This window comes from Ruegeria marisrubri (genome assembly GCF_001507595.1).
GTDB lineage: Bacteria > Pseudomonadota > Alphaproteobacteria > Rhodobacterales > Rhodobacteraceae > Ruegeria > Ruegeria marisrubri.
In genome coordinates, this window is record NZ_LQBQ01000003.1 from 53,934 (window position 1) to 111,189 (window position 57,256).

Annotated in this window: 51 protein-coding genes, 1 tRNA gene and 6 pseudogenes (2 of these 58 only partly in view); 40 read left to right on the top strand and 18 right to left on the bottom strand. The window is 60.1% G+C overall.

The genetic code is table 11. The features are described from left to right. On the top strand, positions 1–1,380 hold the 3' portion of the coding sequence (locus AVO45_RS05300; RefSeq protein ID WP_068344904.1) for an ATP-binding protein. The gene continues 6 nt to the left of window position 1, outside the view; the window shows 1,380 of its 1,386 coding nt (coding positions 7–1,386); the start codon falls outside the window, past its left edge; the stop codon is at positions 1,378–1,380. A gap of 63 nt (positions 1,381–1,443) precedes the next feature. Continuing rightward, positions 1,444–1,520 (top strand) — tRNA-Arg (locus AVO45_RS05305). A gap of 319 nt (positions 1,521–1,839) precedes the next feature. Here AVO45_RS05305 and AVO45_RS05310 read toward each other — a convergent pair. From AVO45_RS05310 to AVO45_RS19320, 3 genes and pseudogenes are all read right to left on the bottom strand, one after another. Next, a complete protein-coding gene (locus AVO45_RS05310) occupies positions 1,840–2,070 on the bottom strand; it encodes a hypothetical protein (protein ID WP_068344905.1) in 231 nt (76 codons plus the stop codon). A gap of 195 nt (positions 2,071–2,265) precedes the next feature. Continuing rightward, positions 2,266–2,490, bottom strand: a pseudogene (locus AVO45_RS05315) (transposase); the annotation flags it as partial. A gap of 137 nt (positions 2,491–2,627) precedes the next feature. After that, on the bottom strand, positions 2,628–3,746 hold the full coding sequence (locus AVO45_RS19320; RefSeq protein ID WP_082688669.1) for a radical SAM protein: 1,119 nt from the start codon (positions 3,744–3,746) through the stop codon (positions 2,628–2,630). Positions 3,747–3,951: 205 nt separating this feature from the next. Here AVO45_RS19320 and AVO45_RS19325 point away from each other — a divergent pair. After that, positions 3,952–4,784 (top strand): annotated as a pseudogene (locus AVO45_RS19325) (IS3 family transposase); the annotation flags it as partial. A gap of 236 nt (positions 4,785–5,020) precedes the next feature. Here the strand turns inward: AVO45_RS19325 and AVO45_RS05335 are convergent. After that, positions 5,021–6,277, bottom strand: coding sequence for an IS110 family RNA-guided transposase (locus tag AVO45_RS05335; protein WP_068344909.1), 1,257 nt, complete (start codon positions 6,275–6,277; stop codon positions 5,021–5,023). A 137-nt stretch (positions 6,278–6,414) separates the two neighbouring features. Between AVO45_RS05335 and AVO45_RS05340 the strand changes: the two are divergent. Beyond that, positions 6,415–6,708: pseudogene (locus AVO45_RS05340) on the top strand (integrase core domain-containing protein); the annotation flags it as partial. Between the two features lie 50 nt (positions 6,709–6,758). Here the strand turns inward: AVO45_RS05340 and AVO45_RS05345 are convergent. After that, positions 6,759–8,540, bottom strand: coding sequence for a tetratricopeptide repeat protein (locus AVO45_RS05345; protein ID WP_157770102.1), 1,782 nt, complete (start codon positions 8,538–8,540; stop codon positions 6,759–6,761). A 171-nt stretch (positions 8,541–8,711) separates the two neighbouring features. On the opposite strand from AVO45_RS05345, the gene AVO45_RS05350 reads away from it, so the two are divergent. From AVO45_RS05350 to AVO45_RS05390, 9 genes are all read left to right on the top strand, one after another. Continuing rightward, the gene (locus AVO45_RS05350; protein ID WP_068344911.1) at positions 8,712–8,999 is read left to right on the top strand and encodes a hypothetical protein; all 288 of its coding nucleotides are present in this window, start codon (positions 8,712–8,714) and stop codon (positions 8,997–8,999) included. Next, positions 8,983–10,197: a CaiB/BaiF CoA transferase family protein gene (locus AVO45_RS05355; RefSeq protein ID WP_082688671.1), complete on the top strand. Its 1,215-nt coding sequence runs from the start codon at positions 8,983–8,985 to the stop codon at positions 10,195–10,197. Before AVO45_RS05350 ends, AVO45_RS05355 begins: the two co-directional genes overlap by 17 nt. 116 nt (positions 10,198–10,313) lie before the next feature. Beyond that, positions 10,314–10,769 carry a MaoC/PaaZ C-terminal domain-containing protein gene (locus AVO45_RS05360; protein WP_068344913.1) on the top strand — a complete coding sequence of 152 codons (456 nt, stop codon included), beginning with the start codon at positions 10,314–10,316 and terminating at the stop codon, positions 10,767–10,769. Positions 10,770–10,795: 26 nt separating this feature from the next. Beyond that, the gene (locus tag AVO45_RS05365; protein ID WP_157770103.1) at positions 10,796–12,388 is read left to right on the top strand and encodes an AMP-binding protein; all 1,593 of its coding nucleotides are present in this window, start codon (positions 10,796–10,798) and stop codon (positions 12,386–12,388) included. 70 nt (positions 12,389–12,458) lie between these two features. Then, complete coding sequence (locus AVO45_RS19660; RefSeq protein ID WP_068344915.1) at positions 12,459–12,731, top strand: hypothetical protein; 273 nt, start codon at positions 12,459–12,461, stop codon at positions 12,729–12,731. A gap of 2 nt (positions 12,732–12,733) precedes the next feature. Next, a complete protein-coding gene (locus tag AVO45_RS05375) occupies positions 12,734–13,366 on the top strand; it encodes a MarC family protein (protein ID WP_068344916.1) in 633 nt (210 codons plus the stop codon). Positions 13,367–13,400: 34 nt separating this feature from the next. Then, entirely contained in the window at positions 13,401–14,177 is a 777-nt protein-coding gene (locus AVO45_RS05380) for an enoyl-CoA hydratase-related protein (RefSeq protein ID WP_068344917.1), read from the top strand. A gap of 57 nt (positions 14,178–14,234) precedes the next feature. Beyond that, a complete protein-coding gene (locus tag AVO45_RS05385; RefSeq protein ID WP_068344918.1) occupies positions 14,235–14,990 on the top strand; it encodes an enoyl-CoA hydratase/isomerase family protein in 756 nt (251 codons plus the stop codon). Between the two features lie 57 nt (positions 14,991–15,047). Then, a complete protein-coding gene (locus AVO45_RS05390) occupies positions 15,048–16,340 on the top strand; it encodes a carbohydrate porin (protein WP_157770105.1) in 1,293 nt (430 codons plus the stop codon). A 73-nt stretch (positions 16,341–16,413) separates the two neighbouring features. On the opposite strand, the gene AVO45_RS05395 is transcribed toward AVO45_RS05390, so the two are convergent. The 3 genes from AVO45_RS05395 to AVO45_RS05405 form a co-directional block, all read right to left on the bottom strand. Continuing rightward, on the bottom strand, positions 16,414–17,568 hold the full coding sequence (locus AVO45_RS05395; protein ID WP_068344920.1) for a glycoside hydrolase family protein: 1,155 nt from the start codon (positions 17,566–17,568) through the stop codon (positions 16,414–16,416). Between the two features lie 238 nt (positions 17,569–17,806). Then, complete coding sequence (locus AVO45_RS05400) at positions 17,807–19,015, bottom strand: CaiB/BaiF CoA transferase family protein (RefSeq protein ID WP_068344921.1); 1,209 nt, start codon at positions 19,013–19,015, stop codon at positions 17,807–17,809. A gap of 117 nt (positions 19,016–19,132) precedes the next feature. After that, positions 19,133–20,056, bottom strand: a complete 924-nt coding sequence (locus tag AVO45_RS05405; RefSeq protein WP_068344922.1) for a LysR family transcriptional regulator — start codon at positions 20,054–20,056, stop codon at positions 19,133–19,135. A gap of 261 nt (positions 20,057–20,317) precedes the next feature. Between AVO45_RS05405 and AVO45_RS05410 the strand changes: the two genes are divergently transcribed. Beyond that, on the top strand, positions 20,318–21,079 hold the full coding sequence (locus tag AVO45_RS05410) for an HpcH/HpaI aldolase family protein (RefSeq protein WP_068344923.1): 762 nt from the start codon (positions 20,318–20,320) through the stop codon (positions 21,077–21,079). 82 nt (positions 21,080–21,161) lie between these two features. Here AVO45_RS05410 and AVO45_RS05415 read toward each other — a convergent pair whose 3' ends face one another. From AVO45_RS05415 to AVO45_RS05430, 4 genes are all read right to left on the bottom strand, one after another. Further along, entirely contained in the window at positions 21,162–24,620 is a 3,459-nt protein-coding gene (locus AVO45_RS05415; RefSeq protein WP_068344924.1) for an indolepyruvate ferredoxin oxidoreductase family protein, read from the bottom strand. Between the two features lie 98 nt (positions 24,621–24,718). Then, positions 24,719–26,086 (bottom strand): TRAP transporter large permease, encoded by a 1,368-nt coding sequence (locus tag AVO45_RS05420; RefSeq protein WP_068344925.1) that lies wholly within the window; start codon positions 26,084–26,086, stop codon positions 24,719–24,721. A 9-nt stretch (positions 26,087–26,095) separates the two neighbouring features. Then, a complete protein-coding gene (locus AVO45_RS05425) occupies positions 26,096–26,662 on the bottom strand; it encodes a TRAP transporter small permease subunit (protein WP_068344926.1) in 567 nt (188 codons plus the stop codon). A gap of 75 nt (positions 26,663–26,737) precedes the next feature. Further along, complete coding sequence (locus AVO45_RS05430; RefSeq protein ID WP_082688675.1) at positions 26,738–27,784, bottom strand: TRAP transporter substrate-binding protein; 1,047 nt, start codon at positions 27,782–27,784, stop codon at positions 26,738–26,740. Positions 27,785–28,203: 419 nt separating this feature from the next. Here AVO45_RS05430 and AVO45_RS05435 point away from each other — a divergent pair. Together AVO45_RS05435 and AVO45_RS19665 are read left to right on the top strand one after the other, a co-directional pair. Further along, positions 28,204–28,386, top strand: a pseudogene (locus tag AVO45_RS05435) (IS5/IS1182 family transposase); the annotation flags it as partial. A 124-nt stretch (positions 28,387–28,510) separates the two neighbouring features. Continuing rightward, on the top strand, positions 28,511–28,732 hold the full coding sequence (locus tag AVO45_RS19665; RefSeq protein WP_157770106.1) for a hypothetical protein: 222 nt from the start codon (positions 28,511–28,513) through the stop codon (positions 28,730–28,732). Between the two features lie 97 nt (positions 28,733–28,829). Here AVO45_RS19665 and AVO45_RS05440 read toward each other — a convergent pair whose 3' ends face one another. Next, positions 28,830–29,534, bottom strand: coding sequence for an IS6 family transposase (locus tag AVO45_RS05440; protein ID WP_068344928.1), 705 nt, complete (start codon positions 29,532–29,534; stop codon positions 28,830–28,832). A 208-nt stretch (positions 29,535–29,742) separates the two neighbouring features. Continuing rightward, a complete protein-coding gene (locus AVO45_RS05445; protein ID WP_068344929.1) occupies positions 29,743–30,135 on the bottom strand; it encodes a RidA family protein in 393 nt (130 codons plus the stop codon). A 127-nt stretch (positions 30,136–30,262) separates the two neighbouring features. Between AVO45_RS05445 and AVO45_RS05450 the strand changes: the two genes are divergently transcribed. The 8 genes and pseudogenes from AVO45_RS05450 to AVO45_RS20190 all read left to right on the top strand — a co-directional run. Beyond that, on the top strand, positions 30,263–30,961 hold the full coding sequence (locus tag AVO45_RS05450; protein WP_068344962.1) for a glutamine amidotransferase-related protein: 699 nt from the start codon (positions 30,263–30,265) through the stop codon (positions 30,959–30,961). Beyond that, positions 30,958–31,752: a creatininase family protein gene (locus tag AVO45_RS05455; RefSeq protein ID WP_068344930.1), complete on the top strand. Its 795-nt coding sequence runs from the start codon at positions 30,958–30,960 to the stop codon at positions 31,750–31,752. Before AVO45_RS05450 ends, AVO45_RS05455 begins: the two co-directional genes overlap by 4 nt. Next, entirely contained in the window at positions 31,749–32,999 is a 1,251-nt protein-coding gene (locus tag AVO45_RS05460; protein WP_082688677.1) for an amidohydrolase family protein, read from the top strand. Before AVO45_RS05455 ends, AVO45_RS05460 begins: the two co-directional genes overlap by 4 nt. Next, complete coding sequence (locus AVO45_RS05465; protein ID WP_068344931.1) at positions 32,983–34,401, top strand: FAD-binding oxidoreductase; 1,419 nt, start codon at positions 32,983–32,985, stop codon at positions 34,399–34,401. Before AVO45_RS05460 ends, AVO45_RS05465 begins: the two co-directional genes overlap by 17 nt. A gap of 4 nt (positions 34,402–34,405) precedes the next feature. Beyond that, positions 34,406–35,287 (top strand): TauD/TfdA dioxygenase family protein, encoded by an 882-nt coding sequence (locus AVO45_RS05470; RefSeq protein WP_068344932.1) that lies wholly within the window; start codon positions 34,406–34,408, stop codon positions 35,285–35,287. Positions 35,288–35,348: 61 nt separating this feature from the next. Then, complete coding sequence (locus tag AVO45_RS05475; RefSeq protein WP_068344933.1) at positions 35,349–37,013, top strand: ABC transporter substrate-binding protein; 1,665 nt, start codon at positions 35,349–35,351, stop codon at positions 37,011–37,013. 57 nt (positions 37,014–37,070) lie between these two features. Further along, positions 37,071–37,574, top strand: coding sequence for a DUF2165 family protein (locus AVO45_RS05480; RefSeq protein WP_082688680.1), 504 nt, complete (start codon positions 37,071–37,073; stop codon positions 37,572–37,574). Positions 37,575–37,740: 166 nt separating this feature from the next. Further along, positions 37,741–37,893 (top strand): annotated as a pseudogene (locus tag AVO45_RS20190) (IS6 family transposase); the annotation flags it as partial. A 121-nt stretch (positions 37,894–38,014) separates the two neighbouring features. Here the strand turns inward: AVO45_RS20190 and AVO45_RS05485 are convergent. Then, entirely contained in the window at positions 38,015–38,905 is an 891-nt protein-coding gene (locus AVO45_RS05485; RefSeq protein ID WP_068344935.1) for an amidohydrolase family protein, read from the bottom strand. After that, the gene (locus AVO45_RS05490; protein WP_068344936.1) at positions 38,902–39,903 is read right to left on the bottom strand and encodes a nuclear transport factor 2 family protein; all 1,002 of its coding nucleotides are present in this window, start codon (positions 39,901–39,903) and stop codon (positions 38,902–38,904) included. The genes AVO45_RS05485 and AVO45_RS05490 overlap by 4 nt, the downstream gene beginning before the upstream one ends. A 160-nt stretch (positions 39,904–40,063) precedes the next feature. On the opposite strand from AVO45_RS05490, the gene AVO45_RS05495 reads away from it, so the two are divergent. From AVO45_RS05495 to AVO45_RS19670, 16 genes and pseudogenes are all read left to right on the top strand, one after another. Next, a complete protein-coding gene (locus AVO45_RS05495) occupies positions 40,064–41,116 on the top strand; it encodes an ABC transporter ATP-binding protein (protein WP_068344937.1) in 1,053 nt (350 codons plus the stop codon). Positions 41,117–41,207: 91 nt separating this feature from the next. Beyond that, positions 41,208–42,452, top strand: a complete 1,245-nt coding sequence (locus AVO45_RS05500; RefSeq protein ID WP_068344938.1) for an ABC transporter substrate-binding protein — start codon at positions 41,208–41,210, stop codon at positions 42,450–42,452. A 64-nt stretch (positions 42,453–42,516) separates the two neighbouring features. Continuing rightward, on the top strand, positions 42,517–43,548 hold the full coding sequence (locus tag AVO45_RS05505; protein WP_068344939.1) for a carbohydrate ABC transporter permease: 1,032 nt from the start codon (positions 42,517–42,519) through the stop codon (positions 43,546–43,548). Between the two features lie 10 nt (positions 43,549–43,558). Then, positions 43,559–44,440, top strand: coding sequence for a carbohydrate ABC transporter permease (locus tag AVO45_RS05510; protein WP_068344940.1), 882 nt, complete (start codon positions 43,559–43,561; stop codon positions 44,438–44,440). Next, positions 44,440–45,465, top strand: coding sequence for an ester cyclase (locus AVO45_RS05515; protein ID WP_068344941.1), 1,026 nt, complete (start codon positions 44,440–44,442; stop codon positions 45,463–45,465). Before AVO45_RS05510 ends, AVO45_RS05515 begins: the two co-directional genes overlap by 1 nt. Before the next feature lie 136 nt (positions 45,466–45,601). Next, entirely contained in the window at positions 45,602–46,132 is a 531-nt protein-coding gene (locus AVO45_RS05520; RefSeq protein WP_068344942.1) for an ester cyclase, read from the top strand. Between the two features lie 11 nt (positions 46,133–46,143). Beyond that, on the top strand, positions 46,144–47,454 hold the full coding sequence (gene hisD, locus AVO45_RS05525) for a histidinol dehydrogenase (protein WP_068344943.1): 1,311 nt from the start codon (positions 46,144–46,146) through the stop codon (positions 47,452–47,454). Then, positions 47,451–48,506 (top strand): ester cyclase, encoded by a 1,056-nt coding sequence (locus AVO45_RS05530; protein ID WP_068344944.1) that lies wholly within the window; start codon positions 47,451–47,453, stop codon positions 48,504–48,506. Before hisD ends, AVO45_RS05530 begins: the two co-directional genes overlap by 4 nt. A 1-nt stretch (position 48,507) precedes the next feature. Further along, positions 48,508–49,275: an SDR family NAD(P)-dependent oxidoreductase gene (locus tag AVO45_RS05535; RefSeq protein ID WP_068344945.1), complete on the top strand. Its 768-nt coding sequence runs from the start codon at positions 48,508–48,510 to the stop codon at positions 49,273–49,275. Then, positions 49,275–50,294, top strand: coding sequence for a LacI family DNA-binding transcriptional regulator (locus tag AVO45_RS05540; protein ID WP_068344946.1), 1,020 nt, complete (start codon positions 49,275–49,277; stop codon positions 50,292–50,294). Before AVO45_RS05535 ends, AVO45_RS05540 begins: the two co-directional genes overlap by 1 nt. Beyond that, on the top strand, positions 50,291–51,280 hold the full coding sequence (locus AVO45_RS05545) for a nuclear transport factor 2 family protein (protein WP_068344947.1): 990 nt from the start codon (positions 50,291–50,293) through the stop codon (positions 51,278–51,280). Before AVO45_RS05540 ends, AVO45_RS05545 begins: the two co-directional genes overlap by 4 nt. Positions 51,281–51,437: 157 nt before the next feature. Beyond that, on the top strand, positions 51,438–52,400 hold the full coding sequence (locus AVO45_RS05550; RefSeq protein WP_068344948.1) for a cupin domain-containing protein: 963 nt from the start codon (positions 51,438–51,440) through the stop codon (positions 52,398–52,400). Positions 52,401–52,416: 16 nt separating this feature from the next. Further along, on the top strand, positions 52,417–53,541 hold the full coding sequence (locus AVO45_RS05555; protein ID WP_068344949.1) for a cobalamin-independent methionine synthase II family protein: 1,125 nt from the start codon (positions 52,417–52,419) through the stop codon (positions 53,539–53,541). Continuing rightward, complete coding sequence (locus AVO45_RS05560; protein ID WP_068344950.1) at positions 53,538–54,230, top strand: alpha/beta fold hydrolase; 693 nt, start codon at positions 53,538–53,540, stop codon at positions 54,228–54,230. Before AVO45_RS05555 ends, AVO45_RS05560 begins: the two co-directional genes overlap by 4 nt. After that, on the top strand, positions 54,230–54,925 hold the full coding sequence (locus AVO45_RS05565) for an RraA family protein (protein ID WP_068344963.1): 696 nt from the start codon (positions 54,230–54,232) through the stop codon (positions 54,923–54,925). The genes AVO45_RS05560 and AVO45_RS05565 overlap by 1 nt, the downstream gene beginning before the upstream one ends. Positions 54,926–54,965: 40 nt before the next feature. Beyond that, positions 54,966–55,553, top strand: a pseudogene (locus AVO45_RS19670) (DDE-type integrase/transposase/recombinase). Between the two features lie 55 nt (positions 55,554–55,608). Here AVO45_RS19670 and AVO45_RS05570 read toward each other — a convergent pair. After that, positions 55,609–57,045, bottom strand: coding sequence for an aspartate kinase (locus AVO45_RS05570; protein ID WP_082688679.1), 1,437 nt, complete (start codon positions 57,043–57,045; stop codon positions 55,609–55,611). Between the two features lie 32 nt (positions 57,046–57,077). Further along, positions 57,078–57,256, bottom strand: partial view of an ectoine synthase gene (locus tag AVO45_RS05575; protein ID WP_068344951.1) — the final stretch only. It continues 214 nt past the right edge of the window; 179 of the gene's 393 nt are visible here — the last part of the coding sequence; its start codon lies off the right edge, out of view; it ends in the stop codon at positions 57,078–57,080.

The following is a 57,256-nucleotide window of genomic DNA, read 5'->3' on the forward strand; positions in this document are numbered from 1 at the left end:
AACACGCTGTCAGGCCGATTTCTGATCCTGACGACGGTCTTCGTGATGTTGGCCGAAGTGTTGATCTTCGTGCCGTCGATTGCCCGGTTCCGCGAGGATTTCCTGCTCGACCGTCTGGAGCGCGCCCAGATCGCCTCGCTCGCGCTGCTGGCCGACGACATGCTGTCGAACGAGCTCGAGGCCGAGCTTCTTGCGAATGCCGGCGTCTTCAACGTCGTGCTGCGGCGGGACGAGGTGCGGCAGCTGATGCTCGCCTCGCCGATCCCGGGGCAGGTGTCAGACACGTTCGATCTGAGAGATGCCTCGCCCTGGGTTCTGATCCGGGATGCCGTCGAACAGTTCTTTTCCGCCGAGAACCGGATCGTCCGGGTCATCGGCGAACCGGTGCGTGACGCCGGGCTTCTGATCGAAGTCACCATGGAAACCGATCCACTTCGCGACGCCATGATCGATTATGGCGTGCGCATCTTCTGGTTGTCCCTTGTGATCTCGGTGATCACGGCGGTCCTTCTGTTCCTGGCGGTGCGTGTCTTTCTGGTGCGGCCGATCAAGGGGGTCGTCGGATACATGCAGCGCTATGCCCGTGCCCCCGAGGATGCCCATGGCATCATTCAGCCCCACGCGGGGGTGAAGGAACTGCGCGAGGCGGAAGAGGCGCTGCAGATGCTGCAGACCGAGCTGACCCACGCCTTGAAGCAGCGCGAGCGTCTGGCGCAACTGGGCGAGGCAGTGGCCAAGGTCAGCCATGACCTGCGCAACATCCTGACATCGGCGCAGCTGTTCACCGATCGGATCGAGGCCAGCGAGGACCCTCTGGTGCGGCGCATGGCGCCGAAACTGGTCAACTCGATCACCCGCGCGGTATCGCTATGCGAAAGCACGCTGGCCTTTGGCAGGGCCGAGGAACCGGCCCCGACCCTGACCATGGTTCGCTTGCGCGACATCACCCAGGACGTGGTGTCGAGCGAGAGCCTGGCTCTGGAAGGTTCAAATATCGAGATTCGCAACGAAGTGCCCGAGGACATGATCGTCCGGGCGGATCCCGAGCAGATGTTTCGCGTGATCATGAACCTTGTCCGGAACGCGCGGCAAGCGCTGGAAATGTCGGACCGTGCGGGCGAGATCACCGTGGCTGCCGAGGAGTGCGAGAATGCCTGGTGTATCGAGGTTCGCGACAATGGCACTGGCCTGCCGCCCAAGGCGCAGGAAAACCTTTTCACCCCGTTCCAAGGGGGTGTTCGCAAGGGCGGCGCCGGTCTGGGCCTGGCGATTTCGTCGGAACTGGTGCGCGGTCACGGAGGCGAGTTGCTTCTGAAGAGCACTGGAGAGGACGGAACCACCTTTGAAATAAGGCTTCCGAAGGGCGACGGGACTTTTTGAAAGTTTTTTCAAGAATCGGGTTGCGCCCCCCCGGCGCTAAGTCTAAATAGCCCCTCACCAAGCGGACCGATAGCTCAGCTGGATAGAGTACTTGACTACGAATCAAGGGGTCGGGGGTTCGAATCCTCCTCGGTCCGCCACTTGGTACCGAAATGAAAGGGAAATTTCCCTGTGTAGCGGTTTTACCCGCCAAAAAGCCCGCCATCCGAAATGCGCTTGACTGCTATTAGGTGCGATCGATCGAAGATGCACCATCGGTCGTCATTCCCACATGATTGCGGGTTGCAAACTAATAAAGTAACCCAAAGGAAGACTGTCAAACCTTACCTTGCAGTGGGGTTAAAAGACCAGTTTCTTTCTGCCTCAATTCGAAAGGTGGGCTAGCACAGGACCGATAAAGTCCTATGGTGGCAGGCAAATGCCGGGCATCGTTGCCGTTCCATGGTAACCGCCCGATTTCTAACGCGGGCCGCTGTCCTTGACGCGGGCTGTGATGTCTGGGTCTGACACGAAGGCTTCGAGGAAGTTGCGCCAATCTTTGGGGGATCGTCGGGCGTCGAGGATCAAATCGCGTAGCTCTTCGCTCCCGTGACCGGTGACGGCGGTGACTGCCTCATCCGTTCCGGTGTGGATGCTGACACTGTTTCCGTAACTGAGGTTATCGTCGTTGCTGACGATTGCGTTCAGCATTTCGGGATTACATCGTTGACGGCGCTGAAATTACACCATGTGCCCGGACGTGACCTTCGCGAACGAGCACTGAAAACGCTTCTCTCCGATTTGTGTGGAGGCCACCGGCCCCTGAAACCATCGTCCCGATGGACCGCAGGCCGGTCATGCACTAACAATCGAGCCGGACCACTCAGCTGGGGCTGATCAGCTCGTCAGACGGGCTTTCCCGGCTTCCAGGAACTCCTTCGACCAAGGATAATACAAGCTCTCGGCAAGGCCCTCGCGGCGAAACAGCGCTGCAATGCTTTCCTCACCGCGCAGACTGGCCAAGACGATCCTGATCTTATCCTCGGCCGAGCAATGCTTGCGCGTCTTACGTTTGATGCCCCTGACCAGCTTGTCAGCGGCGTCCTTCGATGTTCCGGATTTCCTGTTCATTTTCACTCCATGAAGGTTACGATGAACCAGAAATCCTCCATCGCTCATACCCTCAAATATGTCCGGTAGGTGCTGACGTCAGACACTTTTTACGGATTATGGACTTTTACCCTATGAGAAGTTTGTTGTGGCTTGTTTCACGCACTGTATTTTAACCATGATGCCTTGTGCCGTGCAATCCGAGCGTCGTAGCCGCAATGACAATTTGGGCAATTTAATTTAAACGCGTTTTGCTCTGCTTTTCGATGTTTTTCGGTCTGCAAAAGCTCCAAAAGCGTATTGGTGTGTAAATTTCCTAATTTGAATGTCACATAACATAGTTGTACGCTACCATCGGCTCCAATCCATATGAGGTCATAAGCAGTACAAGGAACTTTCATGCGTTCTTTCTTTATGAGCCAATCTGGAATGGATCGCAGACCGCGTTCCGAGTTCGCGATCAGGCCAGGTTTTTTGCGCCTGACTTCAATTAGGCGCTCCGAAATCTCAACTAAGACACTATGATCTCTTTGATCGAAAGAGAATTTCTCGGCCTCAGCGCCAGATTTAAAGTAAGGGAGTGAATAGTGAACCAGATTGATAAACACCTCGGCCTGCATTTCCTGTGCGAAACGCAACATTCTGCTGATGGTGTCGATATTTGCGGTGTGCCGTATTAGTAAAAAGTCAAAGCGCACACGCAGTTGCTCCGGGCCATGGTTTTTTCGCACTGCCTCGACGCCTTGTTTCATAACTTTAAAAGCGCCTTTGCGTTGAACATAAGCGTCGTAAACATCGCCCGTACCATAGTAGCCAAACGAGATTTTCTTGAGGCCAGCGTCTACCAATTTGTCAATCTTCTTACGTACCAATATCCCATTGGTCGTGATGAATTGGTCCATTCCGTGATCCGCAATACGCCTAACGTATCTTTCGATATCTTTGTGCAGAAGTGGTTCGCCCCCGTAGAGGCGGATCGTTCGAAAGCCAAGCTCTTTAGCGTCATCTATTAGACGCTCGCCCACAGACCACGGCAGTTGCTGTTGCGGCATGAAATCGCGACCATAGTTACAAGCTTTACAGCGCAAATTACAATCTGCGGTTAAGGTGATGAAGAGCGAGTCGGGTACTGGCTTGATGAGGTGAGGATGGCGCAGAGCAAGTTCATGGTAACCACGATCATAGCTGTCTTTGATCGCTTTAAGCGGGTCGCGTAGAGGTGTGTTTCGAAAGGTTTTCTTGAGCCCATTTTCAATTGATCGCGTAATGTTTCGCATAATTGCAATTTCCCAAATTTATATCGTTACTCTATCAACGCGCGCTGATCTCCAGTCCAATTCTTGACGGCCCGAACCCAGCGATTGCGTGCACCGATAAATTTGCGCCTTAGCCATGGTGTAGAATTCGCCATCCTACTGGAGTAGCCCCCTGAAAGTGGTCCACCAACTGGGATAGATTATCCCACAAACTGGAGGATCAGCGATGGCTGGAAAACGTGAGAAGCCAGAAGAGATCGTATCGAAGCTTCGTCAGGTTGAAGTCCTGCAAGGGCAAGGCGCGACGATTGCTGAGGCGGTGCGCCAGATCGGCGTGACGCAGCAGACGTTCTATCGGTGGCGGAAGCTTTATGGTGGGATGCAGCGGTCTCAGCTTGCCCGGCTGAAAGAGCTTGAGAAGGAGAACCAGCGGCTGCGGCGGGCGGTATCGGACCTGACGCTGGACAAGCTTATTCTGACCGAGGCTGCAAAGGGAAACTTCTGAGCCCTTCACGTCGCCGAAAGTGCATCGACCATGTGCGGCAGGAACTGGGCGTGTCTGAGCGCCGCGCCTGCCGCACACTTGGTCAGCACCGATCGACGCAGCGTAAGGTGCCCCAGGGCCGGGCTGATGAAGATCGCCTGACCGACGACATCATTGCGCTGGCTGACCAATACGGGCGCTATGGCTATCGCATGGTAACCGGCCTGCTGAACAACGCGGGCTGGGATGTGAACCACAAGCGGGTCGAGCGTATCTGGCGGCGTGAAGGGCTGAAAGTGCCACCGAAGCAGAAGAAGAAAGGGCGGCTTTGGCTGAACGACGGGTCATGCATGCGTCTGCGACCCGAACGGCCGAACCACGTCTGGTCCTATGACTTCGTGCAGGATCGCACCGCAGATGGGCGCGCTTACCGCACACTGAACATCATCGACGAATACACCAGGGAGGCTCTGATGATCCGCGTCGATCGCAAGCTCAACTCAACGGACGTGCTGGATGCGCTGACCGATCTGTTCATTCTGCGCGGCCCGCCGGAATACATCCGGTCCGACAACGTCCTATGTCGGGAAAATTTGGCTGCTTAGGTCAGCAGGTCATGGAGTATTCGGTTGCCCGGATGCTCTGTTATGGTTGCCCAGACGGTCTCCGCCGTCAAGAAGCGGTCTCTCCCATAGCAAACACAGGGTACGCGCGATGGCGGCCCTCACCGTCCTTAAGACGAGATCCAAAATCCCAAGCGGAAGACCTGAACATTGTCTACGAGGTCAGCGAACTGCCTCCACGGCTCTTATCAGACAAGGGTCCTTCCGCCTGGGCTCGCCCCTTCGAAGAAAGGACGATAAGGTTCGCCATGTTTGACCACGGCGTGTACGGTGCGCGCCATCTTGGCCGCGATGGCGGTGTAGGCCTTGCGGCGCAGATGGGCGTTGTGTCGATCCCGTGCGATGTAGCGCTCGAACTTGTCGCGAAAGCTGTTGGTGCGTTTGAGAACGGCAACCTGTCCGGCGATCCACAAGGTTCGGCGCAGCCGGGCATTGCCGTACTTCGAGATCCGGCTCTGGCCGCGGAACATGCCGGACTGCACGGTGGCGAGGTCCATGCCACAGAACTTGAGGAACTGCCGGTGATGCCGGAAGCGACGCAAGTCACCGGCTTCGGCGAGAATGGTCAGGGCGTTGATCGGCCCGATCCCTGGGATGGTGGTCAGCAGCCGGTAATCCGGATGGTTGGATAAAAGCTCGACGGCCCGCGCCTCGATCTCGTCGCGCTGTCGGATCAAGCTGCGGCCTTCGGCCAGCACGAGGCGGAACATGCGAACGGCGTCGGAATCTGGGTGAACTGGCAACCCCACAGACCCAATCGCCGTCGCGTAAATATCGGAAAGCAGGCGTTCTTTGGAGACCTTGCGGCCGACCACCTGCCAGGCATCAGCAACGAAGGCTTCGCGGCTCATGGCTGAGATCATGTGTGGCGTCGGGTACTTCTCAAGGAACGCCAGGAACCAGTCGGTTCGCGAGCTGCGATGGAATCTTTCCGCCTCGGGAAAGTAGAGCGGAAGGTAATGCGTCAGGATGCGATGCCACAGTTCGGTCTTCGAACGCGAGACGATCTCGTGCGTCTTCGAAAGCTCCTGAATGTCGGCGGTGCCGGTGACCAACGGGTCGTGGAAGAACTGCACGGCGCCGATCTCCAACATGTGCAGGATGACTTGGGCGTCCTTCGGATCGTTCTTGTCCCAGCTGTTGTGCAGGGCCTCGCGGGTCCGGGCCAGTCCGACGGAGGACACGAGCTTCAGCTCGAACCCGGCTTGGCCAAGGTGATGCGCCAAGGGCCGATGATAATTGCCCGTCGCCTCGAATCCGATCCTCACCGGCAGATCGTAGCTGGAAAGAATCCCGCTCAGACGCTCGAAGTCCTCCAACGTGTTCATGATTGTCATTCGACGGCGGCGTTTCTTGCCGGGAACACCGATCAATACCTCATGACGGTGCTTGGAAATGTCGATGGCGACCTGCAAGGTCGAGCTGGTAGAATTGGTGGCGGTCATAGCCGGTCTCCTCAGCGGTGTGGTTTACGCAAAACCACTGTTGAGACCTGAGACCCGGTTATGGCCACCCGCTGCGCTATTTGACGGCTCCGCGTGTGGCCATAACCTCTCAGCAGCTCTTCTTCCCGACGTGCTATGGGCCGGAATTTATTGCTCAGAAGGTGCGGGACTGGATCACCGCCGTCGGCGCCAAGACAGCTTACATCGAGCCAGGATCACCCTGGGAGAATGGATACTGCGAAAGCTTCAATGCCCGGTTCCGGGATGAACTGCTGAATGGCGAGCTGTTCTACACCTTGCGCGAAGCCCAAATCCTGATCGAACAATGGCGCGTCCACTATAATACCGTCAGGCCGCACAGCGCATTGGGCTACCGCCCGCCTGCGCCCGAAAGCATCGTGCCGATGGACCAGAGGCCGACGATGCACTAACAATCAAACCGGACCACCCGATGGGGGCACGCCAGGAGGAGTATGTTTAGTCAGTTTTTTTTCAGCCCAGCTTGCTCCAGACCGGAAACAATTTCTTCGATGATCTCGGACTCCACGTTGTGGAGTTCGAAAGCGGCCTTTGGATCCTCGGCAAGCAGCGGCCAGCGTTCCGCCATCCTGTCCAGGTTCTTCCGGGCCGCGGTTTCGTTGCCGAGGGCGCCGTGGGCGATTGCGAGCAGTGCGTAGCTGACACTCGATCCATCGGCGACGGAATGGTTTGCGGCCTCAAGCATGTCCTCCCAATCCCCCCTCATCATGTGGTTCATCGCAATGATGTGGTAGTAGAAGGGCACAGGCTGGACCGAGCGCGCGATGGCGCGCTCCATAAGGGGCACGGCTTCCTCGAAACGGTTGCGCGTGCCCAGTCTGTAGGCAAGGTTTGCGAGCGCGTCCGGGTCGTTAGGGTTCGCCTCGACCGCCTGCTGTGCATAGTCGATCGAACTATCGAAATCCCCTTCGTAGTACTCAATGTGGGAAAGTGCTCGGAGGGCATCAATATCCTTCGGAGCGAGAGAGAGGGCACGCATGGCGGCCTCGCGTGCCGGAACGAATTTCTCACCCTCAGCCAGCGTATCGTCGTAACCGAAGCGGGCCGCATCCATGCGCAGGTAGGCGAGCACCGCCCAGGCGCGGGCGTAGTCGGGGTCCTCGCGTACGGCGTTTTCGAGGCAATCGCGTGCGGCCTGGTATTCTTCGGTGCGAATGGTCCGCCGGTAGATCTGTGCGCGAGCGACACAGGCATAGGCATCCAGGCTCGATGTCGCGCTATGGGAGAGTGCAAGCGTTCGGGCCTCATTCAATGGCCGGCCATAAGATTGCCCAACCACGGTGGCGATCTGCGAAGAGATTTCATCTTGTATTTCGGTGATGCTCCGGTTTTCCGGCCCCTCCGAGTAGCGTTCGCTCCATAAGACCTTCTGATCCTCGTTGCGCTTAAGCGTGGTACTGACCAGCAATGTATCGTCCTGCTGCCAGACGGTCCCTGTCACGACGAATTGCGTATTCGGACGCGACCGTGCCGCCTGGGGCTGGCTGGGCCCGGTGGGCTCCAGATAAACGCTCAGGTCCGGAAACTTCAGAAGGGCCGCCGCTATTTCCTGCGCAAGGCCTGCGGCAAGAAGCGAGGTCAATTCATCTGTACCCCGGCTTTCGAAACCTTCAATCAGGATGCTGGCACCGGCAACAGGGATATCCGGGCCAGTAGTGGCCTTGTCCTCAGTTCTGTAAATCGCGCCTATCGCGACGGCAGCAAGTGCCAGAACGGCAACGGCAACCACGGCAAATCGGCGCCTCCGCGATGAAGTTGCGCCTTCTTGGGACAATTGTATATCTGCAACGCCCGCTTCCGGCTCGGGCGGAACGGCGGGTATTTCTTGGACAGATGGGCTATTCCCGGTTGGATCGGGCGCGGTCAGGGCTTCGAATTTCGGCACATATCGTCCCTTGGGGATGCTGATCCGGATCGGATCGCCGCGGCCGGCATCGGCGTAGTAGGTATCGAGATCGCGACGAAGCTTGCGGGCTTCGAGCCGGACTACCGGGTCCGATTGCTGGTCGAAATCCCCCCCCCGGTCGAATACTGCCATCGCGATTGTCGTGGCCTTGATGCCAGATGCTCGTCCAGCCAGAGCCTCTTCCACGACATAAGCAAGCATGTCGCGACGCCGACCGCTGGCCTGAAAGCCGGGAAATCCAAGGATCCGTTTCAGTTGCCGACGGACCTCTTCGTTGGTGATCGGCGTATGACTATAGGTTTCAGGGCGACGCGTCATTTGGGACTTTGTGATGTCGGTGGAGATCGAGAGGCAAGTTAGCAGCTAACTTTGGCAGGTCCCACCGCATTGAGCAAGCCGCTGACAAAAAGTGATAATTCATATGTTGCTACATGTTTCAACGTTCACGAGGGCGATCTTCCCTGCCTATCTGAACGAAGGAGCGCATCAATGGCAAAGACATATCTTGAAACACTGATCTGGCGATTTCCGCGGCTCGAAAAGGCTATTCGGACCTTGCACCGCGAAGACGCGGATTTTCGGTCGATTTGCGAGGAAATGGCGATAGCCGAGGCTGCGCGCGAACGGTGGAAAGACATGCCGAACCGGGCCGACGAATACCAGAAAATCTACGACAGGCTGCAGGATGAGTTCCTTGACTACCTCGGTAGAGAGACGCGTGCAGCCTTCGTGCAGTCGTTCAAGCAAAGGATAAAAGACGATGGCAGGAATACTTAGTGGAATCAGGGTGATCGAGGTAGCGTCAATGGCGGCAGCGCCCAACGCGACGGTGATCCTTGCCGATCTCGGCGCAGAGGTGATCAAGGTGGAACCGCTGAGCGGCGATCCTTGGCGTTACGGCCACATGACACCGGGCCTGCCGCCCAGCAAGATCCCGTGGACAACCTATATCCAGAACCGCACCAAGAAGTCCGTGGCGCTGAACCTGAAAAAGCCCGAGGCCCAGGCGGCGCTGAACAAGCTGGTTGAGAAGGCGGATGTATTCCTGACGAACTCGCCACGTCCGGTGCAGGAGTCGCTCAATCACACATACGAGGACATCAAAGCGGTCAATCCCAAGATTGTCTACGCCTCGATCAACGGGTTTGGACTGGAAGGGCCGGACAAGAACGCGCCCGGTTTCGACGCGACGGCCTGGTATGCGCGAACCGGCATCATGGAGGAGCTGCGCCCAAAAGACGGCGACCCCGTCGCTTTGCCCGTTGGTCTGGGGGATCTGGGCACCGCTGCGACGCTTGCCGGCGCGGTGTTGGGTGGCCTCTACCACCGCGAACGCACCGGCAACGGTTCGGAAGTGTTCACCTCACTGATGCAAAACGGCCTTTGGGCGAATGCCTGCATGATGCAATCTGCCCTCGTGGGCACGGACCCGATGCCGAAATTTCATCTGGATGAGTGGCCGAACCCGGTGCTTGGCGGACGGTTCAAGACCAAGGAAGGACGCTACGTCATCATCATGGAGATGAACCCGGACAACATCGCCAACCTGCGCGATGCTTTCGGAGCCGATCACCTGAAAGGCGATGAGCGTTTTGCAACCCCGCAATCCCGCCTCAAGAACGCCAAGGCGCTGTTCGACGAGATGCAGGCCATTGTCGGAACGCATGATCTGGAAACGGTCAAAGAGCGTCTCAGCAAATTCGGCGTGAATTTCTCGGTTGTGCAGACCACCGCCGAATGCACCCAAGACGAACATATGATCGCCAATGGCTGCTTCCCCGAGGTCGAAGGCGCCGATGGCATCCGCACCGTCGACAGCCCGATGCAAATCTTCAGCGAGGGCGTCGAAAAGGTGAAGCCGCAGAACCCGCCGGCCGTTGGCGAGCACACCGTTTCTGAGCTGATGGCGGTGGGCTTTACTGAGGACGAAATCAAGGCCTTGGCCGAGGCAAAAGCAGCCGGTCTGCCACGCTAAAAAGAGGCGACGCGCGACGAAGCCACGGCTTTGCGCGCGTCGTCACTCTCTGCCTACGCAGGTTTTGCTGAATAAGTGCCAGCAACGGAAACGTTATGAGAAAGGACGAGCCTCCTATGTCGGAAGCACATGATTTTTTTGAAGATTTTGAAATTTGCCAATCGTTTGAAACGGATGCCCGCACGATAACCGAAACCGATATCGTGTTTCACGCGATGCATTCGGGCGATTTCATGCCGCATCACGTGGATGCCGAGTTCTGCAAGACGCAGCCCTTCAAAAAACCCTTCGCCCACGGCAACATGACGTTTTCGATCAGCACCGGGCTCTGCATCCAGAAAACCGGGATCAACCCCAACGGCATGTCCTACGGCTATAACAAGATACGCTATCCCAACCTGGTGTTTGCCGGTGACACGATCCGCGTGCGCGTGACCGTCAAAACAAAGGAAGATCACCCGAAAAACCCGGAATACGGCCTCATCATCGAAGCCAAGGAAACGCTGAACCAGCGGGACGAGGTCGTCGTTTATGCCGAACACGTTCTCTACGTGAAAAAGAAAAACCCGTGAGCGCAAATCAAAACAGGAAAGACACCTTGACGCGATTGTCCGATACCAAGACGGCCTCCAAGGGCGACGCCTTTTACGGGATGAGCGTGCCGTGGCTGCTCGACCAATGGGTCGAGCGGCAACCGGACAAGACTTTCGTCGTCTGGGCGCCGTTCGATCAGCCCGAACGCCGCTGGACCTTTGCCGAGATGCAAAGGGAAGCCAAGCGGTTCGCCGCCGGTTTGCATGAACGTGGCGTCGGGGTTGGCGATTTTGTCCTGATGCATCACGACAACGCGCCCGAGTTCCTCGGCGCATGGCTGGGCTGCGCCTATGTCGGTGCGGTTCCTGTCACGACCAACACACGCTCGGTTGCCGAAAACGTCCATTATTTCGCCGAGTTGATGAAACCGGCCTGCGCGATCACGCAACCGTCCCTGGCCGCGCTTGTGCGCGAGGCGTGCGGACCGGACACCCCGATGATCGTGACCGGCGACCCGGCGTCAGACTTTGATGCAGATGCTCTGGGTGCGACGCCGTTGGCCGACGTGTTTTCGGATTCCCCGCTGCCCGAAGTGCCAAGCGATCACATGCGTAATTTCGCGGTGCAGTTTACATCGGGCACCACCTCGCGCCCGAAACCGACGGTCTGGACCCATGCAAACGCGCTTTGGGGTGGGCGCACGATTGCGATGAACCTGCGTCTGCAACGCGATGACGTTACGCTGCTCTACCTGCCGCTGTTTCATGCCAACGCGCAGGTGACATTCTTTTCGGCGCTGTGGGCAGGGAACACCGTTGTGGTTCACCCGCGTTTCTCGGCCTCGCGCTTCTGGGATACCTGCGCCGTGCATGGCGTGACATGGGTGTCGATGATCCCCTTTGCCTTCAAGGCTCTGAGCGGACGACCTGTGCCCGACCACAAGGTGCATACCCTGATCGGGCTGGCACGACTGCCCGAGGCAGAGGCCGAGTTCGGCGCGCGCACCATGGCGCTTTGGGGCATGACGGAAACTGGCACCGCCGCTATCATGACCGATGCCGACCACCCCGGACCGGCGGGCACCATGGGACGCCCGTTGCCGCAATACGACATCGAGATACGCAAGCCGGACGGGTCGATGGCCAGCCCGGGCGAAGAGGGCATTCTCTATGTGCGTGGCGAACCCGGCGTGTCGCTGTTCAAGGAATACTACCAGCAACCAGAAAAGACCGCCGAAGCGTATGACGAGACTGGCGCACTCGATACGGGCGACATCGTGCGCATGGACGAAAACGGGTGGTTGTTCTTCGTCAACCGCGACAAGGACATGCTGCGGGTCGGAGGGGAAAACGTCGCCGCACTGGAGATCGAGACCGTGATAGACGACACCGGCCTGGTGCTGGAATGTGCGGTTGTGGCCCAGAAACATTACATGCTGGGCGACGTCCCGGCGGCTTTTGTCAGCGTGAACGAGTCGGGCAAGGCCCTGGCCCCAGAGGACCTCAAGAACCGAATCCTCGCGCAATGCCGCAAAAGACTGGCCGATTTCAAAATCCCCCGGTCGGTGCATATCGTCGAAGATTTTCCAAGATCAACCTTGGACCGGATCGCGAAGAAAGACCTGCGCGTCCGGCTGCCCAAGATCGAGGCGGAGTAATGCTGGGCCCGCACGAACTGGTCATGGCGGCAACGCGGTCCACGAACCCGACAGACTGCACGAGGCGCCCATGCTGGTAAACATGGCACTCGCAATTGTCCTTATTGGACTTCCCGCAGCGGTGGGCGCCCACCTCGTCGCAAATCCGAACAACAAGCGCGATACGACTGCGGGTGCTACGCTTATCGGTTTCGCAGCGGTAGTGGCCACCGTGTTTGCGCTCATCAACCCCCAAGGCAAGCTCGTCAGTGGTGCCTTATGGCTGAAAATGCCGGGAGCATTCGTGGCTGGTGTCGTGATTGGAACGTTCACTGGCTGGCTAAAACGATCAAAAGGAAAGTAGAAATGGCTTGGACAGATATTTTCGTACTTCTCTTCGTGACCATCGGCCCGGTGCGGGCGTCGCTGGTCTATCTGGGGCTGACGAAGTCCGCCGATGCGGAGCTGAAGCGCGCCATTGCTTTTCGCACAGTGATCGTCTCCACGGTCATCTGCATCATATTTGCACTGGTCGGGGCTGCCATTCTCGGGGGTCTCAAGGTCAGCACGGAGGCGCTGCTGATCGCGGGAGGCATCATCCTTCTGCTCTTCGCGCTGAACCTGATCCTCGGTGAGGACAAGGATCAGGCGTCCGACGGTCCGCCGCCGGCCCCGTCGCTCGATGTGGCGACCTTTCCGCTTGCCGTGCCGCTCATGGCGTCGCCGCAGGGCCTTGTCGCCATCGTGGCCATCGAGGGGACGCTCGCGGGCACCGGGGACGGCGCGATCTTCCTGGTGATGATCCTGGCGGTGATGGCGATCAATCTCGGCTTTCTGCTGGCCGCCGACAAGATCTTCACCAAAATCCCGCCCGCCATTCTGAAGATCTTCTTGCGCATCGTCGGTCTGCTGCTCTGTGCGCTCGCGGTGCAGCTTATCATCTTCGGCTTTGATGGGCTTGGCCTGATCCCAAGCCCGGATGTCGAACTAAACGGCTAACGTTCAAATAAATCGCCACATTTGGAGGCTCAAAATGTCCGACTACAAGTACATGCTCACCGAACGCAAAGGCAGCGTCGGAATCGTCACCTTCAACCGTCCCGAGGCGCTGAACGCGCTGAACGAAGAGGTGGCCGAAGAAGTCACCGACGCGCTGCGGGCCTTTGATGCCGACCCAAGCATCGGTTGCATGGTGCTGGCGGGCGGTGACCGGGCGTTCTGCGCCGGGGCCGATCTGAAAGCGATCGTGGGTCAGGATTTCGAAAGCGCCTATCACACCGATCTGGGCGCCTACATGGATCAAGTCGCGCATCTGCGCAAACCCGTCATCGCGGCTGTGCGCGGCTTTGCCTTTGGCGGCGGCACCGAGATTTCGCTGATGTGCGACATCATCATCGCAGATACCACAGCCCTTTTCAGCCTGCCCGAGGTGACGCTGGGCGTGATCCCCGGTGCCGGTGGCCCGGCGCGGCTCACGCGTGCGGTGGGCAAGGCCAAGGCGATGTATTACGTGCTGAGCGGCCAGAACATCACCGCCGAAGAAGCCGAACAGATGGGCATGATCTCGAAAGTGGTCGAGGACAACACGCATCTGGACGAGGCGGTCAAGCTGGCCGAGGCCATCGCAAGAAATCCGCGTCTTGCGGTCATGGCGGGCAAGGAAGCGGTGAACGCACAGGCCGAGACCCCGCTGATCCCCGGGCTGAAGCTGGAACGCCGCCTGTTCCACGGGCTGTTCAGCACGCATGACCAGGAAGAGGGCATGACCGCCTTCGCCGAGAAGCGCAAACCGTCCTACAAGAATTACTGAGGATGGCGGGGCGCCGCGGATAACGGCGCCCCGCGCGACGACATTGGGAGAACGTTGATGGATAAAGTCATTGTCTCCAAGAAGAACGGTATCGTCCATGTCCACATCAATCGCCCGGACGTGATGAATGCCTGCGACGGTGACACTTATAACGCCATTGCCGACGCTTGGGACGCGCTTGAGACAGACCCGGAGCTTCGAGTCGGCATTCTCAGCGGCGAAGGGCGTTCGTTTTGTGTGGGCACCGACATCAAGTGGGTCAATTCGCCAGAATCCGACGGTTTCGTGGACCGTCTGTATCCGCGCCTTCTGACCCTCACCAAGCCGGTGATCGCGGCCATTCAGGGCCATTGCAATGGCGGCGGGCTGGAGCAGGCGCTGGGCGCAGACATCCGGGTTTGCACCGACACCGCTCAGTTCGGTTTTGGCGAGATCAAGCTGGGCTGGATCCCCGGAGGCCACGGCACCCAGAGGTTGCCAAGGACTATCCTGCTGGGGCCCGCGCTTGAGTTGCTTTTCACCGGCCGGCGCATTGATGCGGCGAACGCCTACCGCCTGGGGCTGGTCAATCATGTGGTCGACGCAGACGCACTGATGGCCAAAGCTGAAGAGATCGCGGGTGAGATCGTCAAAGCCGCACCGCTGGCCGTTCAAAAGATGAAGTCAGTGGTCATGCAGGGCCTCGACATGCCGCTGAACGAAGCGGTGAAGGTTGAGAAAGACGCCTTTGATTGGCTGCTGCAAACCGAGGACGCCAAGGAAGGCGGTCGCGCCTTCACCGAGAAACGTCCGCCGAATTGGAAGGCGCAATAGCCCAGTCTGTTCTGGGTTTGCCGGATGGTTTTGGTGGCACTGGAAAGGTCATTTGAGATGAAACTAGCCATCGGTATTCCAACCACCCTACCGGCAATGTTCGTGGCTGCGGCTTTACTTGCGACGATTGCGCCCATCGGGGGACTGGCGCAGGACGCGACGCAGCCGAATTGGACTGAATTTCGCGCAGACCCGTTGGACGGGCCAAGTTCAGCGGCATCCATCAACCGGCAAACCGCCGAGGAAAAACAGGATCTTCTGAACCAGAACCTGCTTGAAAACTGGGAGGCGTGGAAAGCCGGGGTAAAAGAGCGCACTGGCCTGAGTTTTGGGGCGGACTACACCGCCGTCGGGTTTGGTGCATCCAGCAGTCTCGGCGATGATACATCGGCAGGTGGCATTGCGCGGTTCTTCGGGTCGTGGTCACTGGCCAACCGCGACGGCCCCAACACCGGCAGCCTAGAATTCAAGTTCGAGCACCGCCATGCCTTCACGGATGTTGCACCGTTCGCGTTTGGTGCTCAACTCGGCTATGTCGGGACACCGCAACCGGTTTTCAACGACCAGGGCTGGCGAGGGACAACCCTTTACTGGAAGCAATATTTCGCAGACGGGCGCGGCGTGTTTCGCATCGGGTTTCTTGACGTGAAAGAGTATTTCAACGTCTATGCTCTGGCCAGCCCGTGGAATCATTTCAACAACCTGGCTTTCTCGATCGGGTCCAACACGATGGCCGTTTTGCCGGATGGCGCGCTTGGTGTCATGGTCGGCGGCTATGTGACCGACAACGTCTATGTCGTGGGCAACATCGTGGATGCCAGCGCCGATCCGACCGCGATGTTCGACGGTTTCAACACCTTCTTCGACGATTTCGACACGTTCAAGTCGCTCGAAGTCGGCTTTACCGAAGGCGGCCGTCGCTTGTTTCTCGACAATGCTCATATCGCGCTTTGGCATATGGACGACAGCGCCGCGACGGGTGCACCCGGGGGATGGGGCGTCAACGTCTCGGCTTCAAAGGTGTTCGATGATCGGTGGCTTGCCTTCCTGCGCGGTGCCTGGGCGCATGAAGGTGGCGGATTGTATGAAGCTTCGGTCAGCACCGGGTTTGGCTACAAACCAAATCCGGGCGGCAACCTATTGGGCGTCGGGGTGAACTGGGGACGACCGAACAGAAACACATTCGGAGCCGCCCTTGGCGATCAGTGGACCGGCGAAACATTTTACCGCATTCAATTGGCGGAAAACATGGAGATAACGCCAAACCTCCAGCTACTCGTCAACCCGGCCTTGAACCCGAGCAAAGATCTCATCGCGATTTTCGGATTGCGTGCGCGGATTACGTTCTAGGGTGGTTTTCAAAAGAACGGGGCGCAACGAATGACGTTGCGCCCCGCGACCGTTTTTTAGCCTGCGAAATGGTTCAGGCCGGAAGACCGCCTTTTTCCAGGCAATAGAGCGCTTCCATCAGGTAGAAGTCGCCCCAGATCAGCTCGTGCCGGTCGGCAACACCTTTGACGCCGTTCATGCAGCCATCAACCAGCATGCCCATCGGGCGATCATCTTGGCTGTTGAACGGGGTCATATGGCTGCACAGCTCCTCGAGCATCGGCTCGAGGCGGTCGACATAGGGCTTGACCTCGTCCGGCAGGGGATCGAGGACGGCCAGGCGTGACAAGGCCGAAACCACAATGGCCGAAGCCGACGTGTCGAGCGGCGCGTTGGGATCGGGATCGTCGAAATCCCATTTCGGAACCTTGGGGCCGACCTTGTCCCACCAATAGCCGAACAGTTTGTCGATCAGGCCCAGATAACGCGCCTTGCGCGTATGTTCATAGGCCCACATGCTGCCGGCGATCGCCCAGGACTGACCACGTGCCCAGCAGGAGTCGTCGGAATAGCCCAGCAGGGTCGGGACCATCATCATGAACTCGCCGGTGTCGTAGTTGATCATGACGTTTTCGTGGGTCGACCCGTCTTCGCGGATCAGGTATTTTTCCAGGATGTCGAACTGACGCTCGGCGCCCACCAGGAAGGTCTTGTCGCCGGTTTCTTTCCATGCCCACCAATCCAAGATCAGGGTCGGATGCACGTTGTCCACGCAGATTGTGTTGCGCGACAGGGCGTTCTTGACGACTTCGTCCACGAACTCCACCGCGCCCATGACCTGACATTCCTTGCCGACGGGCATGGCACCGTTGAAACGGTTCGCGCTCGAACGCATCGCCCAGGCTGCCGCCAAGGCAAGGGTCCGCATGTTCTGGTCGCCGGTGGTCTCGTAAAGGCGCGCCGCCGAATAGCAAAAGCGGTGGCCGCGGAACATATCGTCCAGTTCCAGCTTGTAACGGACTTTCTCGGTGCGGGCGAATGCTTCGTCGATCAGATCCTGACGTTCCATCAGTTCACCGGTCATGCGCAGCATGTCGATCCAGTGGCCATCGACCCAGTCGCCGGTTTCCACGGTGTTCCATTTGCCGGTATCAGGTTCGGCATTATGCGGCCACGCATCGCCAATCTGTTCGCGGGTTGAAAGGACGCGCTGACACAACAGGTCCAGCGCCTTGGCACGATCAGCCATGATCTTCTCCCTTACTTCAATGTCTCGAAAACCCGGTGTCTCCTTCCTGGGGTCCTCAACATTTAATCTATCCGCATACCCTCAGTAAAATTGGAAGTATTGGCGCCTTTATATAAACGGGACTGATAGCGGTCGCGCATTTAAAGTCACGCGGGGGAAATTTGTCATGCAAAATCAACATCGAGTTCAAAATGGGCTCGAAGCATTTATTGAAACAAGGGTTGGGCGGAAGGCTTGATTATCGGGCCAGTGCTACGGCGCCGGTTTCGACCAGTGCGGCGATTTCGGCGTCGCTGTATCCCAGCGCCATAAGCTGTTCGGCACTGTCCTGCCCGACGACCGGGGGCAGTTGCGGCGGAACGGTTTCCACGCCTTCGATATGAAGGGGGTTTGCGACCGTCCGAATACCATCCGTGCCTACAACTTCGGGAAAACAACCATTGGCAATCGCGTTTTCGTCCGAGACGACTTCGCTTGTTCTCTTGCAGAGGCCGAAATTCGTGCCTGCCGCCCGGAACCGCGCAACAACCTCGTCAGTGTCCAATTCACCGATCAGTTTCTGGATTTCGGCGATCAGCTCAGCATTGTACTTCATCCAAAGCTGCGGCGACGCGAAACGCGGATCCTCGGTCAGATGTCCAGCGTCCAGCGCCTTGGCCAGCTTGCTGAAATTGGCCGGGTTCAATTCGACAATGATCACATAGCGCCCATCACGCGTACGATAGAAAGCTCCTGCCAATGGGTTTGGCCACTCTTCAGCCTTGTATTTCTTCATGGGCGGCGCGTTGACCAGCGCCGGCTGAACCATGCTTGCGTTGCTCCAGATGCCGTTTTCCAGCAGGGACGTGGACACCTTGGTGCCTTCACCCGTCCGCTCGCGGTGGAACAATGCCGTTGCAATCGCGGCATAAAGCGACGTTGCCGTGTTCATGTCACCCAGTCCGACCGGTTGACGCGCTGGCTCGGAATCCTGCGGGCGGAATTCTTCCATCAGGCCGGTTTCGGCAAACCATGAGGTCATATCGAACCCGGGATTGTGCCGATCAGGCCCGTTGTAGCCGAACCCGTTTACCGACGCATAGATGATGCGCGGATTGATCGCCCGGATGTCTTCATAGGCATGGTTGAGCTCTTCGGCCACCCGGATGGGCGAGTTGGTCAGGAACACGTCGGCCGTTTCGACCATCTTGTTCAACACCTCTTGCGCCTCGGGCTTCTTCAGGTTCAGCGCGACCGACTTCTTGGTGCGGTTATGAATGAAGGTGGTATAGGGCGTTTCGCTTTTGGGCATCCCGGGCAGCAGGTGCCCATTGCGCCAAGGATCACCTGAGGGCGGCTCGATCTTGACCACCTCGGCGCCGAAATCGGCAAGAATGACGCCTGCCGACGGCCCCGCGGCCATGGCCGCGACCTCTACCACTTTGATGCCTTCCAGGATCTTGCGCATGGCCCATTTCACTCCGCACAGTCATACGTTTGCGAAAGTCTACGGCCTGGCAGTGAAATTAGTAAAATTGGTTGTCTTGCTGGGTATATATCAGTAGTACCGATGGTTGGGCGCCTGTCAGGCTCGGCCCTTTATCGCGGGTCGGGCGCAAATCTCTCGGAACAGATCCAGGAACCTCGTCAGAACCACGTCACCATTTCGGCTTTTGTGCCAGTAAGCGTTGTATTTGTGGTTCTCATAGTCAAACGGAAAAGGCAGCTTCTTCAAGGGCTCGGTCTTTGTCATCGTGTCCGCCACGCGTTCGGAGATTGTCGCAATCAACTGGGTTCCGATAAGGAGTTGCGGAAGGACGGAATGCGACCAGATCGTAACGTGGCGGTCACGCATAAATCCTTCGCGGCGCAGAACATCCTCGTCGTCCAGCGCAAGAGAGCTTTCGAAATACCGGATTACGATATGCTTGCGTGACAAATACTCCTCGCGCGTGATCGTGTCCCCGGCAGGCCCGTTTTCTGCGCAGGCAAGGCAGGCGATGCCGTCTTCGAACAGTGTTTCATTCGGTGGCACCCCCACGTTGTAGGCATGACCGGCCAACAACAGATCAATCTCGCCCAATGCCAGAAGCCGGTTCGAGTTCGACGTGATCGGAAACAATTCAAAACTGACATTGGGCATGATCTCGCCAAACTGGCGCACCGCTTCAGCCAACCCCACGGTGGCGGCATAGTGCGACGTGACGATCTTCAACTTGCGCTCTGTTGTTTCAGAAATCCCTTGCGGGCTTTTGGCGGTTAGCGCATGGGCCTGCCCGATAATCTCGGTCACGGGATTGATGAGCGTTTTGGCAAAGGGTGTCAAAACGAAATTCCGTCCGGACCTGACCAGAAGCGGATCATCGAAATACTCGCGCAACTGCGCCAGGTTCCAACTCACCGCCGATTGGCTCAGACACAGACGGTCCGCCACCCGCGACACGTTTTGATCACGCAACAGCGCTTCGAGACAGATCAATTGGTTAAGATCAAAACCGTTCAGTCGCATACATGGTAGGTCCCGTTTTTCCAGCGCCTTCCTGACACTAGCTCAAGTTGCCCGGTGCGGACCAGCTTTTAGAATAGCCCCATATTCGGACACCGGGCGCTGGCACAAGCCCCTGACGAGCCCGGCGTATGAGCGACATTGATATTGCAATGAAACAAGCTCAATTTTGCGGACAGGCGCACTGCGTTTACGCTTTATGATGACCCACCGTTAGCGCGCAGATTTCAACGTGCTGACAATCCACTATTTATTAGGTACCCCATGACGCTGAACATGTCTTTCAAGTCCAAGCTGGCTGACCCTTCGCGCCGCCTCACGGCTCATATGTGCGCGATTCCGTCCGCAATCATTCCACAAACCATGGCAAGCGCAGGCAGCGACGCCGTTGTGATCGATTTCGAACATGGGGCCATCGACATGGCATCGGCACATGCGATGATCGCGGCAACGGCAGGGACGGCCTGCGCCCCGTTGGTGCGCGTATCGCGCAATGATGCCACGCAGGTTAAAAGGGTTCTCGACCTCGGTGCGGAGGGCGTCGTCTTTCCCATGATCAACACTGCGGAAGAAGCTGAAATGGCCCGCAACTCGCTGGCCTATCCGCCCACTGGCATTCGGGGGTTTGGACCTTACATCGCGCATTCCCGCTGGGGCACCAGATTTGTCGACTATCCCGAAACGGCAGAGGCCGGTATCGTATGCTGCCTGCTCATTGAAACGCGTGAAGCTGTTGAGAACATTCGTGAAATATGCACCGTGCCGGGGATCGACGCGCTGATGATTGCGCCGTTTGATCTGTCGGTTGATTTGCATCTTCCCGGTCAATTCACCGCGCCGGAGTTCCAAGAGGCGGTTGCCACGGTGGAAGCCGCGGCAAATGACGCCGCCATTCCTTTGGGGTCGGTGGCAATGGACAAGGCTCAGGCAGACGCCCTTTTGGAACGGGGCTACCGCATCATCGCCGGGCTCGACATTCTTTGGCTCAAGCAAATGGCCGCCGTATCGCAGTCCTGGGTGAGCTGACTCAAGGTCCGCTAGCGAAAAAACAACATCCAAATGGCAAACAGGCCACCGATTTCATGTCGGTGGCCTGTTCCCGTTTTGCTTATGCCGCGTCTGCGGTTGGATTGGTGACTTTCGCCTTCAACTCGGTGCGGCGTTTGTCGGCGGCTTCGGCGTGGCGCTCGCGGACGTGACCATAGCCGCGGATGTGTTCGGGCAGGTCCAGAAGCTCGGTCAGCGGGTCCGCTGTCGCGTCGGACCAGTTGGCCAGCGCAAAGTCGATGTCGGCCTCGTAGTCGGCCAGCAGTTTCCGGGCGAGCTTGGCCTCGTCATTGTTGCGGAACGGGTCCAGCGCCGTGCCGCGCAGGAAGCGCATCCGGTTCATCAGGTTGAAGAACCGCATGGCCGTTTTGCCCTTGACCGCACCCTTGACCATCTTGCCGGTCTTCTCGTCCCGGCCGCCATAGGGCCATGCGCCGAAATAGAAGGTCAGGTCCATCTCGCCTTCGAAGGTCTCTTCAAGCTGCTGTCTGAACGCGGGCCTTGTGTAAAGCCGCGCCACTTCCCATTCGTCCTTGACGGCCATCAGCTTGTAATAGCCCCGCGCCACGGCACGTTGCGCGGCCTCGGACAGTCCGGCATCTTTGATACGCGCCACCATGTCAGAATACCGCTTTGCAAAGGCGGCATCCTTATAGGTGGTCAGTTCTTTGACGCGGGTGGCAATGGCCTCGTCCAGCGGGGTTTCGCGGCGCTCGTCCAGAAGGATCGGCGCGTCGTCGCCCGCCAGCTTCGCCGCGGCCTGCGGGTCGGCCATGGCGAGACGGCCCAGGTCAAAGGCGCGTTTGTTCTTGTCGACCGCCACGCCGTTCAACTCGATGGCGCGGTGGATCGCCTCTTGCGAAAGCGGGATGCCCCCTTGCTGCCAAGCGGCGCCCATCAAAAGCATGTTGGCAAAGACCCGGTCTCCCATGACCTTCTCCGCCAGACGCTGCGCATCCATGCCGCGTGCGGCATCGCCCAAGACACGGGTCAGGCGTTCCAACTGCTCCTCGCCGGACAGTTGCCAATCGGGGTTCTTGGAAAACTCCGAGGTCGGCACCACCGTCGTATCGGTCACGGCGACCGATTTGCCGGGGGTCAGTTTCGACAGTGCCTCATCGCCTGCAGCGACAACAAGATCACAGCCGATCAGCGCGTCGGCCTCGCCAGCGGCAATCCGCGTGGCGCGCATGTCGTCGGGCGACACAGCCAGTTTGATATGGGAATGCACCGCGCCGTATTTCTGCGCCAACCCAGTGATGTCCAGGTTGGACGAGAAATACCCGTCGGCATGAGCCGCCACGGCCAGTGTCTGGCCCACGGTCACCACCCCGGCGCCGCCGATGCCCGAGACTAGGATCGACCATGAACCGTCAATCGCGCGCGGCGTGGGGGCGGGTAGGTGGCTGACGTCGATCGCCGCGTCCGAGGCACGCGCCTTGCGGGGTTTTGCGCCTGCCACGGTCACGAAAGACGGGCAGAACCCCTCGACACAGGAAAAGTCCTTGTTGCACGAGGATTGGTTGATCTTGCGCTTGCGCCCGAACTCGGTCTCCAAAGGCTCAATCGCCATGCAGGCCGAGACGGTCGAACAATCGCCGCAGCCCTCGCAGACGGCGGGGTTGATGAAGGCCCGCTTGTCCGGGTCCACCCATTTGCCACGCTTGCGCAGACGCCGACGCTCGGTCGCGCAGGGCTGGTCATAGATCAGGACAGTCACGCCGGGCTGTTCGCGCAGCTCTTTTTGCACCAACTCAAGCTCGGTCCGGGGATGCAGCGTGACGCCACCGCCGATAAACGGCTTGCCCTCGAATTTTTCGGTCTCGTCAGTGACCAGCGCGATACGCTCGACGCCTTCGGCCTTCAACTGTTCGACCATCTGTTCGGGGCTGATCTCGCCATCATGCGGCTGCCCGCCGGTCATCGAGACAAAGCCATTGTGCAACAGCTTGTAGGTAATCGGCGCACCGGCCGCGATGGCGGCGCGGATCGCCATGAGGCCCGAGTGGAAATAGGTGCCGTCACCCATATTGGCAAAGACATGGGCTTCATCCGTGAACGGGAACTGGCCCAGCCACATGCCGCCCTCACCGCCCATGTGAGAGACCGAGTTGGTTTTCATCGGATCGCGCAGCATCGCCATCGTGTGGCAGCCGATCCCGGCCAGCGCGCGGCTGCCGTCGATCACCTGCGTCGATCGCCCATGCGGGCACCCGGCACAGAAGGACGGCAGACGCACCGCGCCAGCGCCCAGCGCCGGCGGGGTCTCGGGCGGGTTGGGCAGGGACAGACCCGCAGTTGCATCCGTCTCATTGGCAACCCGCACCAGCACTTGGGTGATCATGTTCGGGTCGATCTCGCCGTGACCCGGAAAGGCGCATTCGGCGGAATCCGAGGCATAGGCCTGACCGGCAAAGGTCTTGCCGACGATGCGCGGGGCAAGATCCGAACCATAGAGGATCGCGCGGATCTGGTCTTCCAGCAGAGGGCGCTTTTCTTCGACGACGATAATGGTGTCGAGCCCCTTGGCGAAGGCGCGGACCGCTTCGTCATCCAAGGGCCAGACCATGCCGACCTTCAACAGTCGCGTGGGCAGGTTGCCCAGATTGCCATCCTTGTATCCCAGACCGGCAAGCGACTGGTTCAGGTCCTGCCACGACTTGCCAGCGGCAATGATACCGATGCGAGCGCCGTCTGGGCCGCTGATCTGGTTCAGATTGTTGGCGCGGGCATAGGCCAGCACCTTCTTCAGCTTCACGTCCCACAGGAGCCGTTCCTGTTCGGGAATCGGAGTGAAGGGTTTGATCGCGGTTTCGGCCGGGTTGCCTTCGGGCATGACAATCGCTGGGCTGTCGGGCGCGACAAAGACCGAACCACCGCCTTCGACCACGTCAGTAACGAGTTTCATGCCAACGAGGCTGCCGCTGAACCGGCTCATCGCGATGCCGTGCAGGCCCATGTCCAGCACGTCCTGCGCATTGGCAGGCGCCAGCAGCGGTGCACCGAGCGAGGCGAAGTTCAGGTCCGAATAGCAGGCCAAAGTCGAGGATTTGGCGCCGTGGTCATCGCCGACCAGCAGAAGCGAGCCGCCCTTGGGGTTGGTCCCGGCAAGGTTGGCGTGGCGGATCGGGTCCATCGACCGGTCCAGCCCGGGCGCCTTGCCATACCAGATCGAGAACACGCCATCGACCTTGGCACCGGGGAACACGCCGACCAGTTGCGACCCCCATGTGGCGGTAGCGGCCATGTCCTCGTTCAGACCCGGCTGGAAAACGATATTATGCTCTTTCAACGCCGCGTCGGCCTGCCACAGGCTCATGTCATAGGTGCCCACCGGGCTGCCGCGATAGCCAGAGATATAGCCGCCCGTGTTCAGCCCCGCCGCCGCGTCGCGCCTGCGCTGCTGGATCGGCAGCCGCACCAACGCCTGCATACCCGTCATGTAAACCCAGCCCTCTTTCTGGGTCAGCCGGTCTTCGAGCGTCATTTCAAGCCGTTTCGCGGGAACATGGGCAGTCATGGCAGGGGGCCTTTCACAAAAGGGTCGGAACAGAGCAGGCGGGTAACCCACCGGCCTTTTTTAACCGGCGGACAATGGGGGCAGGATTGAGGGGCGACTCAGTATGACACGCTGGGCAGCCAAGTCGCCAGTGCTGGGATGTTGAACACGAGCGCAAGCGCGATCAATTGCAGGATCACGAACGGAATTACGCCTCGGTAAATGTGTCTCAACGTAATCTCGCGAGGCACAACGCCCTGGGCATAAAACAGCGCAGGCCCAACCGGCGGCGTGATGAAGGACGTTTGCAGGCAGACCGCAAACAGGATCGCAAACCACACCAGATCGACCCCCAGATCGGCAAGCGCAGGGGCAACCATCGGCAGGATGATCAGCGTGATTTCCAACCAGTCGAGGAAGAAGCCCAGGACAAACGTCACGAACAGGATCATGATTACGATACCCGAGGTTGAAAGCGGCAATCCGTTGAGCACCGACTTGACCAGATCGTCACCGCCAAGCCCCCGGAAAACCAGCGAAAACGCCGTCGCACCCATCACAATGGCAAAGATGAACCCGGTGGTTTTGGTGGTGTCGATCGACACTTCCTTCAGCACCGACCAGCTGAACCGGCCTTTTATGAAGGCCAGCAAGGCAGTCGCAGCGGCGCCGACGCCCGACGCTTCAGTTGGCGTTGCGATGCCGAAAAAGATCGAGCCCAGCACGGCAAAAATCAAAAGGATCGGCGGCAGCATTGCCCAGACCACGCCAAGAACGGCCTTGAGGTCCATCGGCTCGACATGATCCATGCTCGGCGCTGCACCGGGGCGCAACCGGGCCCAGACCAGCAGGAACACGACATACAAAAGCCCCAGCATTAGGCCGGGTAAAACGGCACCCATGAACAGATCGCCCACCGAGATTGCCATGCGGTCGGCGACCAGCAAGAGCATGATCGAAGGGGGAATCAGGATGCCCAGCGTGCCCACCGCGCAGGCCGTGCCAACGGCAAAGGACTTGTTATATCCCGCCTCAAGCATCACCGGCACGCCAAGCAATGTCAGCAACACGACCGACGCGCCGATGATGCCCGTCGACGCCGCAAGCAGGATGCCAATGATCGCCACGGACACGGCCAGGCCGCCTTTGACCCGACCCAACAGGCGCGAGAAGTTTTCCATCAGTTCACGCGCCACTCCGGATTTGTCCAGGAACAGCCCCATGAAGATGAACATCGGCAGCGCCACCAGAACCCAGCTTTCCATCACGGCCCAGTTCCGGTCGGTGAGCGACGTCAGAAAGGCCCAGTCGATCACGTACCAGCTGTCGTCCAGCCATGTCGTGTAGCTGGAAATCAGCACTGACATTAGCGTGAAGACCATTGCCAGACCGGCAAGCGTCCACGCCACGGGAAAACCGGTGAAGATGAGCGTGACAAATGCCACGAGCATCAGGATCGACATGTAATCATTGAGCGCGAGCGTCATGGCGGGTCTCTAGTTTGCAGGGTTGCGCAAGAAGGCGATGCAACGGGTCAGGCGCGAAAGCGACGCAAGAGTCAGCAGACCAAAGGCAATCGGCAGCATACTCTTGATGATCCAGCGATGCCCGAGTCCGTCCGGGGCAAGAGAAACCTCGCCGCTCTGATACGCTGTATTGACGAAGAGTATTCCGTTCCACAGAACGAAAAGCGCGTAGGGCAGCAGAAGGACCACGATCCCGATGCTCTCTACCCACGCGGAACGGCGCATCGAAAAGTTGCGGCTGAGCACGTCGACGCGGATATGGCTGTCATTGGCCATGCAGAAGGCAATGGCGAAAGCGATGCCCACGGCATACAGGTGCCATTGGAATTCCTCGATGAAGATGGTGCCCTGCGACAAGAGATGTCGTTGGAAAACACCGGTCAGGATAGCCAGCACAAGAACACCCCAGACCGCTGACGACAACAGCCCGAGCCTTATGACAAGTTGATCGGCCCAGCGCGAAAACGCCGTTGCGGGCAGCTTGTCATCAAGTTTCAGACCGGCGTCGCCGATTTCGGTCGCTTCGGGGGGGCTCATGAACTTTCTCCCTGGGTGAAAGCGGGATGTCGGCCGATGAGGGGCCGACATCCATTTTTGTTACTGGTTCGGCGATCAGTTCGCTTCGGGAACGGTGCGCAGATTGATCCATGTCCCGAGGCTTTCATGATAAGCCCGCATCGATTCATAGACCTCTTTGAACCCTTCGTCCGCAGCGCTCTGCTCGGCCATCACCTCTTCGGACGCCGTCCGCAATGCGGCGAGAACGTCATCGGGGTAGGTCAAGAGAGAGACCCCGGCTTCCTCGATCTTTCTCAGCGCATCACTTTGCAGAGAATCAGTGACGACGAAGTGCTTCAGCATAACCGCGTCGCAGGCGTCCTCGATCTGGGCCTGTTGCGTGGCGGTGAGCCCGTTCCACACATCCAGGTTCACGACGAAGTGCGCCATAGCCGCGCGCGTGTGCCACCCCGGGAAGTAGAGGTACTTGGCAATCTTTTGAACGCCGAGAACGCTGTCGACGGATGGCAGCGACAGTTCGGCACCGTCGATGACCCCTTTTTCGAGGGCCGAGAAGGATTCACCGAAGGGCAGCGTTGTCGTCGAAGCGCCCAGCTTGTTCAGGACCGCGCCGCCGATCCCGCCAACGCGGAAATTCAGCCCTTTGAAATCATCGACCGTTTCGATGGGTTCACGATGCCAACCACCGGCTTCCGAAGCGGTGGCAATGCACATGAATCCGTGCACACCGGCCTGGTTCAGCAGCTTCTGGGTTATTTCCTTGCCGCCGCCCACATAATACCAGCCGGCAATGCCGCGCGTATCAAGCCCGAAGGGATAGCCGGTGGTCAGAAGCGACAGGCCCGGGAAGGAACCTGCGGAGTAAGCTGTCACGGCCAGGCCCGCTGGCACCTTGCCTTCGGCCACGGCATCGAGAACCGAAAACGGCGGGACGATTTCGCCGGGTTCGAACATCTTGATCTGGATGTCGTCTCCGGTCAGGTCCCCCATCGTGTGCTCAAGGTCGCGAATGCCTTCGCCAAAGCCTGGCAGGTTGGACGGAACCGCCAGCGGGACGCGCCATTTTTCACCGGCAACAGCTGAGGTGCAGGTTAGTATTGCAGCCGCTGCGGCTGTTATTGCGAGATACTTAAAATTCATGATGTCCTCCTTGTCATCATTGGATTCAAGCGTGTGAGGGCACTATTGGATTCGAGAGGTGGCGGGCGCCATCATTCGGCATGTTTCGCCAGTCGGTTCGCGGGTTGAAAGGACGCGCTGACACAAAAGGTCCACCGCCTTCGCACGATCAGTCATGAACTCCCCCTCTACCTCAATGTCTCGAAGGCCCAGTATCTCCTCCTGAGGCTCGGCAACATATTATGTGCCCGCACGCGTCCAGTAAAATTGGAAGCATTGGCGTCAAAATATAAACAAGACTAATAGTCGCCGCTCCCTGAGAGCTACGTGCATGTCAGTTCTTTGAATGAAACCGGAAGTGAACCCAGGAAGAGGACATGCTTTGGTTCAGTTTGAGGCTTGAGGCGCGACTCCCGTTTTACCATTGCAATGTGACATCTATCCCATCGCGCAAAGGCCGTAAGGTCGCGATCTCACACGATGAAACGTGCTATCGGCAGCGCCACAAGATCGAAAACAGGTTCGCTCGCCTCAAAGATTGGCGGCGGGTCGCCGTCCGCTATGACAGATGCCCCGAGGTCGTCCTCTCAGCCTGCACCCTCGCGGCCATCGTCATGTCCTAGTTAGGAATCCTGACACTAGTCTCCAATGACCGCTCTGGCGAATTGGGCTGCGATGCAGAGATGGTCGCGCTGCAAATGCGAATGAATACTGCGTGAGCAATAGCCGCAGCTGCACAATTCCGGTTTGTCCCGCACATCGGACGTCGACCAACTGCATGATCGTGATGGCGCAGCGAATGTCGGCTATGTGGGGCTGCAGTCGCAGCATGTGGGGCAACTGCTGGAGGGCGGCTTTGGGCCGAACACGCTGATCAAGTGGCTTCGATGGGTAGGAATGCCCGCTGCGGTGCCGTGGTCGTTTCAGAGCCCAAGGACGAAGCCGCTTGCGCGGCAATGGCGCATGTGACTGCCCTCCCGGACTGAATTGACCTTTGTACGTAGGTGTCAGGAAGGTGGTGTCAGATAAATTCTACCTCGTTTCTACAAGGGCAGGATCGCAGCCCTTATTCGGCACAGAGACCGCGCCACTCGGCAAGTGCGGCGGCGCGGTTCAGCTTGAAATTTAGTCTGGAAGAAAGGCTTCGCTCCGAATTGAACAGGTTGTAGACCGAGGCGTGGACGGCGGCGAATTTCTGCAAACTTCGCATCCGCCGGAAGCGCAACATCGCCCGTTCTCGTCGTCGGAACGGTAGGTGCGAATTCTCTGCGCGGTTGTTCAACCAGCGCCCGGTTTCCCGGCGATGGCCAGCGTCGATTTCCTTCAGGGCGGCGCCATAGGATCTGAGGCTGTCGGTCACGATCACTTCGGTGCGGCCGTGCCTTTTCATTGCTTTTCTTAGGAATTTCAGCGCAGCTTTCTTGTCACGCCTCTTCGTAACGAAGCTTTCCAGTACTTCGCCTTCGTGATCCACTGCTCGCCATAGGTAATGGCGTTCGCCATTGATCTTCACGAACATCTCGTCGAGGTGCCAGCGCCAGCGGCTCGAACGCATGCCTTCGGTCCGCCGTTTCCGGATCTCGGCGGCGAACATCGGGCCAAACCTGTGCCACCAAAACCGAACGGCCTCGTGGCTCACGTCGATGCCGCGCTCGTGTAGCAAATCTTCCACGTTCCGGAGCGACAGCGGGAATCGAACATACAGCATCACCGCCAGTCGGATGATCTCGGGGCTGGTTTTGAAATAGCGAAACGGGGATCGTTTGGTCATGGCTGGACGCTACAAACCCGCCCCACCCGTCTCAAGCCGGTTTATCTGACAATGCCCAGCGGCATCTTTGCTGGTTCCGGACTTCTTGTTCATCTTCGCTCCTTGATGGCTTCGATGAACCAGAAGCTCTCCGTTGCTCAAACCCCTAAATCTGTCCGATAAGTGCTGACTTCAGACAGGGCAGAGGGATCCGGCGCGGATAGTCGGGTCAGGCGTCTTTTGCGGCCCAGACCTCCACCTCGACCTTGAATTCCTCGCGCGTAAAGCCGGAAACGATCAACAGCGTCGAAGTTGGCAGTCGGTCGGTCGGGCCGATGAATTCATCACGCGCCCGCATGTAGCTGGCCATATGTTCGCGGTCGGTGACATAGGCGGAGATATGCGCGATATCCGCCGGTGTCATGCCGGCTTGGGCCAGTATTGCGCGGATGTTGTCAAAGCAGATCACCGCCTGCTCAAAGGCGCTCGCCGGAATCGAATCATCGGCCCGGATGCCAAGTTGGCCAGAGGTCCGGACCAGCCGCGTTCCCCTCGGAATCTCGGTTCCGTGAGAGTAAGCGGCAAAAGGCGGACGCAGGCTGTCAGGGTTTAACGCTTTCATTTCTCTTTACTTTCGTTGCCTGATAAAAAGCCTTGCCAGAAGGTGCAGATTCTGAAAACCTTTTTCGCACATCTCTGGCACAGATCATTCTCAGGGCCGCGCAAACCAGTTCCTCATGGGGGAAAACATGGCATCGCGTGTCCTTTCGGTGCGCCATGGCGACGAGCCTTTGGATGATCGTGCAACCTCCTGGCTAAAGCAGGCCGGGTTTGACGTGCAGACTCGTCGGCCGTTTCGCGGTGATCCTCTGGACGAGCCGGACGACGATCTGGCCGCGACCATCATCTATGGCGGTCCGTTCAACGTCTATGAGACTAGGCGGCATCCTTTCCTGAACGAGGAATACCGATGGATTGACTCCTGCCTGTCGGCCGGCATTCCGGTCCTCGGGATTTGTCAAGGTTGCCAGATGATCGCCCATCATCTGGGCGCCTGGGCGGGACCCCGCGAAACAGAGATTTTCGAATTCGGGTACTATCCGATCATACCAACTGCCGAATCTCGGGGCATTTTCGATGCGCCACTGACGGTCACGCAGGCGCATTACCACACCTATGACCTGCCCGAGGGCGCGGTACGGCTTGCCGGGAACGACAATTACGAAAACCAGGCCTTTCGCTATGGCGAAACAACGTTCGGGTTCCAGTACCACCCCGAAGTCACACCGACCGGTTTCCGACGCTGGCAGGACCAGAAAAGTGATGCCTACGGCCGACCGGGCACGCAGTCCCGTGAAGAACAGGATCGCCTAATGGCAAAGCATGATGCGGCGCAGGCATCCTGGTTTCATGGGTTTCTGGATGGCTTCCTGGGAGGTCCGAAATGAGCGTTCAGGGCTTCTGGGCCGATCTTCCCACTCCCGATTTCCGTGCGTTGCCGGGGGATACGGTCGCTGTCCTGCCTCTGGGCGCGACCGAGCAACACGGGCCGCATCTGCCCCTGTCGGTGGACAGCGACCTGATCGACGCGGTGGCCGCGCGAATGCTGGGCAACCTGTCGCCAGACCAGTCGGTTCTGGTCCTGCCGTCGCTGCACATTACCAAGAGCGACGAACATATCGACTTTCCGGGAACGTTGACTCTGGGGGCCGAAACTCTGCTGGCGGTGCTGCGCGACATCGGCGCCTCGGTTGCGCGGGCCGGAGTCGCGCGGCTGGTGCTGCTCAACGGGCATGGCGGCAACACGGCGCTTTTGCAGATCGTGGCGCGGGACCTGCGGATTGCGCATGGGCTGATCGTCGTCACCTGTTCCTGGGGCGGGTTCACCGAATGGCAGGACCTGTATGATCCCGCGGGTTATGTCCACGACATCCATGCCGGCGACAGCGAAACCTCGGCCATGCTGGCGCTGCGACCGGATCGGGTGCGCATGGACAAGGCACAGGATTTCCGTCCCGCGATGACGGATTGGGAGACCGGTTTCCCGCAGATCGGACTGGCTGGAAAGCCTGCCAATCCGGGCTGGATGGCGCAGGATCTGCACTCATTGGGTGCCTGTGGCAATGCTGCTGCCGCCACCGCCGAAAAGGGCGCGCAACTGCTGGACAGCGCGGGGCGCAACTTTGCCGCCTTCCTGGCGGAGTTCGCCCGGTTCGATCACCGGAAGGACGTGCAGTGAAACAGGACAAGGAGCAGGGCGGCATCATTACCGGCGTGCTGGTGCCTCGGGCGCTGGTCGCGCGGCCAGACAGCTTTGGCGGCACTGTATTTGCGGATTGCCTGGCCGGAGATCTCGTGCTGCACGAAGGCCGGTCGGTTGCGCTGCAACCCACCGACAGGGCGCCCGAGAGGCTGGTGATACCCTGCCTTGCCGACCCGCATGTGCATCTGGACAAATGCCACAGCATCGACCGGATGGCGGGTGTTGGTGGCGATCTGGCAACCGCGATCCGGGCCCAACTGACCGACAAGGCGCTGTGGGATGGCAGCGATATCCGGCGGCGGGCATCGCGCGGCTTGCTGGAACTGGTCGAGGCCGGGTGCACTGCTGCGCGCAGCCATGTCGACTGGGGCGATGACCCGGACCCCGACACGGTTCCGCTGGCATGGGAAATCCTTGGAGAACTCGTGACTGATGCTCCAGCGGGATTTGTCCTGCAACGGGCCGCGCTGACCGATATCGTCCGGCTGGCTGATCCGATCTACGCCGATCGTTGCGCCGCGCGCGTTGCGCGGGATGGCGGCATTCTGGGCGCTTTCGTCTTTGATCAGACCGAACGGGACGCGGGGTTGCAAAACGCGTTCCGCGCCGCCGACCGGTATGGGCTGGCGCTGGATTTTCATGTGGACGAAGGGCTGGCGTCCAACCTTGACGGGCTGGAGAGGATCGCAGACGCGGCCCTTGCCGCCGGGTTTCAGGGACCGGTCCTGTGCGGCCATGCCTGCAGCCTGGCCAATCTGGGCGCAGAGGATGTCGCGCGCATCGCGGACAAGCTGGTGCAGGCGGGGATATCGGTCGCTGCGCTGCCGCAAACCAATCTCTATCTTCAGGGCCGGGTAGGCGGAACACCCGACCGGCGTGGCCTCACACGTGTGCATGAATTGCGGGACGCGGGCGTCAGTGTCGTGCTCGGGGCGGACAACGTGCGCGACGGGTTCTGTCCGATCGGTCGCCACGACCCGATCCACACGCTTTCGCTGGCTGTTCTCGCCGCGCATCTCGACCCGCCGTTCGATGCCCATCTTCCCATGATCACCACCGGAGCGCGCCGCGCGCTGGGACTGGCGCCCCAAACCGTCGACGGGGCCGCCGTCGGGGATCTTCTGTTGTTCGACGTGACCTCGACTTCGGAATTGCTGAGCGGGGCTGCCCGTCCGCACCCGTTGTCCGAACACATAGGAGCCGCCTATGACAGAAACGTGTGAGCGCACCGCTACCGACTGGACCAATATCGCCCGGGAACTGGCCCCGGTCGACGTCATTGAAGAACCAGTTCTGGTGAAAAAGCGATCGCGGGACTTCTTCTGGTACTCGCCAATCCTGAATGGCCAGCTGAAGAAGTGCTTTGGCGATCTGGTCGCCCAGCCGAAAACCCGCGAAGAACTGGCCCATTGCCTGTCGGTCGCCTTTGCCCATGACGTGCCCGTTGTGCTGCGCGGCGGCGGGACCGGCAATTATGGACAGGCGGTGCCGTTGCAGGGCGGGCTGATCGTCGAAACGACCGGCATGAACCGCATCCTTGAAATAGGTGATGGGTTTGTTCGGGTCGAGGCCGGCGCGCTGATGTCCGACATCAACGCGGCGCTGAAGCCGCAAGGATGGGAAATGGCGATGTTCCCTTCGACACAGGACATCGCGACCATCGGCGGCTTTGTTGCCGGGGGCTCTGCCGGGATCGGGTCGATCGCGAACGGGGCGCTGCGCGAAAAGGGCAACATCATCCAGTTGAAGGCCCTTTCCGTCGAAGCTGACCCGCAAGAGCGCGTTTTTGACGCCGAGGACGCGTTGCAGGTCCACCATGCTTGGGGCTTGAACGGGGCTATCACCGAGGTGACGCTGCGCACGGTTCCCACCCGGGACTGGGTGGGCTGCATGGCGACCTTCGACAGCTATCGCGATTGCTATGCCGCCGGATACGCGCTGGCGTGCAGCGACAGCATCGGGCGCAAGCTGTGTTCGTCGGTTGAAGCGCCGATCGTGGATTACTTTCCCCGGCTCAAGGGCCATCTGCGCGACGGCAAACACCTGTTGGTCGCGCTGGTTCCGGCAGAGGACATGCCCGCCTATCGCGACCTGATCGCCGCACAGGGCGGCGTGGTCGATCTGGCCATGACAGATGCCGAGCGCGAGGCCGTCGGCATCCCGCATGTATTCGAGTTCGCCTACAACCATACGACGTTGCAGGTGCTCAAGGCCGACCGGTCAGCGACCTATCAGCAGATCGGCGTGCCCGATCCCTCCGACGCCGACTCGGTCGCAGCTATGGGCGTGAGACAGGGCGACGATCTGTGGCAGCACCACGAATTCGCCCGCCTGAACGGGACAGTCGTAGCTTTCGAGCTGCCTATCATCTGGTTCACGTCCGAAGAGCGTCTGCGCGAGATCGACGCCACCTACGAGGCGGGAGGATTCCCCGTATATGACGCGCATACCTATCACGTCGAAGGCGGCGGCCTGAAAAACACCGATTACCGCCATCTGGCGTGGAAGAAACGCATGGACCCCAAGGGACTGCTGAACCCCGGCAAGTCACGGGCCTGGGAGGCGGTGCAACACCTGTCCCCCGAAGACATCGAAGCCAAAGCCATGGTCCAGTACAAGGATTGACCCCATGACGATTTCGACCAAACCCCTGAGTGCCCATTTCGGTGTGGATGTGACAGGCATCGACCTGAACACGGTTACTGCGGAACACCTGTTCCCGCAGTTGCGTGCACTGTTCGAGGAGCATTCCGCGCTGCTGTTTCGCGGGCAGGACATGACCGACGAAACCCACCTGCGCATCGCTGGCCTTTTCGGCCCGATCGAGGACCGCCAGGCGGACGAGCGCAAACCCGACGAAGCGTTCGAGATCCCCAAAGTGTCCAACGTCATGACCGACGGATCGGTCAGCGGCGAGATGGATCTGAAAACGCTGAACCTGAAATCGAATTTCCTGTGGCATTCGGACAGCACGTTCCTGCCGGTTCCGGCACTGGTGAACATCCTGGTTGGCCGGGTCGTCACCACGACGGGTGGCGCGACCGAGTTGGCTTCGACTCGCGCGGCATGGGCATTGATGCCTGAGGAGATGAAAGCGCGCATTCGCGGGCGCGGCATCTGGCACCGCTACAGCCACTCGCGACGCAAGATTTCGCCCGAGCTGGCCGAACTTCCGATGTTCAACAAATGGCCGGACACACATTGGAACGCGATCTGGGAAAACCCCGTGAACGGGCGCGAGGCACTGTACCTGGCCTCACATGCGTTCAAGGTCGACGGCTATGACGAGACCGAAAGTGAGGCTCTGCTGGCGGAACTGACCGCCTTCTGCACCCAACCGGCTTTTGTCTATTCCCACAAGTGGAATGTGGGCGACGTGCTGATCTGGGACCAGCGCGCGGTCATGCACCGTGGCACGCCATGGCCCTATGACCAGCCGCGGACGCTGTCGAGCATCTGCAGTTCCGTGACCGAAGCCGACGGGATCGAGCGGATGCGACTGCCGGCCTGACAAGCGGACAAGACACACCACCAAGCTGAACCACCACTCCGAACCGACAGAGAGAGACAGAATGACCTTCCTGACACGCACCGGAAAACCCTTGCCCGACTTCCTTTCGCAGGCGGCCTCCTCCACCGCCGGCGACGCCATGAGCCGCCGCGAGTTTCTTGCGACGGCCTGTTCCTTTGGCGCGACTGCCGCGACCGCCTACGCGATGCTGGGCCTGCCGGCCCCGGGCCATGCAGCAGGCAACGCGCAGATGGGCGGAACAGTCCGTATCCAGCAGCAACTGGTGACCATGCGCGACCCGCGCAAGTTCGATTTCAACAGCCTTGCCACGTTCACCCGTGGCTGGCTGGAATACCTCGTTCAGTACAATTCGGACGGGACCTTTGTCCCGATCCTGCTGGAAAGCTGGGAAATCAATGCCGATGCCACCGAATACACGCTAAACGTCCGCAAGGGCGTGAAGTGGAACAACGGCGATGATTTCACCGCCGAGGACGTGGCGATGAACATTGCGCGGTTCTGCGACACCAAAGTCGAGGGTAACGCCATGTCCGGAAAATTCGGCGTGATCATCGACGAGGCCACCGGCAAGGTGATGGATGGCGCGGTTGAGGTCGTGGACAGCCACACCGTGCGCCTAAAACTGCCGCGCCCCGACATTTCTCTGATCGCGGGCCTGGCAGATTATCCCGCAGCCATCGTTCATTCGAGCTTTGAAGAGGTAAACATGCTCGAAAACCCGGTCGGCACTGGCCCATACCTGCCCGAAAGCTATGAGGTGGGCAACCGCGCCGCGCTGGTCCGCAATGAGAACCACGCATGGTGGAACGCGGGAAATGGCGCCTACATGGACCGGGTCGAATTCATCGACTTCGGTGCCGATCCCAGTTCGCATTTCGCCGGGGCCGAGGCCGATGAATTCGATGTCACCTATGACACCGAGGGCGATTTCATCGCGGCCTTCGATGGTCTCGACGGCTGGACCAAGAACTCGGTCGATACCGCCGCGACGGTGCTGGCCCGCTGCAATCAGCAGGCCGAAGAAGACGGTAAGGCGGTTTATGCCGATACCCGCGTGCGCCGAGCGCTGGCGCTGGCCGTGGACAACGCCACCATCCTCGAGCTGGCCTACAACAATCAGGGTAGCGTGGCCGAGAACCACCATGTCTCACCTAAGCATCCCGAGTACGCCGATATCGGCACGCCCACACGCGACGCCGAGGCAGCGATGGCCTTGCTGGACGAGGCTGGAATGCGCGACCACGAGTTCGAACTGATCTCGCTCGATGCGGCCTTCTGGAAGGCGACCGGGGATGCGATCGCGGCCCAGCTGCGCGATGCAGGTATGCAGGTCAAGCGTACCGTTTTTCCTTCGTCCACCTTCTGGAACGACTGGGCGAAATATCCATTTTCGATCACCAACTGGAACCACCGTCCCTTTGGCATCCAGACCTATGCGCTGGCCTACAAGACCGGCGCGATCTGGAGCGAAACCGGTTTCGCCAATGTCGAGTTCGACGCGAAGGTCGATCAGGCTCTGGCCACCCCGGATCCGGATGCCCGCCGCGAGATCATGGGTAAGCTGGAACAGATCATGATCAACGAAGGCGTCATCATCCAGCCCTACTGGCGGGCGCTCTACAACCATTCCAAGAGCAACCTGAAAGGCGCCGCAATCCACATCTCGAACGAGATGTATCCGCAGTACATGTACTGGGAAGCCTGATTGTGCGATTGCCTGTCTGGCGCCGGCCGGGCAGGCGTCTTGTATTGCGAAGATTACATGCTGGATACGGTCCTGATAGCGGTTGGCGGTTTCAACCTGGCGTTCATGGCGGCCTGGCTGACCATCGGCGCGCTGGAAAACGTGTTTCATCCCTTTTTGAACGAAACCTACACTGCGCAGGTGATGGACTTGGAGCGCATGCGTGAGGAATACCCCGAAGCCTATACGCATGTTTCATATCGCCGCGTTACCAATGCGAAGCTACGCAAGCGCCTCTTCGCCTTCATCGTAGTCTGGGAACTCCTGGCTACCGCCAGTCTGTGGCTGGGAACGGCGGCGATGGGGGCTGCTGTGCTCGGCCTTGTTCCTGTCAGCACTGCCCTGGCGCTTGGCCTAGTCGGAACGATGCTGTTCAACTCGGTTTGGGCGGGGTTTCTGATCGCGGGGAATTTTTTCTGCTACTGGTTTGGTCACGAGGGCGGCCAGAACACGCATTTCCAGATGCTGCTCTGGGGGCTGGCCAACTGCGTCCTTCTGATCGGACTCGCAAGTTATTTCTAACACCGCGAAACAGCTTCGACAGACGAAACTGATACCGTTTGGGCGAATTGGAAAGACCAGTGCTGGTCGCCGCCGTCTGCTCGGACCCCGTCAAGCAGGCAGAGAAGACGTGCTTGCCTGGGGGATTCAGGTTGAGGCGGGCGGGGCGGTTTTGTAGCCTCCCGGCATGCCCAAAGGAAACCCGTTCAAATACTTTCAAATAAGTCCCGAGGTGATCCGCCTGGCGGTCATGATTTGTGTTCGTTTCCCGCTTTAGCTCAGGAACGTCGAGGACCTGCTGCACGAGCGTGGTATCGAGGTCAGCCACGAAGTGAACCGGGTCAGGCGTCTTTTTCGTTGCCCAAGCCCTCATGCCAACTGCCTAGGGATGGCTGGTTCTGTGCCTTGGAAAAGAGCGTCAATGCTGGCCAGAAAAAGGCACAGGCGGCCACTTGCCTTGTTCAGCGCCGGCGCACATTCAGGCCATAGAAACGGGCCGCGGTATCGTGAAAGACGTCCTGTTGCGCGCCTTGGGGGATCAGTTCCAGATATGCCTCCAAAAGCGTCCCATAATCTGAATACAGCCTGTCGACAGGAAAGTTTGAACCGAACATGACCCGCTCGGGGCCGAACTGCTCCAGGCAGGTTTCGACGATCGGGCGAATGGTGGCGGGGCTCCAATCATGGTCAAACATGCCCAGGCCGGAAAGTTTGCACGTGACATTGGGCAGGTCCGAAAGCGCGCGCATCTTTTTCGACCAATCGCGCAACCCTGCAGCAGACCGATCGTGTGGTGAACCGGCATGACAGAGCGCCACCTCCAACCCGGGCGCTTCTACTAGAACCGAAGCGGTTTTCTCCATCAACTCGGGCACAAGTTGCAGATCAAAGCTCAGCCCGAGTTGCGCTGCCATGCGCAGCCCATTCAGAAACCGTGGATCCTCGAGCAACGCGTTGGTTCCGGTTGCTGCGTCCTCCTCGGGCGCGCGCCCAACGATCTGGCGGACGCCACGCACCGTGGACAGTTTCTGAAAGTCACCCAGGTTCTGCACAAGATCTGGCTTGGTCAGGTCGCAGAAAACGACCTGAGCCATTGGCCAGCCGGGATTGGCATCCGCCACACTCTGGACCCAGCGCGCCTCGGCCAGTCCGTCATCGGCGCCAACCTGGACATGAACGGAACCGGCAATGCCATGGGCTCGGGCTTCGTCGCTGAACTCGTCCAGCAGATAGTTCCGCTGGATGGGAGAGGGGTCGCCAAAAAACCGGCGGACCCCCTTGGCCATCAGCCAAGGGTAATTCACAGCCTGCAGATCCCAAAGATGGTGGTGCGCGTCGATCCGGGCCGTCATGTGCGCGGCACCTGGGCCATGCGGGCCAATATGTCCACGCCCTGCTGTTTCCAGAAATGCAGAAGGTCGATGAACACCCAGTTCTCGGCCAGCTTGTCGCCTTGGCGGCGGTAAATGTCGATAACGCGAAACTCACCCGGCTTGTCCGTGGCCGGCATGCCCATGAACCCGCCGGTCGGGACGGCGGTGAAATTTGGCCATCCGAAGAATCCACCGAAATGCCCCTCGGCCATGCGGCACAGATGCCTTGTCTTCGATCGCTCCGCGAACGATGCGCGGAACGGGCCGGAGTGCTGTTTGGCATAGCGTTCGATCGTGTAGGTGGCGCCAATTCCCGCAGGACCCCACCAGATCATGTCTTCGGCCCAGGTGCGGCGCAATTCGTCCTCGAGGCTGAGGCCGCTGTTCCACTGGCCCAGGTCCGAAATCATCGCATTGATCGCGGCCAGCGTCTTTTCACCTTCCTCAACGGGCTGCAGGTCGAACAGCAGCCCGTCATGGGTCATGGGGCCGGGTTGAACCAGATGTGCGGCGGTTTGCGGGGGAAACGGGTTCAAACCGGCCTGCATCATCAGATGCGGGATATCGAAAAACATGGCCGCCTCGGTGATTCGCCCGTTCTCGACCTTGTTGAATTCACAATAGCGAAGAAAGGCCATCTTTCCGGTCGGTGCAATGCCGAGCCATGCCGTGTCGAACAAGCCCATCAAGTGCCCCATCGAAACAACCCAGACAGACTGGAACCCGTCCATCTCGTTGGTTCCGGCCATAAAAATGTCCATTCGCCGCTGAAGGGTCGTCAGGCTTTTCTTCAAGGGAAGCCAGAAAGTTTCAGCGATCTGGCTTGCACCCCGGATCTCGTTGAACGGGTGGAATCCGCGCCAAAGAGCTTGATCGTCGTAAAACCGGGACAACGCTTCCGAAAGATTCGACTCGTCTGCAGTGCGCAAGACCTCGTACAGGTCCAGCACAACCGACTTTTCTTTTTGAAACGACATTTTGCTAGCTCTTTCAATTGCTTGTCTTTCGCGAAAATGGGTCGACCTGGTCGGCCAAGCCCTTTTTTGCATGCGATTGCAAAAAAAGCTTGCCAGATGTTTCTTTTGTTGTCTATCGTTTTGCAAACGCATGCACGGCGGACCCATTACGGAGGACTCAATGGCCGAGATTCAGCTTCGCAACGTCGGAAAACGTTGGGGCTCATTTGTAGGGGTCCACAATTTCGATCTGACCATAGCCGACAAGGAGTTCCTGGTTTTGCTGGGTCCGTCCGGCTGCGGGAAAACTACAACGATGCGAATGATTGCGGGTCTGGAGGACGCCACAGAGGGGGACATCCTGATCGACGGCAAGCGTGTCAACGACATGGAGCCCAAGGATCGTGACGTGGCCATGGTGTTCCAATCATACGCTCTGTATCCGAACATGAACGTCTATGAGAACATCCGTTTCCCCCTTAAGGTGAGGGGTATCGACCCGGCCACACATGACGAGAAGGTGCGCCGCGCCAGCGCGATGGTCGAGCTGGACGACTTCTTGCACCGCAAGCCGGCCGAGCTGTCGGGCGGTCAGCGCCAGCGGGTGGCCTTGGCGCGTGCAATCGTGCGGGAGCCCAACGTCTTCTTGATGGACGAACCGCTGTCGAACCTTGACGCCAAGCTGCGTGTATCGACACGAGCGCAAATCAAGAACCTCAGCCATGAACTGGCGGTCACCACGATCTATGTCACCCATGACCAGATCGAAGCGATGACCTTGGCCGATCGCGTAGTGGTCATGAAGCAGGGTGTGGTTCAACAGGTCGGCACCCCGACGGACATTTATGACACCCCTGCAAACACCTTCGTCGCTAGCTTCATCGGCAGCCCCGCCATGAACCTGATCGACGGAGAGGTCCAGAACGGCACCTTCACCGCTCAGAATGTCAAGATTTCTGGAATAAACGCGCCCAACGGGCGGCTGACGTTGGGTTTCCGGGCTGAAGATGCCGAGCTGGCACCGGCCGGCAAAGGGCAGATCAACGCCCCCATCTACACGCTCGAACTGCTGGGCGACGCCACGATGATCTCGGTGCGCGTGGGTTCGGCGCTGGTGTCAGTGAAAGCAGACAAGAACTTCCGGGCCGAAATTGACGACATGGTTTCGATCTCGGTTCCCGTGGGCATTTGCCATCTGTTTGACGGACAGACCGGAGCTCGGATTCAAGGCTAGCCCCGACAAGTTTCCGGGTCTTTGACCAAGGGGCACAGCGCATGCGTGAACGAGGGGCACGCACAACACTCGGAGAAACAAGGAGATTGAGATGTTTCTGAGGAATCTAGCAACAGCAACGGCCTTTGCTGGCCTTTTGGGATCGGCGGCATATGCCGCGGATTGCGGGCCGGAAGGCCAGTCGATCCGAGTCTTGGCCAGCGATTTCCCGGCAATTCACGCCGTCACCGAAGCTGCCGAGGCCAACTGCGGCGCCGCTGCCGCCGAATTTTCGGTTAACCACACGACCGAAGCGCGCCAGATCATGAACGCAGCCCTGACGCCGAACCCGGCTGAATACACTTCGGTCATCCTGGCGAATGCAACGCTGACGCAGCTCATGAATGACGGGCTGGTTCGTCCGCTCAACGATCTGGTCGAAAAATACAGCGACAACATCAAGCCGCACCAGCTGATCACCATCGATGGCAACGTGATGGCCGTGGCCTTCATGGCCAACTCCCAGCATCTGTTCGCGCGGAAGGACATCCTGGAGAAAGCCGGTGTCGACAGAATTCCAGCCACCTATGAGGAGGTTCTGGATGCCGCGGAAAAAATTCGGGCCGCAGGCATCATGGAGCATCCGATCGTGATGAACCTTCAGACCGGCTGGAACGTGGGGGAAGTGTTCAACATGATCTATCTCGGTCATGGCGGCGAATTCTTCAAGCCCGGTTCGGCCGAACCCGCGATCAACAACGAAAAAGGGATTGCAACGCTCAACGTCATGAAGGTCTTGACCGAATATGCGCACCCCGATCACCTGACCCATGCGTCGAACGAGACACAGGGTCTCTGGGAGGCCGGTCAAGCTGCCTTGGGCATCATGTGGGGGTCCCGTGGCGCACCGATCCTGGATGACGAAGGCTCGTCCGAGGAAGTAACCTCAAACACCGTTCTGTCGGCAGCGCCAACCGTGGCCGGCGGTTCGATCCCGGCGGCAACATTGTGGTGGGATGGGATTTCCATCGCAAGCAACGTGTCCGATGAAGAAGCAGAAGCAACCTTTGCTGCGCTGGTCAGCGGTTTGACCCCGGAAATGGTCGAGGCCAACAATGACGATGCTGTCTGGCTGCTGGAAGGTTTCAAGCCGGGCCCGGCGGCGGCTGGTGTGGCCGCAACCGCGCAGGGTGGGGCACAACCGTACCCGATGATTCCTCAGATGGGTCTGCTGCATGCGGCGCTTGGGTCGGAACTGACGGACTTCCTCAAAGGTGATGAAACTGCCGAACAGGCCTTGTCAGACGTGGAAGCCGCATATCGGACATCGGCAAAAGAAGCCGGTTTCCTCGAGTAACTTCCCCAACTCAGGGGGGCGTCTGCCCCCCGCTTCTTTCAAACTGCAAACCGGGACGTACGCCATGAAGCATCGCACCTTTTTCTGGTTCATACTGCCGACGCTTTCAGCAATGATCTTGTTCATTGCGCTGCCTATCGTCTCGGTTTTCATTCAGTCTCTTTTCGTACAACACGAACAGGTCCTGATCGTTTCCGAGAGTTGCGGGCCGTTCGGCTGCAAGGAAACCACGTCGATCGATACCGAGGCGACAGCCAAGCTGCGCGAAGAACAGCCGCTGGGGCGTTTCAACGGGTTGGGGACATATGTCAACCGGTCGCACCTGGCATTCGTTGAAGTCGGTGAAGCATGGCGCAACACCGAGACCTTTGGTGAGTTCTGGTCGCAGATATTCAACCTGCCATTCTATCGCGCCTTGATCTTTACTTTGACCTATACCGCCGTCGTCACGCCGCTGGTCATTGTCTTGGGTCTGGCGATTGCTGTCGGCGTCAACAACCTGCCGAAAATGCTGAAGGGCCCATCGATCTTCATTTCGCTGCTGCCGTTCCTTGTCACGCCGCTTGTCGGGTCGCTCATCCTGTTCTGGATGGTCGACAGTGACGGTGTGATCGGCGCGACCATGCAGCGGGTTTTCAACGACCCATCGCTCAGCCTGAAGGCGTCAACCGCGCTGACTTGGACCATGCTGATCGTCTACGGGGTGTGGCATACGTTGCCGTTCAGCTTCATCACCTTTTACGCGGGGCTTCAGACCGTCCCCGAAGACACAATGGAAGCGGCGATGATCGACGGCGCAACGAAGTGGCAGCGCATGATCCACGTGGTCGTACCCCACCTGGCGCCGCTGATGTCCTTCGTGACGCTGATGCTGCTGATGGACAACTTCCGCGTTTTCGAACCAATCGTCAGCTTCAAGGCCGAAGCCCACGCGACCTCTCTCAGCTGGATCATCTACAACGACCTGCGCGAAAGCGGAAACCCGCTTTATGGCTCGGCTGGAGCGACCTCGATGATGACCATCATCGGTGTGGTGATCCTGCTGACACCGGTGCTGATCCGCACCTGGCGTGACTTCAACCGCAAAGCACATTGAGGGCAAGATCATGGCAACCAAAGCACAATCCCGCATTACCCCGCTGACCGTGATTTCCTTTGCCTTCGTGGCGCTCTGGCTCCTCATCGCGGCCTTCCCGTTCTTCTGGACCTTCTGGGGCAGCTTCAAGGTACAGTCGGATTTCTTCTCGAAAGCCGATTGGCAAAACGCCATCTACGGCGTCAACACCATCAAGCAAACCGGCAGTGCCTTCACCTTTGATGGGTACTACGGCGCGTGGGTGACCGAAGAATTCTGGCGCAACGTCATCAACACCGGCATCGTCGTCTTCTTTACCGTCGTGATCTCTCTGACCTTTGGTACGCTGGGCGGCTATGCCCTTGCCCGGTCTGGATTCCGCTACGCGTTCTGGCTCTTGATGGCGGCGCTGGTGTTCCGGGCCATGCCGCATATCACTCTGGTATCAGGCTACCTTCTGCCGTTCTTCGAGTGGAACATATGGGGCATCCTGCCAACCACCATCATCGTGCTGGTGGCCATCAACCAGCCCTTTACGCTGTGGATGCTACACTCGTTTTTCCTGAACATCCCCAAGGACATGGACGAAAGCGCCATGGTCGACGGTTGCACCCGGTTTCAGGCATTCCGGCACGTGATCATTCCGGTGATGTGGCCGGGCGTGATCACCACCGGCCTGTTTAGCTTCCTGCTGGCCTACAATGACTTTGCCGTGACCGCGATGCTGCTCAGTTCCGAGAACGAAACGATCATTCCCGCGATCAACAGCTTCCTGGGCACCACTCAGGTCGAAGGCAAGGTGATGTACGCCGTCGCCGCCGTGGTCTCCGCCACCGCCCCGCTATTCGTGCTGATCCTGTTCTTCCAGCGCCAGATCGTCAGCGGCCTGACCGCCGGCGCCGTGAAGGGCTGATGCAGATGCAGGTCCACGACCACAACAAGGCCATGCTCGCCCCCCTGCGCGCCGCGCTTGCAAGCTGCGATGCGCCGCGGGTCCGGGCAGCTCTGCTGGAGGCCTTCGCCCCCGAAGCGAAGATCCGCCTCTGCCAGCCCTTCCCGGAAGTGGACGGCCCGCAGGAACTCTGGGAGCGCGTCTACGCGCCCCTGATGGCAGCGATACCAGACATGGAGCGCCGCGACTTCATCGTGATGGCCGGCCCGCGCTGGGGCGAAGGCAAGAGCGGCAACTGGGTCGGTCTCGGCGGCAATTTCACGGGCAGCTTTCAGGCGCCCTGGCTCGGCATCCCGGCGCAAGTCAAGCCGGTGTTTATGCGCTACCACGAATACCTCCGCATCGAGGACGGCCAAATCGTCGAGATGGAGGGGTTATGGGACATCCCGCAGGTGATGCTGCAAGCAGGAGCCTGGCCGATGGCGCCGCAGCTCGGGGTGGAATGGATGTGCCCCGGCCCCGCCGACGGCGCGGGCGTGATCACCGCCCCGTATGACGCAGAGCATGCCGATACCTCGGTGCGGCTGGTCTGGGACATGCTGCACGATCTGAAGCAGGGCGATGCCCAGACCCCGGAACGCGGGCTGTGCGGCTTCTGGCACCCGCACGCCATGTGGTACGGGCCTGCGGGGCTCGGCACCGCGCGCGGCCATGACGCCATCGCCAACCGGATCTTCCGCCAGTTCCGCGAGGGGCTGTCGGAGAACACCCGCCACCTCGACGAGGGAGTGTTCTTCGGCGACCACAACCTGGTCGCCTTCACCGGCTGGCCCTCGGGTACCGCGGTGCATTCCGGCGGCGGCCTTCTCGGCCTCGCCCCCACTGGCCGCCGCGTCACCCGCAGCAGCCTGGATTTCTGGCGTATCGAAGACGGGCTGATCCGCGAGTGCTGGGTGATGATCGACGTGATCGACCTCTACCGGCAAATGGGCGTCGACGTCTTTGCCCGCATGGCCGCCCTTAACGGCTGCCCGGAGGCCGCGTGATGAGCGCCGCCGCCCGCCATAACGCCGTTGCCCGCCACCCGGCGCTCAACCGGATGCCAAGGGATTTTTTGACGGACGGACGTCTTCTCCCCGTCTGATCACATCATCCCTTGGCAACAAATTGAAGGACCAGAGCATGAAAGGCTCCCGACCTGAACAAGCCGTGCTGACCAAAGACACGGACATGAGCAAAACCGAAGACACGCGCCGCGTGATCGAAGCCATGGTCGACGGCCTGAACGACCACCGCATCAACGATATTGGCGAGTTCTTCGCCGAAGGCTTTCGCTGGATGGGCAATCAGGGCTGCGGCACGAAGAACGGCGTGAAGGAGTTTCAGGACAACTGGCAGCGCCCCTTCCAGGCTGCGTTTTCCGACAAGGTCTGCATTGACGAGGCGCGGCTCTACATGGGCGAATGGGCCGCGGCCTTTGGCCGGCAGGAGGCGACCCATTCGGGCGAATTCCTGGGCATCCCGCCCACCGGCAAGCGGGTCGAGATCCGCTACATGGATTTCTGGAAAGTGGTCGACGGCAAGATCGTCGACAACTGGGTGAATGTCGATTTCGCCCATGTCGCCGCGCAGCTGGGCGTCGACCTGTTCCAGGGCCATGGCTGGGAAGCATATGACCGGGGCGAGAAAACTCCGCCTCGCCCCGACAACTGAGGATCAGAACTATGACTATTGAATATCTGAAACGAGGCAAGCCCGAAGCGGATCGTGCCGAGGATGACGCCAAGACCCGCGCCGTGGTCGAGGCGACGCTGAAGGACATCGAAACCCGTGGCGACGCCGCCATACGTGAGCTGAGCGAGAAATTCGACAACTATTCGCCCGCCTCGTTCCGCCTGTCGCAGCAGGAGATCGACGACCTGATTGCCCAGCTTTCGGACCGCGAGCTGGCCGACATCAAGTTTGCGCAAAAGCAGGTGATGAATTTCGCCCGCGCGCAACGCGCCTCGATGACCGATATCGAGGTCGAGACCCTGCCGGGCGTGATCCTGGGCCACAAGAACATCCCCGTGCAGTCGGTGGGCTGCTATGTGCCCGGCGGCAAGTTCCCGATGGTGGCCTCGGCCCATATGTCGGTGGCAACGGCCAGCGTTGCGGGCGTGCCGCGCATCATCGCCTGCACCCCGCCGTTCCAGGGCAAGCCCAACCCGGCGGTGATCGCCGCCATGCATCTGGGCGGCGCGCACGAGATCTATGTCATGGGCGGCATCCAGGCGATCGGCGCGATGGCGCTGGGTACCGAAACGATCGACCCGGTGCACATGCTGGTCGGACCCGGCAACGCCTTCGTGGCCGAGGCCAAGCGGCAGCTGTTCGGCCGCGTCGGCATCGACCTGTTCGCCGGCCCGACCGAGACCATGGTGATCGCGGATGAAACCGTCGATGCCGAGATCTGCGCCACCGACCTGCTGGGGCAGGCCGAACATGGCTACAACAGCCCCTGCGTTCTGGTGACAAACTCGCGCAAGCTGGCCCAAGACACCCTGAGCGAGATCGACCGCCTGCTGGGTGTTCTGCCCACAGCCGGCACCGCCAAGGTCAGTTGGGAGGAATACGGCGAGGTCATCGTTTGCGATACGTATGACGAGATGCTGCAGGTGGCAGACGACATCGCGTCCGAGCATGTTCAGGTGATGACCGACCGCGATGACTGGTTCCTGGACAACATGACCTGCTACGGCGCGTTGTTCCTGGGGCCGCGGACGAACGTGGCCAACGGCGACAAGGTGATCGGTACCAACCACACGCTGCCCACGAAAAAGGCCGGGCGCTATACCGGCGGGTTGTGGGTCGGCAAGTTCCTGAAAACCCACAGCTACCAGAAGGTCACCACCGACGAGGCCGCCACCATGATCGGCGAATACGGCTCGCGGCTTTGCATGCTCGAAGGCTTCGTCGGCCATGCCGAACAGTGCAACGTGCGTGTGCGGCGCTATGGCGGCAAGAACGTGCCCTATGGAGAGGCAGCAGAATGAGTACGGACATCCACACTCAGAACAAAGCCCTGATCGCGCCGGTGCGCGAGGCAATGCGTGACTTCAGCGAACAAGGCGTGCGCGCCGCGCTGGAGACACTGATCGCGCCCGACGCGGTGGTGCACATGTGTCACCCGTTCGGCGACCTGACCGGCCCGGCAGAGCTTTATGACACATGCTACGCCCCGCTGCTGAACGCCATGCCGGACCTTGAGCGCCGCGACTGGATCGTCATGGGCGGGCGCACCGAACACGGCGGCGACTGGATCGGCTGCGGCGGCCACTACTATGGCACCTTCGTGCGACCTTGGCTGGACATTCCGCCGACCGGCCATCTCACCCACATGCGCTTCCACGAGTTCTACCGCTTTGAGGAAGGCCGCGTGGTCGAGATCCAGACCATCTGGGACATGCCCGAGGTGATGATGCAGGCCAAGGCCTGGCCGATGGCGCCCTCGCTCGGCTTGGAGTTCTGCATCCCCGGTCCGGCAACGCTGGACGGCATCGTGCCCGGCCCCTGGGACGAGGAAAAATCGCAGGCCTCCTGCGCCCATATCGTCGAGATGCTGAGCCATCTGAAGAAACACCCGAGCCAGGGTGGCCCGGAAGTGATGGAGATGCCGCGCTTCTGGCATGAGCGGATGAATTGGTACGGACCTGCGGGCATCGGCACCGGCCGCGGCATCTCGGGGTTCCGCAACTGGCACCAGATCCCGTTCCTCAACGGCATGCCTGACCGCGGCCAGTACCTGGACGAGATCACCTATCACTTCTTCGGCGATGGCGACTATGCGGCCGTGACCGGCTGGCCCAACATGATCCAGACCGTCACTCACGACGGCTGGATGGGCATCGCGCCGTCGGGCAAGCGCATCACCATGCGCTCGCTGGACTTCTGGCGGCTGGAGAATGGCAAAATCCGTGAAAACTGGGTCACGGTGGACATCCTGGACGCCTACCGCCAGTTGGGCGTAGATGTCTTCGCCCGCCTGCGTGAGTTCAACAAGGCCCGCGTGCCAGGCGGCATTCCATTTCCCGTCGGCGAGGCATGACATGACACAATTCCCCAGCACCCCCAGTTTCAGCCTAGAAGGTAAAAATGCCCTGATCGCCGGCGCCTCGTCCGGCATCGGCATGGCCTGCGCCGTTGCGTTGGCTGAACACGGTGCTGAGGTCACCCTTGCCGCGCGTCGAGCGGATGCGCTGCAAGACATCGCGGCAGATATGACAGCTCGAGGCTGGGCGGCAAAGGTGCTTCAACTGGATGTGGGCGACGTCGCGGCCACCGCAGAGGCAGTGGCAGAAAACGGCCCCTTCGACATCTTGGTGAACTCCGCCGGCACCGCCCGGCACGGCAAGGCCCTGGAGACCGCACCGGAGGATTTCGACGCGGTGATGGATGTGAATGTCCGCGGCGCCTACTTCCTGACCCAGGCGGTCGCCAAGGGTCTCATCGCCGCGGGCCGCCCCGGCTCGCTGATCAACATCTCCAGCCAGATGGGCCACGTCGGCGGCCGCGAGCGCGCGGTCTACTGTGCGTCAAAATTCGCGGTCGAAGGCTTTACCAAGGCAATGGCACTGGAGTTCGGACCTGCGAAAATCCGCGTCAACACGGTCTGCCCGACCTTCATCCTCACCGATCTGACCCAGTCAACGTTTGACGATCCGGAAAAACGCGCCTGGGTGCTGGACAAGATCAAGCTCGGCCGCCCGGGCGAAGTCGAGGACATCATGGGCGCGGTCGTCTACCTCGCGTCGGACGCCGCCAGCCTTGTCACCGGCACGGCGCTGATGGTTGACGGAGGTTGGACGGCAGACTGATGGTAGCGAGCAAGGTCACCTCACTGGACGTAGCCCGCCTTGCGGGCGTCAGCCAATCCGCGGTCAGCCGGGTGTTCACCCCCGGCGCCTCGGCCTCCAAGAAGACCATCGAAAAGGTCCGCAAGGCCGCCGAGCAACTGGGATACCGCCCCAATGTTCTGGCACGCGCAATGGTGTCGGGTCGCAGCAGGATCATCGGACTGATAGTCGCCTACCTGAACAACCAGTTTTATCCCGAGGCATTGGAGAGGCTGTCGAACGCATTGCAGGAACGTGGCTATCACGTTCTGATCTTCATGGCCTCGCATTCGTCGAACAATATCGACAATGTCGTCGAAGAAATCCTGGATTTCCAGGTGGACGGGATCATCGCCGCCTCGGTTGCCTTGTCCTCGGACCTGTCCGAGCGGTGCCGCGCCGCCGATGTGCCGATGGTGCTGTTCAACCGGGCCCAGGATGATCCTGCGATGTCTTCTGTGACATCTGACAATGTGGCCGGTGGGCGCAAAGTGGCCGAGTTCCTGCTGGCAGGCCGTCACAAAAAGATCGGCTATATCGCGGGATGGGAAGGGGCCTCGACCCAGCGAGACCGCGAAGCAGGTTTTGTGGCGGCGCTGCGCGACGCAGGCACAAACCTGCATGCGCGCGAAGTTGGCAATTTCACCACCAAAGAAGCTCAGGAAGCCGCGCGGCGCATGTTCGCCAGTGACCCTCCCGATGCTGTCTTTGTTGCCAACGACCATATGGCGATGGCCGTCATGGATACGCTTCGGTTCGAATTGGGCCTGAAAATCCCGCAGGATGTCTCGATCGTTGGCTACGACGATGTCGCCGTTGCGGCCTGGCCCGCCTACGACTTGACCACTGTTCGGCAACCGGCAAACCGCATGGTTGCCGAAACCGTCGACATACTTCTCAGCAAGATCGAAAACCCTGACGCCGGCCCGCGCCGGATCGAGATTGACGGACCTCTGATAGTTCGCGGTTCAGCCCGCATACCTGAAGGATGGAAGACATGAAGGGATTTGACCCCAAGTTCAAGGATTTCCCCGACTATATCATCGGCATCACCAAGGAGATCTGGGAAGACCGCGGCATCGCCACGCTTCACGACTATTACAGCCCCGACATCGTGGTGCGGTCACCCGCCTCGGTGGTGCTGGGCAACCAGAACGTCATCGGTGCCACGATGGCGACCCTGGCCGAATTCCCCGACCGTGAATTGCTGGGCGAGGACGTGATCTGGTCGGGAACGCCCGAAGAGGGAATGCTGAGCTCGCACCGCATCATCTCGACCGCCACGCATCTGGCCGACGGCGTCTATGGCAAGGCCACGGGCACCAAACTGCGTTATCGGATCCTGGCGGACTGCCACGCCATCAACAACCAGATCAACGACGAATGGCTGATCCGCGATCAGGGCGCGATCGTGCGTCAGATGGGCTGGGACCCCAAGGAATACGCTGCCGACCTCATCGCGCGCGAGGGCGGGGCGCAGAACTGCGTCAAACCGCTGACGCCTGAAACAGACAAGCCCGGCCCCTACAAGGGGCGCGGCAATGACAACAAATGGGGCCAGCGCTATGCCGACATCCTGACCCGGATCATGAGCGCCGACATGGGCGTGATCGAAGCCGAATATGACCGCGCGGTGCAGTCCGAATATGTCGGTGGTGTAACCGGCCACGGCTGGGGTCCGGTCGACCGGTTCTGGATGGGACTGCGCGCCAGCTTCCCCAATGCCGAGTTCCGCATCGAGCATCAGATCGGCCGCGACGATCCCAACATGCCGCCCCGTGCCGCCGTGCGGTGGAGCCTGTGGGGCAAGCACGAGGGCTGGGGCGTGTTTGGCGTTCCGACCGGAGCGCAGGTCTATGTGCTGGGCATAAGCCATGCCGAGTTCGGCGGGTTGATCACCGGCCAGCTGAAGCTGCGCCGCGAATACACGCTGTTCGATGAAACCGCGATCTGGAAGCAGATCCTGCTGCAAAACGGCGAGGCGTGATGCAGAAACGGTGGCCATACCGGCTGGACAACAGCCAAGCCACGCGGCGCTATCACGCGCATCGCGCATCCTTGCGGGCACGGCGGTTGAACCTGCGGCCACCGGGGTGAGGGGCAGTTTTCGCTTCCCTTCAACCTCAATCGACAGGAGTCACCAGATGACACAACTTGAAACCCGCATCGTCCGCTATGGCGAGCTCAAGCCCTGCAAGACCGCCTTCATCGACGCCCACACCCCCGGCTCGGATCAGAAGGAGAATTTCACCATCATCGGCGGCGGCGTCTCAGAAAGCCCCGATCAGCACGTCCACATCCGCGACACGCCCGGCTTCAACATCGGCGCCGCGGGTCAGCCGCCCAAATGCCGCAACTCGCTGCACAGCCATACCACCGCCGAGGTGTTCTTTGTCCTCAAGGGGCGGTGGCGCTTCTTCTGGGGCCGCTGGGGCGACGCCGGCGAAGTCGTGCTGGAGGAAGGCGACATCTTCAACATTCCCACCGGCATCTTCCGCGGCTTTGAAAACATCGGCACCGATTACGGGATGATCATGGCCATTCTGGGGGGCGACGATGCCGGTGGCGGGGTAACCTGGGCACCGCAGGTCATTCAGGATGCCTCGGCCCATGGTCTGGTGCTGGGTGAAAACGGGGTGTTGTACGACACCAAGAAGGGCGAAAACCTGCCCGAGGGTGTCGAACCCATGCCTTTGTTGACCGAGGAGCAACTCAAGGCCTTCCCCGAGGTTCCGGTGCAGAACGTGGTGCGCGATTACGTGGCCCGCTACTGGGATCTGATGGCGCTGGCCGCCAAAGCGCCCGCCAAGGTGATCGGCCCCGACGCCCTGCTGAAGGACCGCCCCGGTTTCGAGGTCGAGTTCCTGACCCGCGGCTCGTTGGGGGCAGAGAAGGTCACGCCCGAGAAGCACACCGTACTGATGCCCGTGCGCGGCCACTGGCTGCTGCGTACCGACCAGGCCGAGGCGATCCTGAACCCCGGCGACACCTGCCTGTTGAACCCGGGCGAGGCCTTTACGCTCGAGCCGTCGATGACCGGCGAGGCCAGCCTGTATCGCGTCGTGGCCACCGATGATCCGGCCGGCGCAACCTGGACCGGCCAGTAACGAAAGGAGAGCCTGCATGACAAGGATTCGAACGACCCATGTGGGCTCTCTGCCCCGCACGCAGGAGGTGGTGGATTTCATCTTCGCCCGTGAACGGGGCGAACCCCATGATCCTGCCGCCTTCGATGCCTGCATGGCCGAGGCTGTATCCGAAACGGTGCGCAAGCAGGTCGAGGCCGGGGTCGATATCGTCAGCGACGGCGAGACCTCGAAGATCTCGTACGCGACCTATGTCAAGGATCGCTATACCGGCTTTTCCGGGGACAGCCCGCGCAACGCGCCCGCCGATCTGAAGATGTTCCCCAGCTTTCTGCAACGGCTGGCGGACGAGGGCGGCCACCCGCAATACGCCCGTCCGCAATGCACGGGCGAGGTTCGGTCCAAGGGGCAGGATGAGCTGAACAAGGACATCGCCAACCTGAAATCCGCCATGGCGCTGCACGGGGTCGAGCGTGGTTTCATGAACGCCGCTTCGCCGGGCGTGATCTCTCTGTTCCTGCAGAACGCGCATTACCCCACGCGCGAGGCCTACCTGGCCGCGCTGGCCGACGCCATGAAGGACGAATACGAAACCATCGTGGCCGCCGGGTTGGATCTGCAGCTCGATTGCCCCGACTTGGCCCTGTCGCGCCACATGCTGTTCACCGACCTGTCGGATGATGAGTTCGTCAAGGTCGCCAACCTGCATGTCGAGGCGTTGAACCACGCCCTGCAGAACGTGCCGCAGGACCGCGTGCGCGTGCATATCTGCTGGGGCAACTACGAAGGCCCGCATTGCTGCGACATCGCCATGGACAAGGTATTCCCGACACTGATGGCGACCAAATCGCGCTATGTTCTGTTCGAAACCTCGAACCCGCGCCACGCCCATGAATGGACAGTGTTCCGCGACCGCAGGGCCGAGATCCCGGACGACAAGATCCTAGTGCCGGGGGTCGTGGACACCACCACCAATTTCGTCGAACACCCCGAACTGGTGGCGCAGCGGCTCCGCCGCTTCACCGAGATCGTGGGCGCCGACCGCGTGATCGCCGGCAGCGATTGCGGGTTCGGCACCTTCGCCGGGTTCGGGGCCGTCGATCCGCAGATCGCCTATGCCAAGCTGGCCGCGCTGGCCGAGGGAGCGGCGCTGGTGAAATGACCCCGCTGGTTCTGCTGCCCGGCATGATGTGCGACGCGCGCCTGTTCGGCCCGCAGATCGAGGCGTTGTCGGGCACCACACCCCTTTTGACCGTGCCCTTGACCGCGCATGACAGCGTTGCGGCGCTGGCCGCCGACGTGCTGGCCTGTGCCCCCGACCGGTTTGCGCTGGCGGGCCTGTCGATGGGAGGCATCGTCGCGATGGAGGTCCTGCGTCAGGCACCGGACCGGGTCGCGCGGCTGGCGCTGCTCGATACCAACCCTCTGGCGGAACGGCCCGAGGTCAAGGCCCGTCGCATCCCGCAGATGGCGGCGGTCGAGCAGGGCGAGCTGCGGCGCGTGATGCGCGACGAGATGAAGCCGAACTATCTGGCCGATGGTCCGCGTCAGGGCGCAATCCTCGATCTGTGCATGGCCATGGCGATGGATCTTGGGCCGGATGTCTTTCTGCGCCAGTCCCGCGCCCTGATGGACCGCCCGGACCAGACCGAGACTCTGCGGTCCTATGCCGGGCCGTCGCTGGTTCTGTGCGGGCGGCAGGACGCGCTGTGTCCGGTCGAGCGGCACGAACTGATGCACGGCCTGCTGCCCAACAGCACCCTGACCGTGATCGAGGGCGCGGGGCATCTGCCGACGCTCGAACAACCCGAGGAAACAACGGCGGCCCTGCGCCGCTGGCTGGAGGAATGATGACACCGTCCCTTTTGACCCTGCTGCGTCAGGTCGATACTCCCACCGTCTGCAACGCGATCGAAGTGGCCCAAGGCAAGCGCGGCTTTGACGGGTTCACGCGCGGCACCATGCTGTGTTCGGCCCCGACCAAGCCGCCGGTCGTCGGCTATGCCCGCACCGCCAGGATCGCCGCCGTGCATCCGCCGGCCGAGGTGCCCGAGATCATCCGCCAGCGCCGGATGGCCTACTATGAATACATGGCAGCGGCCCCGTCGCCCGCGGTCGCGGTGATCGAAGACCTCGACTATCCCGATTGCATCGGGGCCTATTGGGGCGAGATCAACACCACGGTTCACAAGGGGTTGGGCCTGTCGGGGGCGCTGACCAACGGGGTGATGCGCGATCTGGGTGACTTGCCGCCGGGCTTTCCCGTGATCGCCGGGTCGATCGGCCCCAGCCATGGCTTTGTCCACGTCCGCGAGATCGACACGACGGTTTCCATTTTCGGCCTGACGGTCCGGCCCCAGGACCTGATCCATGCGGATCGTCATGGTGCGGTGGTCGTGCCCGCCGAAGTCATCGACCAACTTGAAACCGCCATTCACAAATTGCTGGACACTGAGAAGCTGATCCTCGAACCGGCGCGCAAACCGGGTTTTGATTTTGAAGCGTTCGAAAAGGCGTGGGCCCAGTTTGAAGCGGCTCGAACCTGAAGGTGCCGGGAGCAGACGTGGGAGCTTTGTCGGAAGGACTCTGGTTGAGGCGGGCAGGGCGGTTTCGCAGCCTCCCGGCGCGACCGAAAGAGACCCGTTCCAGGACCTCCACGGTAGCCCGGAAATCATCCGTTGGGCGGTCGTGATGTAAGCTCGTTTTCCGCTTTCGCTCAGAAACGTCGAGGGTCTGCTGCATGAGCACGGTGTCGATCTCCGCTACGAAGCGGTTCGGTATTGGTGGCTCTGCTTTGGTCCGATGCTTGCATCAGAAATCCACGAATTGCGGGGATGAGGTCTGGCTGCTGGCGATGGCATCTCGACGAGATGTTCGTGAAAATCGATGGGAAAGGTCACTATTTGTGGCGGGCCGTAGGTCACGAAGGCGAAATCGTGAAGAGCCTTGCACGAAGGCGCGTGACAAGAACGCTAGGTTGAAATTCCTAAGGAAAGCAATGCGCAAGCGGGGGATAATGCGCCTTCGGCGGATGCAAAGTTCACGGAAATTCGCATCCGCCCATGCCTCGGGCTACAACCTGTTCAACTCGGGGCACGCCTCTCCTCAAGACCAAATTTCAGGGTGAACTGCGCCGCCGCTCTCGCCGAGCGGCGCGGTCTCTTCGCCGGATAAGGTGTAGTGATCCTGCCCTCATAGAGACGAGTTCGAATTGGTCTGGCGGCACCCCTCATGCGGCTTCATCGAGCTTTGTGGCTTCAGTTGATCCGATCAAGGTGGAATGAAGCGCCTTGATCGCGGTTTCGACGGCATCCCGCGGCACGACGAACTGAATGTCGACACTGCGCGTTGTCTGGTGCGCGGCGATCACGTCGATGCCTGCGTCCTCCAGCGCCCGCAACCCGGCGCTGAAACAGCCAAGCCCGGAAAGGTCGCGGCCGATCGCCGACACGATCGCGACCGAGCGGGCATTGATGTCGGCCGACGGGAAGGCGCGTTCCATGTCGGTGATCACCTGCCGCACCGTCTTCAGCGAGGCTTCGACATAATGTGTGATCGTGTTGGCGTTCGAGGTTTTCGACGCAATGCGCACCTTGTGGCGTTTCAACGCCTCGAGTGCTGCGCTGTCATAGCCTTTGACGCCCACCATGTCCTGCTCGAACAGTTCCAGCGCCACAACGTCCAGGCCGGTGATGATCTCGACCGCCGGTTGCTGGGCGGGCTGATCGTCGATCAGCGTGCCGGGATCGGCCGGGTCGAACGCGTTGGTGACGCGCAGGGCGACATTGGATTGGCGCAGGATCTTGGCGGCGTTGGGGTGGATGGCCTCCATCCCCATGTTCGACAGCTGGTCGGCGACATCGTAATTCGTGTGCCCCAGCTTGCGCACGGCGTCCGCCCCCACCAGGGCCGGGTCGGCCGAGGACAGGTGGAACTCCTTGTGGATGATCGCCTCGGTCGCCTTGGTCAGGGCCGCGATGTTCGAGAACGTGACTTCGGAATACCCCCGGTCATATTCGCGCATCAACCCTTCGCGGCACTGCGCGTAACCGGTGACGATGGGCAATTCGCGGGTCAGGTCCACATCGGCCAGGGCGCGCGAAATCCGTTCTTCCAGCGAATATTCGGTTTCGTCGCGCCAGCCGCTGAGATCGACGAACCGCGCATTCACCCCGGCGCGCCGCAGCATCAACGTGGTGACGAAGGCGGAATGCGCCTCGCCCAGCCCGGCCAGCAACTCGCGCACGATCATCATCTGGCTGGACAGGCGGAAATGCCCGTACGAGCACAGGCGGCGCAGGTCGAACAGGCAGCTGCGGGCGCCTTCGATACGGTCGCGCACGAAATCTTCGGCCAGAGCGCGGTCGCCTTGGTTGTCCAGAACCGCGTTGTGGGCCTGGGACATCGCGTCGGCCACGCGGGTCAGCGCGTCCAGCCAGCCGTGATCGCTGTCGTCATTGGCAAACAGGGCATAGACGCCCGGCTCGCCCGATTTCTTGTGTTCCAGCAGCAGGTTGGTGATGCCGCCAAAGGCCGAGACCACAAAGATGCGGCGGTACAGGTCCGCGCCCTTGCGGTCGCCGATGATCAGCGTATCGCGCAGTTCGCGGACACGGCTCATCGATGTGCCGCCGATCTTTTCGACGGTATGTTCAGGAAAAGTCACGAATGTTTCACCCGGCTTGTGCCGGGGCCTCTTCAGGTGGATTCCAATGCGTAAGAGCCGTCTTCGCGGTGCACTTCCTTGCCGGTGACCGGCGGGTTGAATACGCAGGCCATGACCAGCTCTTCGTCGGCGCGCAGGATGTGACGGTCATGTTTGTCCAGCGCATACATGACCCCCGGCCGGATGTGGTGGGTCTCGCCGGTGGCGACAT

What these genes read in the sequence shown, in the direction of transcription:
- AVO45_RS05505 (WP_068344939.1), top strand. Translation starts at nt 42,517, where the DNA reads ATGAAGCATCGCACCTTTTTCTGGTTCATACTGCCGACGCTTTCAGCA.
- AVO45_RS05430 (WP_082688675.1), bottom strand. Translation starts at nt 27,784, where the DNA reads ATGAATTTTAAGTATCTCGCAATAACAGCCGCAGCGGCTGCAATACTA.
- AVO45_RS05550 (WP_068344948.1), top strand. Translation starts at nt 51,438, where the DNA reads ATGACACAACTTGAAACCCGCATCGTCCGCTATGGCGAGCTCAAGCCC.
- AVO45_RS05395 (WP_068344920.1), bottom strand. Translation starts at nt 17,568, where the DNA reads ATGGCTGATCGTGCCAAGGCGCTGGACCTGTTGTGTCAGCGCGTCCTT.
- AVO45_RS05310 (WP_068344905.1), bottom strand. Translation starts at nt 2,070, where the DNA reads ATGCTGAACGCAATCGTCAGCAACGACGATAACCTCAGTTACGGAAAC.
- AVO45_RS19660 (WP_068344915.1), top strand. Translation starts at nt 12,459, where the DNA reads ATGCTGGTAAACATGGCACTCGCAATTGTCCTTATTGGACTTCCCGCA.
- AVO45_RS05450 (WP_068344962.1), top strand. Translation starts at nt 30,263, where the DNA reads ATGGCATCGCGTGTCCTTTCGGTGCGCCATGGCGACGAGCCTTTGGAT.
- AVO45_RS05475 (WP_068344933.1), top strand. Translation starts at nt 35,349, where the DNA reads ATGACCTTCCTGACACGCACCGGAAAACCCTTGCCCGACTTCCTTTCG.
- AVO45_RS05480 (WP_082688680.1), top strand. Translation starts at nt 37,071, where the DNA reads ATGCTGGATACGGTCCTGATAGCGGTTGGCGGTTTCAACCTGGCGTTC.
- AVO45_RS05530 (WP_068344944.1), top strand. Translation starts at nt 47,451, where the DNA reads ATGAGTACGGACATCCACACTCAGAACAAAGCCCTGATCGCGCCGGTG.
- AVO45_RS05410 (WP_068344923.1), top strand. Translation starts at nt 20,318, where the DNA reads ATGACGCTGAACATGTCTTTCAAGTCCAAGCTGGCTGACCCTTCGCGC.
- AVO45_RS05500 (WP_068344938.1), top strand. Translation starts at nt 41,208, where the DNA reads ATGTTTCTGAGGAATCTAGCAACAGCAACGGCCTTTGCTGGCCTTTTG.
- AVO45_RS05350 (WP_068344911.1), top strand. Translation starts at nt 8,712, where the DNA reads ATGGCAAAGACATATCTTGAAACACTGATCTGGCGATTTCCGCGGCTC.
- AVO45_RS05420 (WP_068344925.1), bottom strand. Translation starts at nt 26,086, where the DNA reads ATGACGCTCGCGCTCAATGATTACATGTCGATCCTGATGCTCGTGGCA.
- AVO45_RS05565 (WP_068344963.1), top strand. Translation starts at nt 54,230, where the DNA reads ATGACACCGTCCCTTTTGACCCTGCTGCGTCAGGTCGATACTCCCACC.
- AVO45_RS05405 (WP_068344922.1), bottom strand. Translation starts at nt 20,056, where the DNA reads ATGCGACTGAACGGTTTTGATCTTAACCAATTGATCTGTCTCGAAGCG.
- AVO45_RS05335 (WP_068344909.1), bottom strand. Translation starts at nt 6,277, where the DNA reads ATGACCGCCACCAATTCTACCAGCTCGACCTTGCAGGTCGCCATCGAC.
- AVO45_RS05360 (WP_068344913.1), top strand. Translation starts at nt 10,314, where the DNA reads ATGTCGGAAGCACATGATTTTTTTGAAGATTTTGAAATTTGCCAATCG.
- AVO45_RS05355 (WP_082688671.1), top strand. Translation starts at nt 8,983, where the DNA reads ATGGCAGGAATACTTAGTGGAATCAGGGTGATCGAGGTAGCGTCAATG.
- AVO45_RS05520 (WP_068344942.1), top strand. Translation starts at nt 45,602, where the DNA reads ATGAAAGGCTCCCGACCTGAACAAGCCGTGCTGACCAAAGACACGGAC.
- AVO45_RS05555 (WP_068344949.1), top strand. Translation starts at nt 52,417, where the DNA reads ATGACAAGGATTCGAACGACCCATGTGGGCTCTCTGCCCCGCACGCAG.
- AVO45_RS05375 (WP_068344916.1), top strand. Translation starts at nt 12,734, where the DNA reads ATGGCTTGGACAGATATTTTCGTACTTCTCTTCGTGACCATCGGCCCG.
- AVO45_RS05425 (WP_068344926.1), bottom strand. Translation starts at nt 26,662, where the DNA reads ATGAGCCCCCCCGAAGCGACCGAAATCGGCGACGCCGGTCTGAAACTT.
- AVO45_RS05490 (WP_068344936.1), bottom strand. Translation starts at nt 39,903, where the DNA reads ATGTCGTTTCAAAAAGAAAAGTCGGTTGTGCTGGACCTGTACGAGGTC.
- AVO45_RS05485 (WP_068344935.1), bottom strand. Translation starts at nt 38,905, where the DNA reads ATGACGGCCCGGATCGACGCGCACCACCATCTTTGGGATCTGCAGGCT.
- AVO45_RS05445 (WP_068344929.1), bottom strand. Translation starts at nt 30,135, where the DNA reads ATGAAAGCGTTAAACCCTGACAGCCTGCGTCCGCCTTTTGCCGCTTAC.
- AVO45_RS05515 (WP_068344941.1), top strand. Translation starts at nt 44,440, where the DNA reads ATGCAGATGCAGGTCCACGACCACAACAAGGCCATGCTCGCCCCCCTG.
- AVO45_RS05440 (WP_068344928.1), bottom strand. Translation starts at nt 29,534, where the DNA reads ATGACCAAACGATCCCCGTTTCGCTATTTCAAAACCAGCCCCGAGATC.
- AVO45_RS05455 (WP_068344930.1), top strand. Translation starts at nt 30,958, where the DNA reads ATGAGCGTTCAGGGCTTCTGGGCCGATCTTCCCACTCCCGATTTCCGT.
- AVO45_RS05390 (WP_157770105.1), top strand. Translation starts at nt 15,048, where the DNA reads ATGAAACTAGCCATCGGTATTCCAACCACCCTACCGGCAATGTTCGTG.
- AVO45_RS05535 (WP_068344945.1), top strand. Translation starts at nt 48,508, where the DNA reads ATGACACAATTCCCCAGCACCCCCAGTTTCAGCCTAGAAGGTAAAAAT.
- AVO45_RS05380 (WP_068344917.1), top strand. Translation starts at nt 13,401, where the DNA reads ATGTCCGACTACAAGTACATGCTCACCGAACGCAAAGGCAGCGTCGGA.
- AVO45_RS05345 (WP_157770102.1), bottom strand. Translation starts at nt 8,540, where the DNA reads ATGACGCGTCGCCCTGAAACCTATAGTCATACGCCGATCACCAACGAA.
- AVO45_RS05470 (WP_068344932.1), top strand. Translation starts at nt 34,406, where the DNA reads ATGACGATTTCGACCAAACCCCTGAGTGCCCATTTCGGTGTGGATGTG.
- AVO45_RS05415 (WP_068344924.1), bottom strand. Translation starts at nt 24,620, where the DNA reads ATGACTGCCCATGTTCCCGCGAAACGGCTTGAAATGACGCTCGAAGAC.
- AVO45_RS05510 (WP_068344940.1), top strand. Translation starts at nt 43,559, where the DNA reads ATGGCAACCAAAGCACAATCCCGCATTACCCCGCTGACCGTGATTTCC.
- AVO45_RS19320 (WP_082688669.1), bottom strand. Translation starts at nt 3,746, where the DNA reads ATGCGAAACATTACGCGATCAATTGAAAATGGGCTCAAGAAAACCTTT.
- AVO45_RS05560 (WP_068344950.1), top strand. Translation starts at nt 53,538, where the DNA reads ATGACCCCGCTGGTTCTGCTGCCCGGCATGATGTGCGACGCGCGCCTG.
- AVO45_RS05385 (WP_068344918.1), top strand. Translation starts at nt 14,235, where the DNA reads ATGGATAAAGTCATTGTCTCCAAGAAGAACGGTATCGTCCATGTCCAC.
- AVO45_RS05495 (WP_068344937.1), top strand. Translation starts at nt 40,064, where the DNA reads ATGGCCGAGATTCAGCTTCGCAACGTCGGAAAACGTTGGGGCTCATTT.
- AVO45_RS05545 (WP_068344947.1), top strand. Translation starts at nt 50,291, where the DNA reads ATGAAGGGATTTGACCCCAAGTTCAAGGATTTCCCCGACTATATCATC.
- AVO45_RS05400 (WP_068344921.1), bottom strand. Translation starts at nt 19,015, where the DNA reads ATGCGCAAGATCCTGGAAGGCATCAAAGTGGTAGAGGTCGCGGCCATG.
- AVO45_RS05540 (WP_068344946.1), top strand. Translation starts at nt 49,275, where the DNA reads ATGGTAGCGAGCAAGGTCACCTCACTGGACGTAGCCCGCCTTGCGGGC.
- AVO45_RS05465 (WP_068344931.1), top strand. Translation starts at nt 32,983, where the DNA reads ATGACAGAAACGTGTGAGCGCACCGCTACCGACTGGACCAATATCGCC.
- hisD (WP_068344943.1), top strand. Translation starts at nt 46,144, where the DNA reads ATGACTATTGAATATCTGAAACGAGGCAAGCCCGAAGCGGATCGTGCC.